This is a genomic window from Capnocytophaga sp. oral taxon 903 (assembly GCF_013394785.1).
GTDB lineage: Bacteria > Bacteroidota > Bacteroidia > Flavobacteriales > Flavobacteriaceae > Capnocytophaga > Capnocytophaga ochracea.
Genome location: NZ_JABXYW010000002.1, coordinates 2219973 through 2277643 on the forward strand (window position 1 = coordinate 2219973; position 57671 = coordinate 2277643).

Annotated in this window: 56 protein-coding genes, 3 tRNA genes and 2 pseudogenes (2 of these 61 cut by a window edge); 36 read left to right on the plus strand and 25 right to left on the minus strand. The window is 37.7% G+C overall.

Annotated elements, in window-relative coordinates; genetic code table 11:
• Together HW279_RS09245 and HW279_RS09250 are read left to right on the plus strand one after the other, a co-directional pair.
• Nucleotides 1–129, plus strand: partial view of a M48 family metallopeptidase gene (locus HW279_RS09245; RefSeq protein ID WP_009417753.1) — the 3' end only. 687 nt of this gene lie to the left of the window's left edge; the window shows 129 of its 816 coding nt (coding positions 688–816); the start codon falls outside the window, past its left edge; the stop codon is at nt 127–129.
• A gap of 117 nt (nt 130–246) precedes the next feature.
• Nucleotides 247–1074, plus strand: a complete 828-nt coding sequence (locus tag HW279_RS09250) for a purine-nucleoside phosphorylase (protein ID WP_009750505.1) — start codon at nt 247–249, stop codon at nt 1072–1074.
• A gap of 79 nt (nt 1075–1153) precedes the next feature.
• Here HW279_RS09250 and HW279_RS09255 read toward each other — a convergent pair whose 3' ends face one another.
• Nucleotides 1154–1570: an acyl-CoA thioesterase gene (locus tag HW279_RS09255; RefSeq protein WP_178958759.1), complete on the minus strand. Its 417-nt coding sequence runs from the start codon at nt 1568–1570 to the stop codon at nt 1154–1156.
• 201 nt (nt 1571–1771) lie between these two features.
• Here HW279_RS09255 and dnaA point away from each other — a divergent pair, with 201 nt between their 5' ends.
• Together dnaA and HW279_RS09265 are read left to right on the plus strand one after the other, a co-directional pair.
• Complete coding sequence (gene dnaA, locus HW279_RS09260; protein WP_106095402.1) at nt 1772–3193, plus strand: chromosomal replication initiator protein DnaA; 1422 nt, start codon at nt 1772–1774, stop codon at nt 3191–3193.
• A complete protein-coding gene (locus tag HW279_RS09265; protein WP_178958760.1) occupies nt 3193–4365 on the plus strand; it encodes an alanine dehydrogenase in 1173 nt (390 codons plus the stop codon). Before dnaA ends, HW279_RS09265 begins: the two co-directional genes overlap by 1 nt.
• Before the next feature lie 159 nt (nt 4366–4524).
• On the opposite strand, the gene HW279_RS09270 is transcribed toward HW279_RS09265, so the two are convergent.
• The 6 genes from HW279_RS09270 to gldF form a co-directional block, all read right to left on the minus strand.
• The gene (locus tag HW279_RS09270) at nt 4525–5823 is read right to left on the minus strand and encodes a TolC family protein (protein ID WP_178958761.1); all 1299 of its coding nucleotides are present in this window, start codon (nt 5821–5823) and stop codon (nt 4525–4527) included.
• A 132-nt stretch (nt 5824–5955) separates the two neighbouring features.
• Nucleotides 5956–6267, minus strand: coding sequence for a membrane-binding protein (locus tag HW279_RS09275; protein ID WP_178958762.1), 312 nt, complete (start codon nt 6265–6267; stop codon nt 5956–5958).
• 335 nt (nt 6268–6602) lie between these two features.
• The gene (locus tag HW279_RS09280) at nt 6603–7877 is read right to left on the minus strand and encodes a glycosyltransferase (protein WP_178958763.1); all 1275 of its coding nucleotides are present in this window, start codon (nt 7875–7877) and stop codon (nt 6603–6605) included.
• A 66-nt stretch (nt 7878–7943) separates the two neighbouring features.
• Complete coding sequence (gene mnmA, locus HW279_RS09285; RefSeq protein WP_178958764.1) at nt 7944–9137, minus strand: tRNA 2-thiouridine(34) synthase MnmA; 1194 nt, start codon at nt 9135–9137, stop codon at nt 7944–7946.
• Nucleotides 9138–9139: 2 nt separating this feature from the next.
• Nucleotides 9140–10828 (minus strand): gliding motility-associated ABC transporter substrate-binding protein GldG, encoded by a 1689-nt coding sequence (gene gldG, locus HW279_RS09290; protein ID WP_178958765.1) that lies wholly within the window; start codon nt 10826–10828, stop codon nt 9140–9142.
• Complete coding sequence (gldF, locus tag HW279_RS09295; protein WP_178958766.1) at nt 10825–11544, minus strand: gliding motility-associated ABC transporter permease subunit GldF; 720 nt, start codon at nt 11542–11544, stop codon at nt 10825–10827. Before gldF ends, gldG begins: the two co-directional genes overlap by 4 nt.
• A 485-nt stretch (nt 11545–12029) precedes the next feature.
• On the opposite strand from gldF, the gene recQ reads away from it, so the two are divergent.
• From recQ to HW279_RS09320, 5 genes are all read left to right on the plus strand, one after another.
• Nucleotides 12030–14219 (plus strand): DNA helicase RecQ, encoded by a 2190-nt coding sequence (gene recQ / locus HW279_RS09300; protein WP_178958767.1) that lies wholly within the window; start codon nt 12030–12032, stop codon nt 14217–14219.
• A 616-nt stretch (nt 14220–14835) separates the two neighbouring features.
• Nucleotides 14836–16419 carry a phosphoenolpyruvate carboxykinase (ATP) gene (gene pckA, locus HW279_RS09305; protein WP_178958768.1) on the plus strand — a complete coding sequence of 528 codons (1584 nt, stop codon included), beginning with the start codon at nt 14836–14838 and terminating at the stop codon, nt 16417–16419.
• 113 nt (nt 16420–16532) lie between these two features.
• The gene (prfA, locus tag HW279_RS09310; protein ID WP_178958769.1) at nt 16533–17606 is read left to right on the plus strand and encodes a peptide chain release factor 1; all 1074 of its coding nucleotides are present in this window, start codon (nt 16533–16535) and stop codon (nt 17604–17606) included.
• Between the two features lie 88 nt (nt 17607–17694).
• Nucleotides 17695–18330, plus strand: coding sequence for a viroplasmin family protein (locus HW279_RS09315; RefSeq protein WP_178958770.1), 636 nt, complete (start codon nt 17695–17697; stop codon nt 18328–18330).
• 26 nt (nt 18331–18356) lie between these two features.
• Complete coding sequence (locus tag HW279_RS09320) at nt 18357–19256, plus strand: NifU family protein (RefSeq protein ID WP_178958771.1); 900 nt, start codon at nt 18357–18359, stop codon at nt 19254–19256.
• A 96-nt stretch (nt 19257–19352) separates the two neighbouring features.
• Here HW279_RS09320 and mscL read toward each other — a convergent pair whose 3' ends face one another.
• Both mscL and hemN read right to left on the minus strand, forming a co-directional pair.
• Complete coding sequence (gene mscL / locus HW279_RS09325; protein WP_009417159.1) at nt 19353–19736, minus strand: large conductance mechanosensitive channel protein MscL; 384 nt, start codon at nt 19734–19736, stop codon at nt 19353–19355.
• Nucleotides 19737–19894: 158 nt separating this feature from the next.
• Entirely contained in the window at nt 19895–21259 is a 1365-nt protein-coding gene (hemN, locus tag HW279_RS09330) for an oxygen-independent coproporphyrinogen III oxidase (RefSeq protein ID WP_178958772.1), read from the minus strand.
• A 117-nt stretch (nt 21260–21376) separates the two neighbouring features.
• Here hemN and HW279_RS09335 point away from each other — a divergent pair, with 117 nt between their 5' ends.
• Nucleotides 21377–21544 carry a hypothetical protein gene (locus HW279_RS09335; protein ID WP_178958773.1) on the plus strand — a complete coding sequence of 56 codons (168 nt, stop codon included), beginning with the start codon at nt 21377–21379 and terminating at the stop codon, nt 21542–21544.
• Nucleotides 21545–21660: 116 nt separating this feature from the next.
• Here HW279_RS09335 and HW279_RS09340 read toward each other — a convergent pair whose 3' ends face one another.
• Entirely contained in the window at nt 21661–22329 is a 669-nt protein-coding gene (locus tag HW279_RS09340) for an alpha/beta fold hydrolase (RefSeq protein WP_178958774.1), read from the minus strand.
• A 209-nt stretch (nt 22330–22538) separates the two neighbouring features.
• Here HW279_RS09340 and HW279_RS09345 point away from each other — a divergent pair, with 209 nt between their 5' ends.
• The 3 genes from HW279_RS09345 to serC all read left to right on the plus strand — a co-directional run bounded on the left by HW279_RS09345 (nt 22539) and on the right by serC (nt 24998).
• Nucleotides 22539–22820 carry a GNAT family N-acetyltransferase gene (locus HW279_RS09345; protein WP_002672042.1) on the plus strand — a complete coding sequence of 94 codons (282 nt, stop codon included), beginning with the start codon at nt 22539–22541 and terminating at the stop codon, nt 22818–22820.
• Nucleotides 22821–22984: 164 nt separating this feature from the next.
• Complete coding sequence (locus HW279_RS09350; protein ID WP_178958775.1) at nt 22985–23950, plus strand: D-2-hydroxyacid dehydrogenase; 966 nt, start codon at nt 22985–22987, stop codon at nt 23948–23950.
• Nucleotides 23937–24998 carry a 3-phosphoserine/phosphohydroxythreonine transaminase gene (serC, locus tag HW279_RS09355; RefSeq protein WP_178958776.1) on the plus strand — a complete coding sequence of 354 codons (1062 nt, stop codon included), beginning with the start codon at nt 23937–23939 and terminating at the stop codon, nt 24996–24998. The genes HW279_RS09350 and serC overlap by 14 nt, the downstream gene beginning before the upstream one ends.
• Before the next feature lie 103 nt (nt 24999–25101).
• Here serC and HW279_RS09360 read toward each other — a convergent pair whose 3' ends face one another.
• On the minus strand, nt 25102–26757 hold the full coding sequence (locus tag HW279_RS09360) for a ribonucleoside-diphosphate reductase subunit alpha (RefSeq protein WP_178958777.1): 1656 nt from the start codon (nt 26755–26757) through the stop codon (nt 25102–25104).
• Between the two features lie 371 nt (nt 26758–27128).
• On the opposite strand from HW279_RS09360, the gene HW279_RS09365 reads away from it, so the two are divergent.
• Nucleotides 27129–27818: a PAS domain-containing protein gene (locus HW279_RS09365; protein ID WP_009419714.1), complete on the plus strand. Its 690-nt coding sequence runs from the start codon at nt 27129–27131 to the stop codon at nt 27816–27818.
• Between the two features lie 77 nt (nt 27819–27895).
• Here HW279_RS09365 and yajC read toward each other — a convergent pair whose 3' ends face one another.
• Both yajC and HW279_RS09375 read right to left on the minus strand, forming a co-directional pair.
• On the minus strand, nt 27896–28204 hold the full coding sequence (gene yajC / locus HW279_RS09370) for a preprotein translocase subunit YajC (RefSeq protein ID WP_002672058.1): 309 nt from the start codon (nt 28202–28204) through the stop codon (nt 27896–27898).
• A gap of 75 nt (nt 28205–28279) precedes the next feature.
• A complete protein-coding gene (locus HW279_RS09375; protein ID WP_178958778.1) occupies nt 28280–29221 on the minus strand; it encodes a transcription antitermination protein NusB in 942 nt (313 codons plus the stop codon).
• A 186-nt stretch (nt 29222–29407) separates the two neighbouring features.
• Between HW279_RS09375 and HW279_RS09380 the strand changes: the two genes are divergently transcribed.
• The 17 genes and pseudogenes from HW279_RS09380 (at nt 29408) to HW279_RS09455 (ending at nt 41878) form a co-directional block, all read left to right on the plus strand.
• Entirely contained in the window at nt 29408–29698 is a 291-nt protein-coding gene (locus tag HW279_RS09380) for an HU family DNA-binding protein (protein ID WP_255346883.1), read from the plus strand.
• Between the two features lie 105 nt (nt 29699–29803).
• Nucleotides 29804–29926: a hypothetical protein gene (locus tag HW279_RS11200; RefSeq protein ID WP_255495813.1), complete on the plus strand. Its 123-nt coding sequence runs from the start codon at nt 29804–29806 to the stop codon at nt 29924–29926.
• Between the two features lie 169 nt (nt 29927–30095).
• A complete protein-coding gene (locus HW279_RS09385; RefSeq protein WP_009419710.1) occupies nt 30096–30785 on the plus strand; it encodes an SIR2 family NAD-dependent protein deacylase in 690 nt (229 codons plus the stop codon).
• Nucleotides 30782–31021, plus strand: coding sequence for a hypothetical protein (locus HW279_RS09390; protein WP_178958779.1), 240 nt, complete (start codon nt 30782–30784; stop codon nt 31019–31021). Before HW279_RS09385 ends, HW279_RS09390 begins: the two co-directional genes overlap by 4 nt.
• Nucleotides 31011–31828, plus strand: a pseudogene (gene pyrF / locus HW279_RS09395) (orotidine-5'-phosphate decarboxylase). Before HW279_RS09390 ends, pyrF begins: the two are co-directional and overlap by 11 nt.
• A gap of 146 nt (nt 31829–31974) precedes the next feature.
• A complete protein-coding gene (locus HW279_RS09400) occupies nt 31975–32421 on the plus strand; it encodes a GNAT family N-acetyltransferase (protein ID WP_002672071.1) in 447 nt (148 codons plus the stop codon).
• A gap of 55 nt (nt 32422–32476) precedes the next feature.
• On the plus strand, nt 32477–33127 hold the full coding sequence (locus HW279_RS09405) for an epoxyqueuosine reductase QueH (protein ID WP_178958780.1): 651 nt from the start codon (nt 32477–32479) through the stop codon (nt 33125–33127).
• Nucleotides 33128–33132: 5 nt separating this feature from the next.
• A complete protein-coding gene (gene truB / locus HW279_RS09410) occupies nt 33133–34809 on the plus strand; it encodes a tRNA pseudouridine(55) synthase TruB (RefSeq protein WP_178958781.1) in 1677 nt (558 codons plus the stop codon).
• A 1-nt stretch (nt 34810) separates the two neighbouring features.
• Nucleotides 34811–35860 (plus strand): glutaminyl-peptide cyclotransferase, encoded by a 1050-nt coding sequence (locus HW279_RS09415; protein WP_178958782.1) that lies wholly within the window; start codon nt 34811–34813, stop codon nt 35858–35860.
• A gap of 45 nt (nt 35861–35905) precedes the next feature.
• The gene (gene recG / locus HW279_RS09420) at nt 35906–38020 is read left to right on the plus strand and encodes an ATP-dependent DNA helicase RecG (protein ID WP_178958783.1); all 2115 of its coding nucleotides are present in this window, start codon (nt 35906–35908) and stop codon (nt 38018–38020) included.
• A gap of 109 nt (nt 38021–38129) precedes the next feature.
• Nucleotides 38130–38204 (plus strand) — tRNA-Val (locus HW279_RS09425).
• A gap of 40 nt (nt 38205–38244) precedes the next feature.
• Nucleotides 38245–38322 (plus strand) — tRNA-Val (locus HW279_RS09430).
• A gap of 36 nt (nt 38323–38358) precedes the next feature.
• Nucleotides 38359–38433 (plus strand) — tRNA-Val (locus HW279_RS09435).
• A 168-nt stretch (nt 38434–38601) separates the two neighbouring features.
• Nucleotides 38602–39306 (plus strand): MotA/TolQ/ExbB proton channel family protein, encoded by a 705-nt coding sequence (locus tag HW279_RS09440; protein WP_002672085.1) that lies wholly within the window; start codon nt 38602–38604, stop codon nt 39304–39306.
• A gap of 27 nt (nt 39307–39333) precedes the next feature.
• Nucleotides 39334–39720 (plus strand): ExbD/TolR family protein, encoded by a 387-nt coding sequence (locus HW279_RS09445; protein ID WP_015782974.1) that lies wholly within the window; start codon nt 39334–39336, stop codon nt 39718–39720.
• 8 nt (nt 39721–39728) lie between these two features.
• Nucleotides 39729–40556 (plus strand): energy transducer TonB, encoded by an 828-nt coding sequence (locus HW279_RS09450; protein WP_178958784.1) that lies wholly within the window; start codon nt 39729–39731, stop codon nt 40554–40556.
• A 108-nt stretch (nt 40557–40664) separates the two neighbouring features.
• Nucleotides 40665–41878, plus strand: a pseudogene (locus HW279_RS09455) (bifunctional folylpolyglutamate synthase/dihydrofolate synthase).
• Nucleotides 41879–41919: 41 nt separating this feature from the next.
• Here HW279_RS09455 and mgtE read toward each other — a convergent pair.
• The 7 genes from mgtE to HW279_RS09490 form a co-directional block, all read right to left on the minus strand.
• Nucleotides 41920–43275, minus strand: coding sequence for a magnesium transporter (mgtE, locus tag HW279_RS09460; protein ID WP_178958785.1), 1356 nt, complete (start codon nt 43273–43275; stop codon nt 41920–41922).
• Between the two features lie 27 nt (nt 43276–43302).
• Entirely contained in the window at nt 43303–44076 is a 774-nt protein-coding gene (gene rsmA / locus HW279_RS09465) for a 16S rRNA (adenine(1518)-N(6)/adenine(1519)-N(6))-dimethyltransferase RsmA (RefSeq protein WP_178958786.1), read from the minus strand.
• Between the two features lie 23 nt (nt 44077–44099).
• Nucleotides 44100–44543, minus strand: coding sequence for a hypothetical protein (locus HW279_RS09470; RefSeq protein WP_178958787.1), 444 nt, complete (start codon nt 44541–44543; stop codon nt 44100–44102).
• Between the two features lie 146 nt (nt 44544–44689).
• A complete protein-coding gene (locus HW279_RS09475; RefSeq protein WP_178958788.1) occupies nt 44690–45343 on the minus strand; it encodes a hypothetical protein in 654 nt (217 codons plus the stop codon).
• A 350-nt stretch (nt 45344–45693) separates the two neighbouring features.
• The gene (locus HW279_RS09480; RefSeq protein ID WP_048747472.1) at nt 45694–46770 is read right to left on the minus strand and encodes an LptF/LptG family permease; all 1077 of its coding nucleotides are present in this window, start codon (nt 46768–46770) and stop codon (nt 45694–45696) included.
• Nucleotides 46771–46867: 97 nt separating this feature from the next.
• Nucleotides 46868–47998 carry a tRNA guanosine(34) transglycosylase Tgt gene (gene tgt, locus HW279_RS09485; RefSeq protein ID WP_178958789.1) on the minus strand — a complete coding sequence of 377 codons (1131 nt, stop codon included), beginning with the start codon at nt 47996–47998 and terminating at the stop codon, nt 46868–46870.
• 85 nt (nt 47999–48083) lie between these two features.
• On the minus strand, nt 48084–49121 hold the full coding sequence (locus HW279_RS09490) for a DUF445 domain-containing protein (RefSeq protein WP_178958790.1): 1038 nt from the start codon (nt 49119–49121) through the stop codon (nt 48084–48086).
• Between the two features lie 144 nt (nt 49122–49265).
• On the opposite strand from HW279_RS09490, the gene HW279_RS09495 reads away from it, so the two are divergent.
• Nucleotides 49266–49757, plus strand: a complete 492-nt coding sequence (locus HW279_RS09495; protein WP_178958791.1) for a DUF2271 domain-containing protein — start codon at nt 49266–49268, stop codon at nt 49755–49757.
• 19 nt (nt 49758–49776) lie between these two features.
• Nucleotides 49777–50466, plus strand: coding sequence for a DNA alkylation repair protein (locus HW279_RS09500; RefSeq protein WP_178958792.1), 690 nt, complete (start codon nt 49777–49779; stop codon nt 50464–50466).
• Here the strand turns inward: HW279_RS09500 and HW279_RS09505 are convergent.
• The 4 genes from HW279_RS09505 to HW279_RS09520 all read right to left on the minus strand — a co-directional run bounded on the left by HW279_RS09505 (nt 50463) and on the right by HW279_RS09520 (nt 53626).
• Complete coding sequence (locus HW279_RS09505; protein WP_178958793.1) at nt 50463–51011, minus strand: RsmD family RNA methyltransferase; 549 nt, start codon at nt 51009–51011, stop codon at nt 50463–50465. The two genes, HW279_RS09500 and HW279_RS09505, sit on opposite strands and share 4 nt — an antisense overlap.
• Nucleotides 51012–51103: 92 nt before the next feature.
• Nucleotides 51104–51823 (minus strand): YebC/PmpR family DNA-binding transcriptional regulator, encoded by a 720-nt coding sequence (locus tag HW279_RS09510; protein WP_002672129.1) that lies wholly within the window; start codon nt 51821–51823, stop codon nt 51104–51106.
• A 7-nt stretch (nt 51824–51830) separates the two neighbouring features.
• Nucleotides 51831–52967, minus strand: a complete 1137-nt coding sequence (locus tag HW279_RS09515) for a CapA family protein (RefSeq protein WP_178958794.1) — start codon at nt 52965–52967, stop codon at nt 51831–51833.
• An 8-nt stretch (nt 52968–52975) separates the two neighbouring features.
• Entirely contained in the window at nt 52976–53626 is a 651-nt protein-coding gene (locus HW279_RS09520) for a phosphatidylserine decarboxylase family protein (RefSeq protein ID WP_178958795.1), read from the minus strand.
• A gap of 497 nt (nt 53627–54123) precedes the next feature.
• Between HW279_RS09520 and prmA the strand changes: the two genes are divergently transcribed.
• The 3 genes from prmA to HW279_RS09535 are packed head-to-tail and all read left to right on the plus strand — an operon-like array spanning nt 54124 to nt 57149.
• A complete protein-coding gene (gene prmA, locus HW279_RS09525) occupies nt 54124–54960 on the plus strand; it encodes a 50S ribosomal protein L11 methyltransferase (protein ID WP_178958796.1) in 837 nt (278 codons plus the stop codon).
• Nucleotides 54960–55646: an SMUG2 DNA glycosylase family protein gene (locus HW279_RS09530; protein WP_178958797.1), complete on the plus strand. Its 687-nt coding sequence runs from the start codon at nt 54960–54962 to the stop codon at nt 55644–55646. The genes prmA and HW279_RS09530 overlap by 1 nt, the downstream gene beginning before the upstream one ends.
• Nucleotides 55647–55649: 3 nt before the next feature.
• Nucleotides 55650–57149 (plus strand): phytoene desaturase family protein, encoded by a 1500-nt coding sequence (locus HW279_RS09535; RefSeq protein WP_178958798.1) that lies wholly within the window; start codon nt 55650–55652, stop codon nt 57147–57149.
• Here HW279_RS09535 and HW279_RS09540 read toward each other — a convergent pair.
• A protein-coding gene (locus HW279_RS09540; RefSeq protein ID WP_178958799.1) for a M13 family metallopeptidase crosses the window boundary here: on the minus strand, nt 57113–57671 show its end. Its footprint extends 1505 nt past the window's final position; only the last 559 of its 2064 coding nucleotides appear in the window; its start codon lies off the right edge, out of view; it ends in the stop codon at nt 57113–57115. The two genes, HW279_RS09535 and HW279_RS09540, sit on opposite strands and share 37 nt — an antisense overlap.

Genomic DNA, 57671 nt, shown 5'->3' on the forward strand with positions numbered 1-57671 from the left:
AATGGTAAATCTACACCTACTATTTTAAGCACCCACCCTTCTGATGCCTCTCGTATCAAAAACCTCACTGCCTTAGTACCCAAAGCACGTGCTGAAGCTGCTAAGTTTGGAGTCACCCATTTTCAATAACTAAAAGATATGATAAGCATCGCTACAATTCCTCTTTTGAAGGAGTATAGGGAGAGGTTGTCAACATTTTAGTATTATTCACACCAATATAGGTAACAAATAAAACATTATAAAGATATGCAACAAGTTTATGATAAAATTAATGAAACGGCTCGCATCATACAGTCGTACATCACAGAGCACACTCCTGAATTTGCTATTATTTTAGGTTCTGGACTCAATAAGTTAGAAGATGAAGTAGAAGTAATTTCTGAGATTAAATACAACAATATCCCTAACTTCCCTAAATCTACTGTAGAAGGACACAAAGGTAAACTGATTTACGGTAAAATAGAAAACCGCTATGTGCTAATGATGGCAGGGCGTGTGCATTATTACGAAGGATATACAATGCAAGAAGTAACCTTCCCAATACGCGTTTTTGCGCAATTAGGTATTAAACGTCTGATTGTTTCTAACGCTTCAGGAGGGGTGAACCCTAACTTTTCAATAGGTGATGTAATGGTTATTCGCGACCATATCAATTTATTTCCTGAGCACCCTCTACGCGGTAAGAACTTAGACCTATTTGGTGCGCGCTTCCCCGATATGAGCAAACCTTATAACCAAGCTATGATAACCGAGCTCGAAAAGATAGCTAAGAAACATAAAATCAAGCTCCAAAAAGGAGTGTATGTAGGTTTGCAAGGTCCTTCTTTTGAAACCCCAGCCGAATATGGTATGGTACGCATTTTAGGAGGTGATGCCGTAGGTATGAGTACCGTACCCGAAGTAATTGTAGCACGTCATCAGAATATGGAAGTATGTGCTCTTTCAGTCATCACCGACTTAGGTGGTCCCGACATCTCCCCCGATGTATCACACGAAGAAGTACTCAACGCCGCTAATATTGCAATGCCAAACGTGATATTATTGGTGAAGAATTTGATTAAAAACTATCAATAGTTTTTAGTTGTAATATAAACTTTGCCAAAGTTTTAGACTTTGGCAAAGTTAAATTACCAAATTATTCACTTTTCACTCCTTACTCTTCACTTTTTGCTTTAATAAGATTTAGCACCTTCTCAGGACAACGTACCGGTCTAAAAGTCCTCGCATCTACAAACACCAATACAGTATTAGCCGTAGAGAGTAATTCTCCTTTTTCATTGAGAATTTCATAGTCAAACTCTATTTTTGTAGAGGGTAATTCTTTTAACTTGGTACGAATAGTAATGAGCTCGTCATACAAAGCAGGCTTTTTATACTGAATTTGCAGGGATACCACAGGCATCATTATTCCTTCTTCTTCCATCGCCTTATAGGTAAAACCAATAGACCTTAACCACTCCACTCTTCCCAATTCGAGATACTGAGGATAATTCCCATAGTACACTACCCCCATTTGGTCAGTTTCTGCATAACGCGTACGCAGTACATAATCAAAATATAATTCTTTCATATTTAGATAGATATAAATATTAACAAAACATTAACAGTGCTCCCATATAAAATAAAAGTACAAAAACAAATGTTAAATATTTTTTTTATTCAAAAATTATTCACAACTTTGCTCACTGAAAAAACAACAGTTTTATTACCGGCAAAATTAGTAAAAAAATCTAATAATCAAATTTTTAGCTAAAAAGTAGCACTAAAAAAGATGAAAGAAGCAGCTGAAAAAGTCTGGAGTAGGTGTCTTGAATTCATAAAAGACAATATCACTGAGCAACCATTTAACACTTGGTTCGCTCCTATCGTACCTGTAGAATTAGAGGGCAACACCCTAAAAATCAAAGTGCCCAGTAAATTCTTTTGCGAGTGGTTAGAAGAAAATTATATTTCTCTTCTCAAATCAGCTATGACTTTTACCTTAGGTGTAAACTCTCGCCTCGTATATATTGTCGATACTCCTCTTACTAAAGAACAACTTCCTAGTACTAATCGGCCGGAATTAGCAAAACAGACTTTGACTTTAGCTACTGAGACCAAAGACCCTGGACTTAAAAATCCTTTCGTAATACCTGGTATTCGCGAAATAACTGTTGATCCTCAGCTGAACTTACATCAGAACTTCGACAACTTTGTGGAGGGGGCTTCCAATCGTTTAGCGCGCTCTGCAGGTATGGCAGTTGCCAACAAACCTGGAGGTACGGCTTTCAATCCGCTGTTTATCTTCGGAGGAGTAGGCTTAGGTAAGACCCACTTGGCACACGCAATAGGGGTAGATATCAAAGAAAAATACCCTAAAAAGAAAGTGCTATACGTCTCTGCCGAAAAGTTCACTCAACAGTTTATCAGTGCTTCCACAGCCAAAGACAAAGATAAAAATACACTTAACGACTTTATTCACTTCTATCAGCTCATCGATGTGCTGATAGTCGATGATATTCAGTTCCTATCAGGGAAGGTAAAAACCCAAGATGCTTTCTTTCACATCTTCAATCACCTGCACCAAAATGGAAAACAGGTAATCCTCACTTCCGATAAAGCACCAGTTGATTTGTTCGATATCGAACAGCGCTTACTCTCTCGCTTTAAATGGGGACTTTCAGCCGAACTGCAAACGCCCGATTATGAAACGCGCTATAAGATATTAGAAAATAAATTCTATAATGATGGTGCTGAAATAGGTGACGATATCATCGCTTATTTAGCTGAAAATATTCGTACCAATGTGCGTGAACTCGAAGGGGTGAGCAATTCACTGATTGCACAAGCAGCTTTCAACCGCAAAGAGTACTCTATAGAACTCGCACAAAGCATTATTGATAAATCGGTGAAGAATAACCGAAACGATTTGACGATTGACCATATTCAGCAAATCATCGCCGATTACTTTAGCTTAGATATAGAATCCTTGCATTCAAAAACTAGAAAGCGCAATGTGGTTCAAGCGCGACAGTTGGCAATGTTTTTCTCGAAGAAATACACCAAAAATTCGCTTTCTACTATTGGAAGCCAAATAGGGCAACGCGACCACGCTACGGTGCTACACGCTTGTAAAACGGTGGAAAATCTAATAGAAACCGACCGTGCATTCAAGAAATATGTAAGTGATTTGGAAACTAAATTCTCTGACTGATGGAATCCTTATCTCAACTATTACCACAAGAAGAACGATTAGCGGTAAGCAATGAACAAAAATCTTTGAAAATAGGACTTCCAAAAGAGCACACCTTTCAGGAGCATCGCATTTGCTTAACTCCCGATGAAGTAGCGGTATTAGTAGCTAACGGACATCAAATACTAATAGAGGCTGGGGCAGGGGAGGAGGCTCATTTCTCTGATACCGACTATAGTGAGGCAGGTGCTGAAATAGTATACGATACCCAAGAAGTATTCGCGTGTCCTATTGTGCTAAAAGTTCAACCACCTACTACTGATGAACTCGCTTACTTTAATGCTCAATCTGTATTGTTGTCGGCTTTACAACTTAACATACAAGATAAAACTTACTTCGAGACGCTTGCACAAAAGCAAATCACTGCCTTAGCTTTTGAATATATAAAGGACGAAGCAGAAAATCACCCTATACAGCAGTCGGTTGATGAGCTCACAGGTATTGCAGCTGTACTCACCGCCTCTGAACTGCTTGCAGAAGAAAACCAACTCTTGCTTGGCAATATCACCGGAATACCGCCTACTGAGGTAGTACTTTTGGGTGCAAATGAACTCACCGAAGCCGCTGCCAAAACCGCCTTAGGATTGGGCGCTAATGTAAAGATATTTGCTCCTTCTCTCACCGATTTGAGAAAACTGCGTACACATTTGCCCTCCTCAGTATATACCGCTACTTTGCAACCTCAGTTGCTCCGAGAAGCCTTAACACATTGCCACGTGCTTATAGGAGCTATGAGTGGAGAATGTCGCTCACCCATAGTAGTGACCGAAGAGATGGTACAACAGATGAAGCGTGGTGCTGTGATAGTAGATGCTAGTATTGGGATAGGAGGCTGTATAGAAACCAGTCAGCTTACCACTTTAGAACAACTTACTTTTACAAAATACGAAGTAGTACATTGTGGAGTGCCGAATTTACCTTCCCGCTATGCTCATACAGCTTCAACTTTGTTCAGCAATATCCTATTACCTTACTTACTGAAAATAGGAGAGGAGGGAGGTGTAGAAAACCTATTACAAATAGACAAAGGTTTTAGAAACGGACTCTATTCTTATCACGGAATCATTACTCATCACAACATCTCCGAGTGGTTCGGATTACCTTACAAACCTTTACATTTATTGTTTTTATAGATACAGAATAAGTTTACTTAGTACCTTATAAAATGTCCGAAAAGTTAACTCTATAACTTCTCGGACATTTTGCAAACTTGTATAATATAGAAAAAACAACAAAGCCCAAAGAAATTTATATTCCCTTGGGCTTTATGAGATTGATAAACTTAGATTGTATTAATGACTAAAATAATATTCTAATACTTTTAACTTAAAAATATATTGATATTTGGCTTTAACAAAATCGTTTTGAGCATTCTCATACTGATATTTAGCTTGACTAAAATCAAAAGTATTCATTAAACCTACATTATGACGCTCTTGCGCATAACTAAACGCCTGTTGTTTTGCTTGTACCGTCTTTTCACTCGCTTCGTATAGCTTTTTAGCATTCGAAGCATCGTTATAGGCTTGATAAATGTTCTTCTCGGTAGTAAGTTCTGCTTGTTCTTTAGCAAATTGACTTTTTAGAAAATTTAATCGCTGACGTTTTACAGTTCCTAAAGTTGAAAATCCGTTAAAAATAGGAATATTAAGCGATAACCCTGCATACATACCTTTATTTGCATCAAGCTGTTGCCAAAAATCTTGCGCTTGCTTCTTACTCCATCGTGAACTATAACCCCATTGAGCAGAAAGACGTGGTGAATAAGCCGATTGTGATAAGCGTAAATTATTTTGAGCTACTTGCATATTTGCTTCGGCTAATTTTACATCGCTCATTACCTCTTTGGCACGCTCATAAATCTCTTCAGGAGTTTTATTGAGAATATCAGCAGAAGGTTGCTCAAAAGCACTATCTGCAATATCAAAATCTCGATAGTTTTTTAACAAAAGTAATTGTGCCAAACCCATTTTGGCAATAAAGAGAGCGTTTTCGGTAGCTATTATTTGCTGTTCTTGTGTGAGCAGTTGTGCTTCGGCTTCATAAATATCTCCTTTGGGTAAAGAACCTGTACCAATAAGTTCACGGGTACGCGTTAAACTTTCCTTTGAAATTTCTAACTGTGCTTTCAAATTCTTGATTTGTTCTTTATTGCTCAACACTTCGGCATAGGCATTGATAATCATCAATACTATATCGTCTTTCATTTTATCTAACTGATATTGAGAAGCTATACGATTAAGTTCCGCCTGATGTAACTTGCGCCAATTTTGTAGTCCTGCAAAAAGAGTAAGGTCTACGCTTACTCCTCCTGATGCCGATTGAAAGAAAGCATTTTCAAACTGATTGGTTACAGGATTGATATTTTTTCCCTCATTTAAGTTATAGGATGCGTTGCCATTCACCGAGGGCAAGAAACCTGCTTTGGCTTGCATTTTATCAATATCTGTGGTTTTTAAATCTATTTCCGATTGTTTAATAGATAGGTTATTTTCTTTGGCATACTGAATACAGTCGCTTAATGTCCACAGTTTTTGTGCTACTACTGAAAAAGGCAGTAAACAAAGTAAAAAAAATAACTTTTTCATCATTTAATTCTATTCAATAAGTTGATTTTATGTATAGTTTCCGAATTATTATATAAACAAAGTAATTCGTTCTTAACTATTTATCATTACAAAAAATACTTTGTTGGGACGCACTGCCTAACAAGGTATTTCTTTTTACCGTTTGTCCTCAATACCGAATTCTTTCCATTGTGTTTGAGGAATATCAATTTTTATGAGTTTTTTAATGAAAGATACTTTACTTTCTATTTCGGTAATAGTTTTACTAAGTTCTTGAGTCTTAGTTTTGAGGTCGGCTTTGAGTTTTTCTTGTTCGTTGTTGAGCGTTTCCATCTTCTTGCGGAGTTCTTCGAGCTTGGTAATGTCTTCGGCTTTCACGCCCAAAGGCAATTTGTCATTACGACCTTTTAACCCGTCAATCATCACTTGTGATTCGACTAAATTAGTTGAGTAAGTTTTCTTTGCCATAAGATATTTAATAAATTTTATGAAATAATTACTTGTTTTATTCGTTTTCCTAGATAGTTTTTTCAGTTCTCAACATAGGAAATCATTTTCCCGAGATAGTTTTTTTAGTTTTCTATATGAGAAAACGTTTTATTGAGATATATTTTTTAATTCTCTATATAGAAAATTGCTTTCCCCAGATAGTTTTCTCTTCTTTTATATAAGAAGCAGAAAAAGTATCTTTTGAGATTTCTCTGCAAAGGTATGTATTATTTTTTAATAAACAAAAGAAAAAGATTATTTATCGTAGAAAATCTTTCATTAATAGAAAAAAATGTGATAAATAAGAAAACTTTTTATATCAGTTGAGCCAACCGTTGAGTAAGGGCTTTACGGCTGTATTGTTCTACTTCTTTGGGGTTAGTTTTAAGTGTTTTATGTTGAAATTGATGATAAAACTCTACTATTTTGGCTTTCATTTGAGAGGCATCGGTATATCCCACAAAAGTACCTGTTTGTGTTTCAGTGAGAATAGGTGTAACATCCCAGTTATGAGGTCCTATGGCGAGAATAGGTCGCCCCGAAATCATATATTCAAACAGTTTACCCGCAATAATACCTTGTGTTTCTTCGGAATCTATTTCGATGAGCAACAATACTTGCGATTGCTTTTGCAAACTAATAGCTTCTTGATGGCTAATATAACCTTTATTAATATAATAAGGTGTAAGTCCGTTATGGCGAATATCTTCTTCGATTTCTTCACTTACTTTGCCTGCAAAACAAAGTGTGAAATCTTCGGCAAAATGAGGTTCTTCGTGTAGTAATTCAGCTAATATTTTCCACAGTATTTTGGGGTTTCTATCTGATAATAAGGAACCTATGTGCGAAACAAGGAATTTATTGGATAGGGGAGGGGTGATTGTTTTTTCCTCATCGTAACCATTGGTAATCACCTCAATAGGAGTATTGGTAAGCTGGTGAAAGTCTTTTTGCGTCTTGAAACTTGTTGTAATCACCAAGTCTGATTGTTGTAACACTTCTTTTTCCCAATAATGCTGACGTTTATCTGCCCATTTAGTAAGGCGTAAATCTTTATAATAACCAATAGTTGTCCACGGGTCGCGGAAATCGCTAATCCATTTGAGGTGAGGAATTTGTTTCTTTAACTCATAACCTATAAGGTGTACGCTGTGAGGAGGCGAAGTGGTGATAATAGTTTCTATCTGGTTTTCTTTTATAAACTTATTCAGATACTTTACAGAAGGTTTGACCCAGAATTTACGAGCATCGGGAATGAAGCAATTACCACGTATCCAAAGTAATACTTTATCTAAAATAGAAACTTTTTTACGCGGAATGATACCCGAACTAATCTTTTGGGTTTTCTTTTTAGAGAATAACGAAGCCCAAGCATAAGGTTCCCATATAGGATGTTTGATAATTTGTATATCAGTAGGCAAATCGTTTCCTATTTCATTGTCGATGATAGGATAAGTTGGGTTTTCAGGAATATATACAATAGGTTCTATATTAAAATCTCGTAAATATTTTACGAATTTTAACCAACGCTGTACACCAGGTCCGCCAGCAGGCGCCCAATAATAAGTGATGATAAGTACCTTTCTCATATCTTTTTCCCTATCTGTTATTTGACATAATATACATTATAACCATTTTACAATAGGTGTCTTTTTCTATGAAATAACACCGCTACCCACTAATTCATCTTCGTTGTACCAGGCAGCAAATTGTCCCTCAGTAATAGCACTTTGGGGTTCTGAAAAATGAATATACAAACCGTTTTCGACTTTGTATAAAACCGCTTTCTGTAATGGCTGACGATAGCGTATACGTACCATAAACTCTTTCGATTCATATACTTTTAATGCCAAATCTTCGCGAATCCAATGTTCATCAGGGGTTGCTATAAACAAAGCACTGCGGAACAATCCGCGATGTGTGTGTCCTTGTCCTGTATAGATGATATTCTTTTCGATATCAGTTTCTATAATGAACAAAGGTTCTTTGGTTCCTCCCACATTTAAGCCTTTGCGTTGCCCTTTAGTAAAATAATGAGCCCCTTGATGGATACCTACTTTTTTACCGTTTTCGGGTTGATATACAAAACGTTGTGATAAATATTTTAATTCATCTTCATAAGTTTCAAAAGTGCGTGGCATATCAAAGTCAGTATATCCTTTCCAATCATTGGGGATTTCAATAATATCACCTTGTTTGGGTTGTAGTTTTTGTTGTAGGAACTCGGGCAAACGCACTTTTCCTACAAAGCAAAGTCCCTGAGAATCTTTTTTATCAGCGGTTATCAAATCTTGAGCTTTGGCAATGGCTCTCACTTCCGATTTCTGCAATTCTCCAATAGGGAAAAGTGCTTTACTAAGTTGGTCTTGTGAAAGCTGACATAGGAAATACGATTGGTCTTTATTTTCATCTTTCCCCGATAGCAATCGGTAGATTTTTTTACCATTTATCTCTATTTCTTCTTTGCGACAATAGTGTCCCGTTGCTACGTAATCGGCACCTAAACTAAGGGCGAGCTTCATAAAGACATCAAACTTGATTTCGCGATTACACAATACATCGGGATTGGGCGTTCTGCCGTGTTCGTATTCATTAAACATATAATCGACAATACGGGCTTTGTAGGGTTCACTCATATCCACTGTTTGGAATGGAATACCAAGCTTTTCGGCTACTAAAAGCGCATCATTACTATCTTCTAACCAAGGACATTCATCTGAAATAGTAACTGAATCATCGTGCCAATTCTTCATAAAAAGTCCTATCACTTCATACCCTTGTTCTTTTAACAAATAGGCTGCTACACTACTGTCTACCCCTCCGCTAAGTCCTACTACTACTCTTTTCATTTTTATTCTTTCTTTAGGTTCTTCTTTTTGTAAAAATATAATACCAAAAGCATTACCAATATCAAAAGCAATAATGGATACACAAATACTTTTACTTGCCAACTGCTGGCTCTTTCGGCTACTTTTTCCTTATCTAAGAAAGCCAATTGTACTTTCTTATTACGCAAACTTAAAAACTCAGTATCGTCTAAGAGGTAGTTTAAAGCATTCTGCAAGAATGCTTTATTATCATAATATTTGTTTGTCCATTTATCAAATCCGAGTTCTAAGGGAATATTATTTTTGCTATCTATATCGTTTTTGATAATATCGCCATCAGCCACTACAAGCATTTTAGTAGGTTTGCTTCTATCAGCTTTTTCTTTAAGGTCTATGGGACGAATACGGTCTTTATAAACTGAGTTAAACTCTCCTTCCAAAAGCACTGCTAAGGGAATATTTCCGTGTTTGTAGGCTTCTTTATTCTGGTTATTGGGGTCGAAGCGCAAGTTAATTTCACGTGGGGTACCATCTGCTTTTGAGAAAGGTGAACTGGCGAGAAGCACTGTTTTCTTCACTCCATTTTTCAGCGTATCGATGCTATTGGCAAACTGAAACCTGACGGCATCTAAATGATTGTTGATAAGGTGATTATTACCTGAAATCACCAGCGGATTATATACCCAAGGAATAGGCATATAACGGGTTTGAGAGCCATCGCCTGTGGCTACTATGATTTCGGAGAAGTACAAATCGTTTACCAAAGTGTAATTGATACGGAAACCATATTGGAAAAACATATCAGTAAGGTTTAGATTGACGGGCATTGCCATTGTCATTCCGCCTGTTTTGTACATATCTTCTAAGGAAACCGCAACATTGTCAATCAGCCATAGAGCACGACCGCCATTCATTATATATTGGTCTACCACCTGCTTTTGGGCATCGGTGAAAGGCTCAGTAGGCTTAGGCACGAGCAGTAAATCGAATTTTTCGAGGTCGTGTAGAGTCTTCTCGGGGTTGGTAGCCACTGAATCGAGGGTGAAAGGTGCTATAAAGTAGTATTCGCGTGCTGTTTTGAGGAAGTCGGCCATATAGATATCTTCCAGCGCACCGTTACTTCTGAGCACTGCGATTTTCTTCTTTTTATCTAAGGCAAACTTATAGAGTGCATCGGTAAAATTGTATTCCAATTTCTGTACTGAGTTCTGTACCTGCTCTTGGTCGGTAGAGCCGAGTTTGTTCACAAAAAGGCGTACACGCTCGCTCTTCTTACCATCACTAATTACTGCCCAAGGGAAAATATACTCAATAGAAGATTTCCCCGCCTCGTTCTGAGTGATTTGCAGGGGCTGATAGCCATTGTTTATCAGCTCTTGAATCACACTTTCGGGGCGCTCCTCTCCTTCCAACGGGTTTACGAAATTGACGATAATGTTGTTATTGGCAGCTACATACTCATCTAATAACTGAATCGTTTCAGTCTGTAATTTCTTAAATTCGGTAGGGATATTGCCTTTGAGTAATACATCAATCACAATAGGATTCTGTATTTTAGCAAGCGTTTTCTTGCTCACCTCAGAAAGCGTATAACGTTTGTCTTGTGTGAGGTCTATCCGCGTATGCCATTGCTTGGCAATATAATTGACTGCAAGGAGGCACACCAAGGCTATAAGCACCTTGATAACAGTGTTTTGAAAGAGTTTTTTCATCGTTTGTAAGCTTTGAGTGATAAGGTAGTGAGGTATATGAAAAATAAGATAACAGAGAGGAAATACAGGATATTTCGGGTGTCGAGTACTCCCCTACTGATAGCGTCGAAATGCGTTTGGAAGCCCACTCCACCGAAATCATCAGGGGCTACAAAAGCGATAAGCTGGTCGATGCCAAAGAAGAAAAAGAAGCACAGAAAGGCAGCTAACACAAAGGAAATGATTTGGTTACTACTTATAGACGACGCCCATAAGCCTACTGCTGCAAAAGTGGCTACCAGCAAAAACAAGGCAATGTAAGAACCCACAGTGCCTGCTATATCTAAGTTGCCTACGGGATTGCCCAATACCCATATCATATATACGTATAAGACTGACGGCAAGAGGATTACAAGGAGCAAGAAGAGGATGCCCAAATACTTGCCGAGCACCATTTGCAGGGTGCTGACCGGTTTGGTGAACAAGAGGGCTAACATACCGCTTTTTTTCTCTTCGGAGATGCTTCTCATCGTAAGGGCAGGTACTAAAAAGACGAAAACCCAAGATGAAAGCCTAAAAAAAGGCAACATATCGGCGAAACCAGCATTGAAAATGTTGTAATCTGTTTTAAAGACCCATAGGAACAAGCCGTTGAGCACGATAAAGAGCCCAATGATAGTAAGACCAATGGGCGAAGTGAAGAAATAACGGATTTCTTTTTTGAATAGTGCGTACATTTTTATAGTTAAGAGTTAAGAAGTAAAGAGTTGTGATTACTTCCCTTTATTCTTAATGATTTTTCAGCGTGCAAAAGTACGAAAATAATATGATATTACCATCATAGAAGGGCAATAAAAGTTAGTAACAATTATCATAATTTCAAGAGTATTGGTTTTTATTGCGAAAAATGCAAAGCAAATTTTATTCTCTTTACCCTTTATAACGTTGTAAAAGTAAAAAATACTATATATGACAATATTTTTTCTATTCACCTTCCCTTCTCCCCTACTCTTCTAAATGCCGTTTTAAACACGTAGGATTAAGTTTATCAAATGAGAAAATTACACTTTTACAAGAAAAATCAAGATTTGTCAAAGCTTACATTTATAAGTGTGACAATATTTTTTTATCAAAAATTTTTGTGGTTTTAAAAAATGTCGTATATTTGTAAACTGAATGTAATAACAGAAAAACTCAACACTAAAACAGGAGAATGTTTAATATGAAAATGACAAAAGATGATTTACACAGTGCCCTGAAACACTACTTTGGTTTTGAAGCGTTTAAAGGGCATCAAGAAGAAATTATTACCAGCGTGATTAACAAAGAGAACACCTTTGTTATTATGCCTACAGGTGGTGGTAAATCATTGTGTTACCAATTACCTGCCTTAGTCTTGGAGGGAACTGCTATTGTTATCTCTCCGCTTATCGCTTTGATGAAAAACCAAGTGGATGCTATGCGTGGCATTTCATCAACCGATAGTATTGCCCACGTTCTCAACTCTTCACTTACTAAAAATGAAATTCGCGAGGTAATGGAAGACATCAGTGCAGGCAAAACGAAATTGCTTTATGTAGCGCCCGAGTCACTTATCAAAGAGGAATATGCTAACTTTCTCAAAACAGTAACAATCTCGTTTGTAGCAGTAGACGAGGCACACTGTATCTCGGAATGGGGACACGATTTCCGTCCTGAGTACCGCAATATTAGAACCATTATCGAGCGTTTGGGCAGTAATATACCTATTGTAGCGCTTACTGCTACGGCTACTCCTAAGGTGCAAGAAGATATCTTGAAGAACTTAGGAATGCAGGAGGCTAACGTGTTTAAGTCGTCGTTCAACCGCCCTAATCTTTATTATGAAGTACGCCCTAAGACCAAGAATGTAGATGCTGATATCATTCGTTTTGTAAAACAGAACAGTAAAAAATCAGGGATTATATACTGTCTCAGTCGTAAAAAGGTGGAAGACCTCGCGCAAACCTTACAAGTAAACGGCATTTCGGCAGTGCCTTATCACGCGGGATTAGATGCCAAAACACGCGCCAAGCACCAAGATATGTTCTTAATGGAAGAAGTAGATGTGGTAGTCGCAACTATCGCTTTTGGTATGGGTATCGATAAACCTGATGTGCGCTTTGTAATTCACCACGATATTCCTAAAAGTATAGAGAGTTACTATCAAGAAACCGGACGTGCCGGTCGCGATGGTGGTGAAGGGCATTGCTTGGCTTTCTACTCTTATAAAGATGTAGAGAAGCTGGAAAAATTTATGATAGGTAAACCTATAGCTGAGCAAGAAATAGGACAAGCACTCTTGCAAGATATTGTAGCCTATGCCGAAACCTCCAGTTCGCGCCGTAAATTTATCTTACATTACTTTGGTGAAGAGTTTGACGAGGTAAATGGCGAAGGTGCCAATATGGATGACAATGTGCGTTTTCCTAAAGAGAAGAAAGAAGCCAAAGACGATGTGGTGAAATTGCTAAACGTAATTATTGCAACCAAACAGAAATTTAAAGCTAAAGAGATTGTAAATACACTCATTGGAAAAGTGAGTGCTATTATCAAAGCACACCGCATTGACGAACAAGAGTTTTTTGGTATTGGGAAGGAAAAAGACGATGCTTACTGGATGGCACTCCTCCGTCAGGTAATGGTAAACGGACTCATACGCAAGGATATAGAAACTTACGGAGTGATGTTTATCACCGACAAAGGAAAGGAATTTTTAAAAGATGTACCTTCATTTATGATGACTGAAGACCACAGTTATGAAGAAGAACCCGAAGATATCAACAGTGCTAATGCAGTAGCAGCTGACCCTGTACTTCTTGAAATGCTCAAAGATTTGCGTAAGAAAGTAGCCAAACAGAAAGGGGTACCTCCATTTGTGGTATTCCAAGACCCTTCGCTAGAAGATATGGCTCTCAAATACCCTATTACTATTCAGGAGCTTACTAATGTACACGGTATAGGGGAAGGCAAGGCTAAGAAATATGGTAGTGAGTTTGTAAAGCTCATTGAGCGTTACGTAGAAGAGAATGACATTGTGCGCGCTGAGGATTTAATAGTAAAAACTACCGGGTCTAACTCAGCTTTGAAATTGTTTATCATTCAGAATATAGACCGCAAATTACCATTGCCTGACATCGCACAAGCCAAAGGATTAGAAATGGATGAGTTCCTCAAAGAAATGGAGCAAATAGTATATAGTGGTACCAAGCTGAATATTGATTATTGGGTGAATGAAATCTTTGATGAAGAGCAACAAGAAGAACTTCACGAATACTTTATGGAAGCTGAAAGTGATAAAATATCGTTAGCCTCTAAAGAGTTTGCCGGTGATTACGAAGATGATGAACTAAGAATCTACCGATTGAAATTTATCAGCGAAGTAGCAAATTAATACAAGAGGTCTTACATTTAACCAATAATAAAATAAGTAAGTTAGATTAAATAAAGTGTCTGAGAGTTAGTTATAATTTCTCAGACACTTTTTTTTAGTGAAAACGGTGTGAGCCACACAGGCAGGTACGAGCCACACGGGAAGATAAAATTAGTAGATGAGTTAATTAGCAAATTAGCAAATGGGGGTGGGAGAATAAAATAATGTAGATATAGAGAACTTACAGGAAAGACGAACAAAAGACGGTGCGAGCCACACGGGCAGATAGAGAAAAGACGAACAAATGACGAACAAATGACGATGCGATCCGCAGGGACAAATAAAGAATGAATGAAGGATAAATGGAAATAAAGTAAAGATAAGATGATTTAGAGTGTTATTATAAAACCTGAAAATCTTTTATTAAAGCCTGAAAATACGGGTAAATAAGGAGTATATAGAGTGTTATAAATACTTGTGAAAATAACTTCAAAAAAACATTAAGAAATATTTTTTAGTATCAAAATTATTTTGTACATTTGCACCGGTTTTTGAGAGACCTCTCAAAAATTGAGGCAATTTTATATTGCTATTAGATAAAAAAGAATTGTTAAATTAATATCAAATTTAAGACATTATGAGTAAACCAAAAACACTTTCCGTTGATAAATACGGAATTAAGAACGCTAATGTTCGTTATCAGTTAACTGCTGACGAACTACAACAAGAAACTTTGGATAAAAAATTAGGCGTTGAAGCTTCTTCAGGAGCTATTGCTATTAAAACAGGTAAATTTACAGGGCGTTCTCCTAAAGACCGTTTCATCGTAAAAGATGATATCACCAAAGATCGCGTATGGTGGGGAAGTATTAACATTCCTTTTGAACCTGCAAAATTTGACAAACTATATGAAAAAGTAGTAGCTTACTTATCTAACAAAGAAATCTACGTTCACGATGGTTATGTTTGTGCAGATCCTAAATACCGTACTAACATTCGTACCATTACTGAGCTTCCTTGGAGCAACCTTTTCGCTTACAATATGTTCTTGCGTATAGATGATAGCGAACTTCCTTCTTTCAAAGAAGATTGGTTGGTAGTAAATGCACCTGGTTTTGAAGCTGACCCTGCTGTAGATGGTACTCGTCAAGCTAACTTCGCTATCTTGAACTTCACCAAAAAAATTGCTTTGATTGGTGGTACAGGTTATACCGGAGAAATTAAAAAAGGTATCTTCTCAGCTATGAACTTTGAATTGCCTGTGTTCCGCAACACTATGCCAATGCACTGTTCAGCTAACGTAGGTAAAGGTGGTGATACTGCTATCTTCTTCGGCTTATCAGGTACTGGTAAAACTACTCTTTCAGCTGACCCTAACCGTCATTTAATTGGTGACGACGAACACGGTTGGACTCCTGAAAATACAGTATTTAACTTTGAAGGTGGTTGCTATGCTAAAGTAGTAGACCTTACTGCTGAAAAAGAACCTGAAATCTTTGCAGCTATCAAAAAAGGTGCTATCCTTGAAAACGTAATTATGGACGATAAAGGTGTAGTTGATTTCTCTCGCACTGATATCACTGAAAACACTCGTGTTTCTTATCCTATTTATCATATCGCTAATATTCAACCAGGTTCTATAGGTCATAACCCTAAAAACATCTTCTTCCTTACTTTTGATGCTTACGGTGTATTGCCTCCAATCTCTAAATTGACTCCTGAACAAGCTGCTTACCAATTCGTTTCTGGTTATACTTCAAAAGTAGCCGGTACTGAGGTAGGTATCACTACCCCTCAAAAAACTTTCTCTGCTTGTTTCGGTGCTGCCTTTATGCCACTTCACCCAGCTGAATACGGAAAACGTTTGGCTGAGAAAATCAAAGAAACTGGCGTAAATGTATGGTTGGTAAACACTGGTTACAACGGAAAAATGAAAAGATGTAGCTTGAAAGATACTCGTGCTCTTATCACTGCGGCTCTTACCGGCAAACTTAACAACGTTGAGTACAAAGAATTACCTATCTTTGGCTTCAAAGTACCTCAATCTTGTGAAGGTGTATCAGACCAAAGCATCTTGAACCCAGAAAATACTTGGAGTGACAAAGCACAGTTCAGTGCTAAACTCAAAGAATTGGCTGAATCATTTGTACAAAACTTCAAAGACAAAAAATTCGCTGAAGGTGCAAGTGCTGACGTCCTTGCTGGAGCTCCTAAATTGTAATTATTTAGATAACCATATTCAAAAGGCTGTTCATTTAAGAACAGCCTTTTATTTTTGTTTTTTACTAATATTATTACTACTTTTGCACCCCAAATACAATTTAAAGATAAAAAATGCTCGACAAATTAAATATCGTAAAACAACGTTTCGACGAAGTTTCGGACTTAATCATTCAACCTGATATTATTGCAGACCAAAAGCGCTATATCCAGCTCAACAAGGAATATAAAGACCTCAAAGAGTTGATGGATAAGCGCGATGAGTATATAAACGTAACTGGAAACCTACAAGAAGCTGAGGAAATTATTGCTGATGGCAGTGATGCCGAAATGGTGGAAATGGCAAAGTTACAATTAGAGGAAAGCAAAGAGCGTTTGCCTCAGTTAGAGGAAGAAATCAAGTATATGCTCATCCCAAAAGACCCCGAAGATGCTAAGAATGCCGTAATGGAAATTCGTGCAGGAACAGGTGGTGATGAGGCTTCAATCTTTGCAGGCGACCTATACCGTATGTATACCAAATACTGTCAAACCAAAGGGTGGAGTACCTCAGTAATGGACTTTAATGAAGGAACTGCTGGCGGGTATAAAGAGATTATCTTTGAAGTAACGGGAGACAATGTATATGGTACCTTAAAATTTGAAGCAGGCGTACATCGCGTACAACGGGTTCCTCAAACAGAGACACAAGGGCGTGTACACACTTCGGCAGCAACTGTAATTGTATTGCCAGAAGCTGAAGAATTTGATGTGGAACTTGATATGGCTGATGTGAAAATCATTCGTACTACTTCTACGGGACCCGGAGGGCAGTCGGTGAATACAACCTATTCGGCTATTCAGTTGCAACATATTCCTACAGGCATTGAGGTACGTTGCCAAGATGAGAAATCGCAACACAAGAATCTTGAAAAGGCACTTAAAGTATTGCGTTCACGTTTGTACGAAATGGAGCTAGCAAAGAAGATGGAAGCTGATTCTGCTCGTAGGAAATCAATGGTTTCCAGCGGTGACCGCTCAGCTAAAATACGCACTTATAACTATCCGCAAGGACGCGTAACCGACCACCGCATAGGTCTTACCCTTTATGATTTGCAAAATGTTATCAATGGTGATGTACAACGCCTTATCGATGAACTTCAATTGGCTGAAAATGCTGAGAAGCTAAAAGAAGGAGATGTTTTTTAAACTATTATTGAAAAAGAAAATAGCAATATTGTTATTGTAGCGATAGTAGCTGTTATATTCTTTTTGGCAATCCTATTTATTTTGTGAGATGGCAAAGAAGTATTATGTAGTATGGGAGGGACACCAAACGGGGGTCTTTACCTCGTGGGCTGAATGTAAGAAGGCTGTTAATAATTTTCCGAACGCTAAATACAAAAGTTTTTCTACCGAAGAAATGGCACAAAAAGCCTATGCAGGGAATTATGAAACGTACAAAGGTAAAAAGATAGAAGAACCTAAGTTTTCACCAGACGCATTAAAACTTATCGGGAAGCCTATTTTGCCTTCTATTGCGGTAGATGCTGCTTGTAGCGGTAACCCTGGTATAATGGAATATCGGGGGGTAGATACTGAAACACAAGCCGAGATATTTAGGCTTACGCCTATGAAAGATGGCACCAATAACATAGGGGAGTTTTTGGCTATAGTACACGCTTTGGCTTTCTTAAAACAACGCAATCTTACAATGCCTATCTATTCTGATAGTGAAATAGCAATGCGCTGGGTACAACAAAAAGTATGTAAAACTAAGCTTGGAAAGACATCTGATAATGCAAAAATATTTGAACTAATAACTCGTGCTGAAAAATGGCTACAAGAAAATACTTATCCTAATCGTATTCTCAAATGGGAAACCAAAGCGTGGGGCGAAAATCCTGCGGACTTTGGTAGAAAAGACTCTTAACTTTTCTTCCTAAATCTAAAAAATAAATGACTGATATTACTCTATCTGTACAACCTACTTCCAGTCCTGATATTATTAAATTGGAGGCAAATAAAGCCTTAGTAAAAGGTAGTTACGAGTATAAAAATATTGATGAAGCTAAAAACTCACCCTTAGCAAAAGAGCTGTTTTACCTTCCTTTTGTAAAGACAGTATATATCTCGAGTAATTTTATTGCGTTAAAACGATTTCCAATTATAGAATGGAAAGACGTACAAGAAGAAGTGGCACAGCAAGTATTGCTTTATTTACAGTCAGGGAGAGAAATTGTAAGCACTGAGGGTGAACAAAAGAAGGTTATTTCCGTATATACTGAAACAACACCTAATCCTTCGGTAATGAAGTTTGTAGCCAATAAACGTCTTGTTCCTACTATTATAGAATATAAGCATATAAAGGAGACTGATGAGGCTCCTATGGCTAAAGCTCTTTTCACTCAGTTTCCTTTTATTGAGGAGGTATTTTTTGATGATAACTATATTTCAGTTACTAAAAAAGATAACAAAGAATGGGCAATGGTTACTCCTAATATACGAGAATTCATTAAGAATTATCTTTCAGAAGGGCATACGCTTATTTCTTCTTCTGAAATTAAAAAACATCAGCAAGCAATACAAGAACGACTACTCTCTATGGTTACTACTGATGAGGTATCAAAACAAATTGTAGCTATTATAGATGAGTTTGTAAAACCTGCTGTAGCCTCTGATGGAGGAAATATTCAGTTTATTTCATACAATCCAGAAACGCATTACGTAGAGGTAATACTGCAAGGAGCTTGTAGTGGTTGCCCCTCCTCTACCCTAACCTTAAAAAAGGGAATTGAAGTCATTTTGAAAGATAAGCTACAAAACCCTTATATTAATGTAAACGCTCTTAACGGATAAGATAATTCTTCTGAAATAGAAAACCACGCCTTATATAGCGTGGTTTAGTTAAACAATTGTTGAAATGTGTAGTGTTGCGGTTACACGAAATTCTTCTTATTTATTTTTCAATAAATCTCTAATCTCAGTAAGTAACTCTTCTTGAGTAGGACCAGCTGGTGTAGCAGGAGCCTCTTCTTCTTTTTTCTGTTTGTTTAGCTTGTTGATACCTTTTAGAAGCATAAACAATACAAGTGCAATACAGAAGAAGTTAATTACAGCGGCAAGAAACTTACCATAAGCTACTCCATTCCATACCAAACCTTCTAAGTGTTCAGCACCCGTAGCTTTCAAAGCAGGTGTTAATAACAAAGGGGTAATAACATCAGACACTAATGATGATACAATAGCACCAAAAGCTGCCCCAATGATAACCCCGATGGCTAAATCGACTACGTTACCTTTTACAGCAAATTCTTTAAATTCTTTTAAAAATCCCATAATGATTCATTTTAAGTTTATAAAAATAATTTGTTACTTAATTCGGGGCAAAAATAATACTTTTTTCGGAAATACAAAAAGAAAAGGGACGAATTTCACAACTGTCCCTTTTCATCACTAACTAAAAAACTCAATCACTATGATGGTTAAGTATAACTTTACACAGTCATACTAAATATTTTGGTATTAGGCATTTTGCGTTGTAAGTGCAAATCGAAAGCCATACAGATATTTCTAATAAAAGGTTTTCCCTCATCGGGGACTTCTATATGATTGCCTGCTATATGCAGTAAACCATCGTTTTGCATCTCTTGAAGATGTGCTATTACTTCTGTTATTTCAGGAAACTGAAGAGATTCGTCGTTCCAAGAAGTAGTAAACTGACACATCAAGTTGAGGATATGACGCCTAATAATTAAATCTTCTTTATTGAGAATATGCCCTTTACACACGGGTATTTCATTCTTGTCAAGACGTGCATAATAAGCATCTAAATCTTTCTCGTTTTGGGCAAAACCGTACCAACTATCGCTGATAGAAGACATTCCTAAGCCTATCATCACTTGCGTTTTAGAGGCTGTATAGCCCATAAAGTTGCGATGCAATTGATGATTTTTGAAAGCCTTATACATACTATCAGTAGGTAAAGCAAAGTGATCCATTCCTATTTCGGCATATCCTGCTTTCAATAAGTATTGTTTTCCTACTTCATACAACTCTCGCTTTACTTCGCCTGTGGGCACATCTTCATCTTTAAAACCGCGTTGTCCACTGCCTTTTATCCAAGGTACGTGAGCATAGCTATAAAAAGCGATACGGTCGGGACGAAGAGAGTTACTCCTATCAATGGTGAAGAGTACATCGTCTAAAGTTTGAAACGGCAAACCAAAAACCAAATCGTGGCTTACAGAGGTATAGCCGATAGCTCTGGCTTGCTGGGTAACACGCTGTACATTCTCAAAAGGTTGAATGCGGTGAATGGCTTTTTGTACCTTAGTCGAATAATCTTGTACGCCATAACTCACGCGCCTAAAACCTAAGTCGTAAAGCGTTTGTAGGTGAGTTTTAGTGGTATTATTAGGATGACCTTCAAAACTAAATTCGTGAGCATCAGCTTTATCAGCACGTTCAAAAATACCTTCTATCAAACGGCGCAACTGCAAAGGTTCAAAAAAGGTAGGCGTACCTCCCCCCAAGTGTATTTCCTTAATACGAGGGCGTTCTTCCAAAAAATCAATGTATAACTGCCATTCTTTAAGTATTGCCTCTATATAAGGGGCTTCCATTTCGTGACGCTTAGTAATGCGTTTATGACAACCACAGAAAGTACAAAGACTCTCACAGAAAGGCAAATGAATGTATAGGCTAATCCCTTCGGTACTATTGCTCTCAGCATAGGATTTTCGTAAGCTCTCTAACCATTTTTCAGTAGAAAAAGTACTACTATCCCAATAGGGAACAGTAGGATAGCTAGTATAGCGAGGTCCAGCTACATTGTATTTTTGAATGAGAGATATTGCCATTTTCTGTAAAAACGGGGCAAAGGTATAAAAAAAGTGGAAAGTGAAAAGAGAAAAGAAAAAAATATAGATTCGCTAATACCGTAATGCCAATAATATCAAACTAATGACGAGGGACGAATGACGAAACAAGCTATACAGATAAATAATTATAAGACGAACAACAAGAGGTTCTACAGTGGCTCTACAGTGGCTCTACAGTGGCTCTACAGTGGCTCTACAGTGGCTCTACAGTGGCTCTACAGTGGCTCTACAGTGGCTCTACAACGAACAAAAGACGAACGATGAACGAAGGAATAACGAACCTAAGGCAAAGGAAAGTTATTTGAATATTGAATATTAGACATCTATGTTTAGATTCGTTTGCAGAAAAAACAACAAGACTCTTTTAATCTTGTACTTTTCTAACTTGACTGCAATATATTTAAAAGGTTTTCATTGAACCATTTATACCGATTGATAATCATAATATGAGTACCATTTTTTACTACAATAGCATTTCTTATGTACTGAATAGGAAAAACAGGGTCTTTATCTCCGTGAATGTGAACTGTGTGGGGTAAAGGTTCTTTTTGTTGCCAATTCACTATGCGGTCTATTGACCAATCGAGATAGGCAGGGGAGCGCATTCCTATATATTTCTCGTATAGAGCTATTCGTTTGGTCATCAGTTCAGAAAAAGAAAATCTTTTCCAAAACTCCAAATCGCTGATAGTACGAGTGGGCAATAGCTTATGCAGGTTTGTATAGCGTGCCAAGAGCATTTTCTTAGGTAGTTCGTACTGTGTTTTTACGCTGGAAATGAGGACTATTTTTCGATAATCGTTCAGTTGCTTAGCTATCTCTTGTACAATAATTCCTCCAAAGGACACTCCTAAGAGCACAGAAGAAGGCTCGGTAATTGCTACTGCAATACGTCCTGCATAGTGAGCTAGACTTTCTTCTTTTTCGGGAGTAATCCAGTCGAGTAAGTGCACACGGAAATTGTTGGGGAATTGCAAACGCTCGAAAATCTTAGGGCTGGCAGCCATTCCAGGCATTAAATAAATAGAAAGATTATCTTTTATATTCATTTGATATTGCTTTTTTACGAAAAATAAGTAACTTTGCACCAAATTTTAAATGAGTAACAGGTTATAGGTAAAAAGTAAAAACTAACGATAGTTAGGTATGTGAATGAGGTATAATGCTCATTTCTTACTTCTTATCTCTTATCTAGACAGAAGCAAAAGTACAACATTTTTGTCAAATAACGAATATTACTAATTAAAAACATAGTACAATGGAAGTAATAGACAGCGAATTTTCACGTCAATACCAAGCCAAAATCAACGGTGAACTTGCCTTTGTAGAATACGCTATTCAGGAGCGTAAGATATTCTTTACCAAAACATTGCTACCTGAAACGACGGACGAAGCGCTCATTGATGAATTCTTTAAGGGGGTAATAGCCTTAGTAGCTGAGAAAAAATATAGAGTGGTGCCCGTTTGCCCTGTAGCTATTGCTTTTTTTAAGCGTAATAAGGAGTGTAAAGACATACTTCCTGCTGGTATTAGGATTTAATAGTTAATGATTAACGGTTAATTAAAAAACTTCGTTTTACATTGATTATATACAGATAAAGTATGCGAGGGCAGAGTATGTAAAGTATACGCTCTAACAAAAAGAGCAGGGCTCTCCCCTACTCTCTTAACTATGTAGATAAAAAAGAATTAATAATATATTATATGAAAGCCGTATTTTTAGACCGCAACACGCTCTCTGAGCGCATAGATGTAGATATCCCAAAAGGGATAGCCCAATGGGTAGCCTTCCAAAAAACAGCTCCCGATGAAATTGTTCAACGTCTCAAACCTGCTGATATAGCTATCGTGAACAAGGTGAAACTCGATGAGAGTATCCTTAGGCAGTTGCCTAACCTTAAGCTCATTCACCTTACTGCTACGGGTATGGATAATATTGATAAAGAGGCTGCGAAAGCCTTGGGTATAGAAGTGAAAAACGTAGCGGGTTACTCTACTGAAAGTGTTACAGAACACTTCTTCTTGTTGTTACTATCGGCTATGCGTGCCCTAAAAACCTATCACACAAGTGTAGAAGATGGTACTTGGGAAAAAGATGGTCGTTTTTGCCTTACTGAGCCACCGGTGTTTGAATTGCATACCAAAACCTTAGGGATTATAGGAGTAGGCAACATAGGGAAAGCTATTAGTAAAGTAGCTGAAGCCTTTGGTATGAAAGTGCTATGGGCTGAACGCCAAGGTAAAGCGCCACGTAGTAAAGAATATACTGAATTCGACAAGGTATTGGCACAGAGTGATATCATCTCGCTTAACTGTCCGCTTACTCCTGAGACTAAGCATTTAGTAGATGAAGATTTCATCTCCAAATTGCGTAAAAAACCATTAATTATCAATATGGCTCGTGGGGCTATAGTAGACCCTCAGGCGGTATATGAAGCTATAGAAAGCAATCGTATAATGGGCTTTGCTACCGATGTGTTTGAAGAAGAACCGCCAATGACTAATGACCCTCTACTAAAAATAGCCAACCACCCTCGTGTGATTTACACTCCTCACGTGGCTTGGGCGAGCGAATACGCACAAGATAAGTTGTGGCGTATCTTGAAACGCCAAGTAGAAGATTTTATCGTAAAATATAAAACAGAACATAAGGAAAATGAAAAAGCATAATTTTAGCGCAGGCCCCTCTATCTTAGCACCTGAGGTATTCCAAAAAGCCTCTGAAGCCTTATTAGATTTTGAGGGGACTGGCTTATCGGTAATAGAAATATCACACCGCAGTCCAGAGTTTGTACGCGTGATAGAACGCGCTCGTGCATTGGCATTGGAAATCGCTGGATTGGACGATTCGTACACTACACTCTTCTTGCAAGGAGGAGCTAGTATGCAATTTTTGATGGTGCCATACAACCTCCTCGAAACCAAAGCTGCTTATATAGATACAGGTACTTGGGCTAACAAAGCACAAAAGGAAGCTGCTCTCTTTGGCAATGCCGAAGTGATAGCCTCTTCTAAAGCCGATGGATATAAGTATATTCCAAAAAATGTGACTGTTCCTACTGATATCGATTATCTGCACATCACTACCAATAATACGATTTACGGTACCGAGTACCACAGTTTACCTCAAACGAGCATCCCTTTGGTAGCCGATATGAGTTCTGATATTTTCTCACGTCCGTTAGACTACAAGCAGTTTAGTTTGATTTATGCGGGTTCACAGAAGAATTTAGGAGCTTCAGGTTCTACCTTAGTGATTGTGAAGAAGGATTTATTGGGCAAGGTAAGTAGGAAACTGCCTTCGATGATGGACTACCAGTTGCATATTAAAAACGATAGTATGTTCAATACACCTTCTACTTTTGCAGTATATGTAAACCTTTTAGTACTCGAATGGATACAAGCACAAGGTGGATTACAAGCCTTAGGCAAACGCAACCGAGCAAAAGCCGATTTGCTTTATGGAGAAATCGACCGCAATCCATTAGTAGTAGGGTATGCTAATAAAGAAGACCGCTCCCTAATGAATGTAGTGTTCAACCTCACCGATGAAAGTTCCAAAGAACGCTTTGATGCTTTGTGTAAAGAAGCCAATATCAGTGGAATAAAAGGACACCGCATCATAGGAGGCTATCGCGCTTCTATCTACAATGCCTTGCCTTTAGAAAGTGTACAAGTATTAGTAGATGTACTTAAAGAATTTGAACGCACCGCGTAAAGAAGAATAATATGGAAAACAAAATAAGTCCGATATAAATATCGGACTTATTTTATATTATACAATATGTTATTTAATCTCTAAGGCTTTATAATCAAATGTATTAAGCTTCACAACTACTACAGTTTACAAAATTCATCATCATTTCTTTTGCTACTGATTGACTGCGCTGATAGTACAAACTTTTAACTCCTAATTTCCAAGCCTCAATAAGCACTTTATTCACATCGCGAATAGGCATTGCTGACGGGATATTTAAGTTCAAACTCTGCGTTTGATCAATGTACGCTTGACGCTGTGCTGCTTGTGATATAATTTCCATCGGTGAAATCTCTTTAAAAGTTTTAAACACATTCTTCTCTAATTGAGATAACTCTTGCAAGTGTTGTACAGAGCCATTATTCAAACGAATAGAACGCCATACTTCTTCATTATTAAGACCTTTTTCCTCCAAAAGGTGAGTGAGATACTTATTTTTGCGCATAAAGTTCCCTTTAGAAAGCCCTACTTTATAGTAATTGCTCGAATAAGGTTCGATACCTGGTGATACCTGTCCTAAAATAGCCGAACTGGAAGTGGTAGGAGCGATTGCCATAGTGGTAGTATTTCGTCTACCATATCCTTTTAAAATTTCTGGTTCTCCGTAAATATGAGCTAACTCTTTAGTTGCCTTATCAGCTTCTTCACGAATGTATCTAAAAGCACGGGCATTGAACTGTGTTGCCTCAAAGCTCTCAAAAGGTATCATATTGCGTTGCAAGTAAGAATGATATCCTAATACACCCAAACCTAAAGCACGATGACGAATAGCAAAATTGCGAGCTGCCTGTAAATAGTAATTACCCTTTGTTTTTTCTATAAACTCTGAAAGTACCGCATCTAAAAAGAATACCGCTAACTTTACCGCTTTGGTATCTTTCCACTCATCAAAGAGCTCTAAGTTCATAGAAGAAAGACAGCAAATAAACGATTCATCTTCACTAGAAGGTAACATAATCTCACTGCACAAGTTACTTGAACGAATGAGCATATCCTTATCTTTATACACTTGAGGACGATTACGATTGGCATTATCCGTAAAGATAATGTAAGGTAATCCTTTTTGCTGGCGAGACTCCAAGACACGAGCCCATAGGCGACGTTTTTCTACATCACCATCTATCATTTCTTGCATCCAATAATCAGGTACACAAATACCAAAGAAAAGATTCTGAATAGGGAATTCTACATCTTTAATTTGTAGAAACTCTTCGGCATCAGGATGGTCTATATCTAAATAAGCAGCAAAAGCACCGCGCCTTACTCCTCCTTGTGATACAACGTCCATAGCTGAATCGAACAACTTCATAAAACTAACCGCCCCACTTGATTTACCATTATCGGTAACTGCAGAACCGCGACTACGCAATTCGCCAAAATAACCAGAAGTACCTCCCCCTATTTTGGTTTGCATAATCACCTCTCCAAGTTTATGAGTAATCCCCTCGATGCTATCAGGTACGTGCACATTGAAACAAGAAATAGGCAAACCTCTTTCAGTACCCATATTTGCCCAAATAGGAGATGAGAAACTAATCCACCCCTTAGTAATCATTTCTTTGAAAGCGGGCTGTAATTCGGGTTTATAAAGCCTATGTGCAGCAGCACTTGTAATGCGGTCTATTGCACCTTCTACGCTTTCTCCTTTTAGTAAATAGCCTCTATTGAGGATTTGTTCAGACTCTTCATTGAGCCACCAAATGTCTTTTTCTTCGTTCATAACTTTTTATTTTCGGGGTGCAAAGTAACAGCTTTATATTCTAATTTCACCCTCTATCCAAAATAAGTTATTAACAAAGTTTTTAACAATATAGCAAAATCAGCCTCTTAGGATAATTTTTTAACATACAGTTATACTTTTATATTACTTGAATAGCTAAAATAATAAAAATTAAATGTATGGGAAAGCAAAAACTATTAAAAATAAGAAGATATAGAAGAGTAGAAATATAGCTGTTAATTACTACAAATCAACGTGTTAAAAAGAATTGTTATATTTAAAACAAAATAGTAATACGATTTTATCTAAAATATTTTGTTCTTTCAGATAACTTTTGTACTTTTGTAGCGTTAAGTATAAAAGGAAATCTTATGTCAGAACTAATTACTAGACCTATACCTATTGATGAAGAAGTAGTGTGGGATAAAACAAAAACTATTATCAGTACTACTGATAAGTTGGGTGCTATTACTGACGTAAATCAAACATTTATAGACGTTTGTGGTTATCCTGCGGTTGAATTATTAGGAAAACCACATAGCATCATTCGTCACCCCGATATGCCTAAAATCATATTTAAGATTACTTGGGATAATATTTTGGCGGGGAGGAACTTTCACGCTATTATTAAAAACTTAGCTAAATCGGGTAAGTATTATTGGGTAATTACCGATTTTGAAGTAGGCAGGAATATTATTGGGGATGTTGTTACTATTATGGCACGTCAGCATTCAGTACCTAAGTATGTAATTACAGAGCATATTGAGCCTTTATATCAAACGCTCCTTAAACTTGAAAAAATAGGAGATATGGAGCTCAGTAATCGTTATTTTAAGGGCTTTTTAGAAAAACAAGGCAAATCATATATTGAATATATTATGGATATTATGGACGAAAGCAAGCGAGAAATTCACTTTGATCCTATCCCTAATATGCCTCACACTGATACTAACATTGGAGACTATGAAATTTCTGATGATATATTTAGTGAAGAACATCACGAAGAAGAAACTATGATGCAACGCAAGAGTTTCTTTGCAAAATTATTTTCTACGAATTAGAATTTTACAAATATCACAATAAAATGAGAGCGTATCTATTGCAATAGATACGCTCTCATTTTTGGTTCTTTCTATGACTACGATTCTTTCTTGTCTTGAATTTCTTTCTTATCGTCTTTTAATTTAGCTGACAGTTCCATAGAAATAGCAGAACGTTCAAATTTAATTTTTCCTGAAAGTGTTTCTAAGACACAAGTATCATCAGTAAGTTCTACAATGCGTCCGTGCATACCACTTTTAGTAATTACTTTATCGCCTCTTTTCATTCCTTCAATAAAGTTTTTTTCTTGTTTTTGTCGTCTTACTTGCGGACGAATCATAAAAAAGTAGAATACTAGGATTATCAATATAAGAGGTAGTAAACCACTGTTCATCAATTGTTGCATATTTATTAATTTAATTATTAGTTTTTAGTTATTTTAGAAAATTGTAATTAGAAACTTTTAGCTTTTGACTTTCAATTATAAAAGTCCTCTTCCTATCTTTTTTATTTGTTGTTTTTCTTCGAGTTCTTTATGTACATTTTTCATTACACCATTAATAAACGCACTACTTTTAGTAGTAGAATATTCCTTGGCAAGTTCTAAATATTCATTAAGTGTTACTTTCACTGGAATACTAGGAAAACTAAGCATTTCACAAACAGCCATTTTTAACAATATACTATCTATTACAGCCACACGATCTTTCTCCCAACCCGTCATTCTACTAATAATTTCATTCTCCCACTTACTATCATTGAGCACTGCTTTTTTTAGTAACCCTGTAAGAAAATCTTTTTCTTCTTCATCTTTATAAAGTGAAGGAACAAAATATTTATCAGGTGAGGTAGGGAGCACTTCTCTAAATAACCTACTTATATAGGTATTTACAATGGGATAATCATCTACCCAAGTGAGATTATAATCTTCAATATATTCATATATTGTCTCATCGGGAGCTATAATTTCTTCAAAAATAGTTATTAAAAAAGATTTATCAGCTTCAAAACTGCTCTTTTGTTTGCTGTATTTCTTATAAAACTCACTTTCTATAATGTTTTTATATATAGTACGCACATACTCTTCGTGTATTTCCCAATGATTTATACGTGCATCAGCAATGGCTTCTTGTAATAATGTATTATGAACGATGGCTAAGAGCAAAAGGTTTTCAGAGAATTTTTGATGTACTGTTCTCTCTTCAGTAGTAGCCAAATATTTTTTCTGAGCTACTTTGTGTTGATGAGTTGCCAAAGAATGCAGTTCAATGAAAAGTGATAATATTAATAAATATAGGTGTCGCATTTCATCAGCACTGTTTTGCAAGAACTTCAATTCTTTGTCTAAATCCTGACTTTGGCTCTGACGCATTGCATAAATTGATTGCATTACTTTTGCCCTAATATGTCGTCTTGTAAGCATAATTTGTAAGAACTTTCTTAACTTTATTTTGAGAGTGCAAAAGTAGAAAAAAAGGTTTAACAAGCCAAAAAAAAGCGCTAAAAAAGCACCTAAAATGTTAATTTTTTACTAAAAATCGCATTTTTTCTTGTTTTATACTTGCTATGATGAAATATATTACTACCTTTGTCCTTATTAACTGTATTTATAAGTTATCATATGAACAAATCAGAATTAATTGATGCAATTGCAGCAGGGTCTGGACTTACAAAAACCGACTCTAAAAAAGCTGTTGAAGCGTTCTTTTCAAGTGTTGAAAAGGCTCTAAAAAAAGGTGACAAAGTAGCTGTCGTAGGATTCGGTTCTTGGTCAGTTGCTAAAAAAGAAGCCAGAGAGGCTCGCAACCCTCGTACTGGTGCAGTAATTAAAGTACCTGCTAAGAAAGTTGTAAAATTCAAAGCAGGGGCTGAATTATCTGAAGCAGTAAACAAAAAGTAATTGCAGTAAAAAAGTCCCTTTCAGTTGAAAGGGACTTTTTTTATTTATTAGTAGATGAATTAATTAGCATAGAAACCTTATTTAATGATTAATGGTTAATGATTAATGGTTAATTTGGGAGAAGCTTATAGAAAGCTTATAGGAAAGACGAACAAAAGACGAACAAAAGACGAACAAAAGACGAACAATGAACGAACAATGAATGAAGAAAAAGTGAAGTTAAGTTGATGCTAAAGTAGAGATAAAAAGAAGGGAATTGGTAGACTTTTACTTTGCTAAAAGTCGTAGCACAACAGGCAAGTCGTAGCACGACGGGCAATTTAAAACTTTGGCAAGGTGCAAAGCGCACGAAAGCGCAAATTAATTCTCTGACAAGACTATAACTAACATTACCAATATGAAAAAGAAGAAAATAGTAGTCCTCACGGGGGCAGGGATTAGCGCTGAAAGTGGTGTAAAAACTTTCCGAGATGCCGATGGTTTGTGGGAAGGTCACGATATAGAACAAGTGGCAACACCTTATGGCTTTGAGAAAGACCCTGAACTTGTATTGAACTTCTACAACGGTTTGCGCAAACAGGTGAAAAATGTGCAACCTAACCCAGCTCACCTATTATTAGCCGAGTTGGAAAAAGAGTACGACGTGGTAATTATCACTCAAAATGTAGATGACTTGCACGAACGTGCGGGTAGCCATCACATTATTCACTTACACGGCGAACTGCTAAAAATGCGGGGAGTAGATGACCCCTATACGCTCTACGACTGTACTGACGACATCAAAGTGGGCGACCTGAGCCCCAGTGGAGCACAATTACGACCTCACATCGTGTGGTTTGGCGAAGATGTACCAATGATTGTAAAGGCTGCCGAAGAGGTAGAAACTGCCGATATAGTGGTTATTGTAGGTACTTCATTACAAGTGTATCCCGCTGCTGGATTGATGAACTGTGCCAAGAAAGATACACCTATATATTATATAGACCCACGTCCAAGCATCAGTAGTAAAGATAAAATCACTGTAATTAAAGACGTTGCTTCAACAGGGGTAGCTAAAGCTATTGAACTAATAAAAGAATTGAAATGAGTAACTTCCCAAAATTTATTTTAGGTGACAACACCGATATGCCCGATGCTATGTTCGTGGTGCATTTAGAGTATCCGCGCTTCGTGCTGAACTTAGACAACGACGAAGTAGAATGGCTGGAAGAGTTCGACGAAGAAGACACCAAAGAGTTAGAGGCTGAAAGCGAGAACCTTATAGAAGAAGCTATCGCTTTCTACGAACGAGAAATCGCCCGTATAGAAGAAAATGAATACTAAGCAACTCATACAGCAAATCGAAGCTAAACAATCGCTGTTATGTGTGGGCTTGGATACCGATATGACTAAAATTCCTCCTCACTTGCTTGAAGAGGAAGACCCGCTCTTTGCGTTCAACAAAGAGATTATAGAGGCTACTCACCCATTTGCGATAGCCTACAAACCCAATACAGCTTTCTACGAAGCATACGGCGAAAAAGGTTGGCGCGCCTTAAAAAAGACGATTGACTACCTAAACCGTCACCACCCTGAGATTTTCACTATTGCCGATGCCAAACGCGGGGATATAGGCAACACTTCAAATATGTATGCCAAAGCTTTTTTGAAGATATGCAATTCGATAGCGTGACAGTAGCCCCCTATATGGGAAGGGATTCAGTAGAGCCTTTTTTAGCTTTTGAGAACAAACACACCATTCTCTTAGCACTAACTTCTAATGAAGGGGCTTTCGACTTCCAAACGCAAAAACTCAACGATGAAGAGCTGTACAAAAGGGTATTACGTACCTCACTCACTTGGCAAAACAGCCAAAACCTGATATACGTAGTAGGCGCAACCAAGGCGGAATACTTAAAGGAAATACGCAAAATAATACCTGAACATTTCTTGTTAGTACCAGGAGTAGGTGCTCAGGGAGGTAGCTTGGAAGAGGTATGTAAGTATGGTTTGAACGACCACTACGGACTGCTTATCAACTCGTCAAGAGGCATTATTTTCGCTTCTAAGGGCGAAGACTTTGCCAAAGTAGCAAGTGAAAAAGCTGAGGAATTACAACAGAAGATGAAATTAATGCTTAATGGTAAATGATAAGTGGTAAATGAGTAGTAATGAAAAGGAACAAGAGAAATGACAAGTGTGAGAAGTAATAGGTATATCAACTTTGTACAAGTTTAAAACTTTGGCAGAATATGGTGATTAAAAACTAGTAAACTAATGACTAACAACTAAATAATATGATTACATTTTTAAATAAAAGCAACATTACACCAACCATTGAAGATGACGCTCACAGACTTTTTTCACTGTTGAGCAGGCGCTACCAACAACGACTATCTGACCTTTTTCAAGACAAAACTAAAGCACCTTATGTAGTAGGTTATATAGAAGACGGTCGCCTACACGGAATGGCTTCTATGGCTATCTACAGAGTGATTTCGGGCTATAAAGGTTGGATAGAAGATGTGGTGGTAGACGAGATGGCACGTGGTAAAAAAATAGGCACTCAGCTCATTCAACTTCTTATCGCCAAAGGCAAAGAATTGGGCTTGGGAGAAATATTGCTCTTTACCTCACCTACTAACGAAGCAGCTATTAAGCTCTATGAAAATGAAGGCTTTAAACGTAAAGGTGCAGAGGTATATGTGAATGCTCTCAAACAAATGTATCCACCAGAATCTTGATATATTACTATTTCTTTGTATTTTTGCCCTCTGATAAGGAAACAATAAAAATACTATGGAATTAGTTCACAAGAATCTCGTATTACCCAACAATGGCAAAAAGCTCTTGTTGCACACTTGTTGTGCGCCTTGCTCGGGCTCTATTATACTATCTATTCAGGCATCGGGGATAGAGTTTACTATATTTTTTTACAACCCTAATATTCACCCTCAAAAAGAATACGAAATTCGCAAAGAGGAAAATATACGCTTTGCCAAAAAGTGTGGCGTACCTATTGTAGATGCCGAATACGACACCGATAACTGGTATACGCGTGCTAAAGGTATGGAATTTGAACCCGAACGCGGTAGCCGTTGCGCAATGTGCTTTGATATGCGTATGGAGCGTACGGCTTTATATGCTTACGAAAACGGCTTTGATACCATTGCAACCTCACTGGGCATCTCTCGTTGGAAAGACCTCAACCAAGTGAATGAAGCAGGTAAAAATGCTGCCAATAAGTACGAGGGACTTACCTATTGGGACTACAATTGGCGCAAAAACGGAGGTGCTGCCTGCAATATGGAAATCTGCAAAAACGAGAAGTTCTACCAACAAGAGTACTGCGGTTGTGCTTTCTCGTTGCGCGATGCTAACAAATGGCGAGTAGCCAACGGAAGAGAGAAAATACGAATAGGGGAAAAATACTACGGAAGAGAAAAGTGAATAGTATGATAACTCCAGAAGAACTTACAGAAGGTCGAATCTTACTTATCGATAAGCCCTTGCAATGGTCGTCGTTTCAAGCAGTGAACAAAATCAAATGGGCAATACTCAAACACTATAAGCTCAAGAAGATAAAGATAGGGCACGCAGGAACATTAGACCCGCTTGCCTCTGGTTTATTGGTGATTTGTACGGGCAAATTTACTAAGAAGATTACCGAAATACAAGACGCTGTAAAAACTTATACAGGTACTATCACCGTAGGGGCTACGACTCCTTCCTACGATAAGGAAACTGAAATAGATGCCCACTACCCTACTGACCATATCACTCCTGAACTGATAGAACAAGTGCGAATGCAGTTTATAGGGGAGCTCACGCAAACGCCTCCTGTATTTTCGGCTATCAAGAAAGAAGGCAAACGGCTCTACGAATTTGCCCGCGACGGGAAAGAAATAGAAGTTCCTCAGCGCACTATCTATATTTACAGTTTCAATATAGATGCAAGTCAGTTTCCTAAATTGTACTTTGAGGTGATATGTAGCAAAGGCACCTACATACGCTCCTTGGCAAACGACTTTGGTAAAGCCTTAGGGTCTGGTGGCTATCTATCTGTATTGCGACGCACTAAGATAGGTGATTTCTCGGTAAATGATGCCTTAACGCCTGATGAATTTATAAACATACATATTCCAAAAATGCAAACAAAACCTATTATTCTCACTACTGTATTCGAGCGATTTATCGATAAGAATAAAACAACTCTTAATGACCATTTCGCTCGAAAAGAATCTACTTTGAACACACAAAACAATAGGAAAAAGTCTATTAATGAAGTGTATGAAGAGCGAGAGCGAGAACGCCTTAATAAACAACAAAAACAACAACACACTTCCGACCTTAATATAGAAGCCATTTTTCCTCGAAAAAAGAAAAAAAAGACCTCAGGAATCAAATATGAGTTTCGCTACTTTCTATCGATGTTTTCAAATACTGATAAGGCAATTATGCTTACTTTACTGATACTTTTCGGTACGATAGTAACCCTTATGGTGATACAACTTAGCAGTAGAGAGAAAGAAATAATGATTGAAATGGCACTCACTCCAGATGATTTACCTTATGAACCTCCAAAATTAGAGGAACAAACTGAAGCACCTGATCTTTCTCAAGCTATGAATGCGAAACTGACTACTAATGCTTATAATCAAGCCGATGCTGACTTACGTCATACTGAGAATTTTAAAACTTTAGACGAAATAATGGCAGAGCGTGCTTCTCAAGAGATGGAAAGTGCTAAAGAAGAATTGGTGAGTAATAATAAAATGTCGTCTAACTTAGTAATATCGGACGATAATACTCTTCAAAAAACAACTAAAATTTCATCTGATAATAAAGTAAATAAGAATACTTTAGTAAAATATGCCTTATCTGGCAGGACAGGAAATATACCTAACCCTGTATTTACTTGTGAAAAAGAAGGGCAAGTAGTGATTATTATTACAGTTGATGAAGCAGGAAGAGTTATTAGAACAGCTCTTGACAAAATGAATTCAACTACCAATGATGATTGTCTTATAGAAAACTCATTACTATATGCTAGCAGAGCCAGATTTAATGCTGTAACAGGCAAAAAAGAGCAAACAGGAACTATTACTTATATTTTTCAAAGTAAACGATAGAATGAAATTACAACAGTTAATTTGCATATTAAGCTTTTTATTAATAGGAGCTTGCAAAAATGCAAATCCACCTAAGCAAGACGCTTTCAATATAGAACTGTATCCTAAAAAGAAAGAATACCACATAGGAGAAACTTTACAGATAAAAGTTGTGAATCCTAAGTTTGAAGGTAAAATAGTAAAGATTAGCTATCAGTTTCATCACCAAGAGCTTGTTGTTACTAATGAGAACATAGTACTTGAAAACCTAATGTTAGGTAAACAGCCTTTGGAAGTAACTGTATATACTGATAAAGGAGAAGTTTATAAAGTACGAAAAGAAATTTTACTTTTGGCAGGGCAAGCTCCTAAACTGTATACTTATAAAATACTAAATGAATATCCTCACGACAAACAGGCTTATACTCAAGGTTTAGAATTTATAGGTGATACTTTAGTAGAAAGCACAGGACAATACCGAGAATCTTCCATACGCAAATGGAATCCTTTTACGGGCGAAATGTACAAAAATGTACCTTTACAAGCAATGTATTTTGGTGAAGGAACTACCGTTTTTAGAGATAAAATAATCCAACTCACTTGGAGAGAAAATATAGGATTCGTATATGATACTCAGCTAAAACTGTTAAAAACATTCTCTTACAATAAAAGCAAAGAAGGTTGGGGGCTCTGTCATAACGGTAGTGATAAACTTTACAAAAGTGATGGTTCAGAAAAGATTTGGATACTCAATCCTAACACTTTTGAAGAAGTAGACAGTTTACAACTATGTACTAATAAATCTATTTTTACCAATGCTAACGAATTAGAATTTGTAGACGGAAAAATATATGCTAATACTTATCTAAAAGATGGTATTATGATTATCAACCCCAATAATGGTGCTATAGAAGGCGTTGTAGATGTACGAGGATTAAAAGAAAAAGTAGAACAAACTCCTGATTTAGATGTTCTTAATGGTATTGCTTATCACGCTAGGCGTAATACTTTCTTCATCACGGGTAAGAATTGGAGTAAGATATTTGAGGTAATTTTTATAAACAAGAATTAAATAACGTGAGCTTGATGTTTGTATTTTTTTATTACTTTTGCTCTTATGATTCCAGAGAATATCTTACATACTCCCATCAACTACCTGCGTGGCGTGGGTAATCAGCGGGCTGAACTCCTGAAAACAGAGCTCAGTATCTATGAGTATCAAGATTTGCTAAACTTATTCCCTAACAGGTATATCGACCGTACCAAGTTTTACAAAATCAACGAATTGCAGAACAATAATGCCGAGGTGCAACTCGTAGGCAAGATAGTAAACCTACGCACAGTAGAGTCGGCTCACCAAAAAGGTACTCGTCTTGTTGCTACCTTTGTAGACGATACGGGTACTATGGAGCTCGTGTGGTTCAAAGGACTCAAATGGTTGCGTGAATCTCTAAAAATCAACGAACCTTATGTGATTTTTGGCAAACTGAATTTCTTTGGAGGCACTTTCTCTATGCCTCACCCCGAAATGGACTTGCTCAGCGAATTCAAGAAGGCAGGACACAGCAGTATTCAGCCCGTATATCCCTCTACCGAAAAATTAGCTAAACGCAACATTACCAATAGAGTGATGCGCCAATTAGTACAAACAGTTTTTGAAGAAATAGGCAATAGCTTTGCCGAGAATTTACCGGATAACATACTCGCTTCTATGAACCTCATCTCCAAGCAGGAGGCAATGCGCAATATCCACTTCCCTACAAATCAAACTTTGCTTACTAAAGCCTCTGTACGACTCAAATTTGAAGAGCTTTTCTACATACAAGTACAGTTGGTACGCAAGAATCTTCTGCACAAACAGAAGTTCCAAGGACAACCTTTCAAGAATGTAGGCGATGCTTTTATGAACTTCTATAACCATCATTTGCCTTTTCCGCTTACCGATGCCCAAAAACGAGTATTGAAAGAAATACGCGCCGATGTGGGCTCAAATGCCCAAATGAACCGCTTGTTGCAAGGCGATGTAGGCTCTGGTAAAACCATCGTAGCCCTAATGACGATGCTTTTAGCAGTAGATAATGGTTGTCAAGCCTGCTTGATGGCACCTACCGAAATTCTCGCCAATCAGCATTACCAAAACATTAGTGAACTACTAAAAGAAACAGGAGTAACTGTAGCACTGCTCACAGGTTCGTCTAAAACTAAAGAACGCAAAATGTTAGACGAACAATTACAGTCTGGAGAGCTTTCTATCCTCATAGGTACTCACGCTCTTTTGGAAAACAAAGTACAGTTCAGAAACTTAGGACTCGCCATTATCGATGAGCAACACCGATTTGGGGTAGAACAGCGCTCGAAGTTATGGCATAAAAACACTATTCCGCCTCATATCTTAGTAATGACCGCCACTCCCATCCCACGCACTTTAGCGATGAGTGTATATGGTGATTTAGATGTTTCGATAATAGATGAACTCCCCCCTGGGCGTAAGCCTATTAAAACTCTACATCAGTTTGAAAACCACCGTGCAGAGACTTATGAATTTATTAAAAAAGAGATAGATAAAGGACGACAAGCTTATGTAGTATATCCACTTATAGAAGAATCGGAAGCGTTAGATTTTAAGAACCTTACCGAAGGCTATGATTATATCACGGCAAGCTTCCCTTTGCCAAAATATAAGGTTTCTATGGTACACGGTAGACTCAAACCAGCTGAAAAAGATGCTGAAATGGAGCGCTTCCTACGTAATGAAACACAAATAATGGTGGCTACCACCGTGATAGAAGTGGGGGTAAATGTACCCAATGCCTCCGTAATGGTAATTGAGAGTGCCGAGCGTTTTGGACTCTCACAACTACACCAGCTACGCGGGCGTGTAGGGCGTGGCAGTGAACAGAGTTATTGTATATTACTCACAGGCAACAAAATGAGTAACGATACTCGTACGCGTATGGAAACGATGGTGCGTACTAACGACGGTTTTGAAATCGCTGAAGTAGACCTAAAATTGCGTGGACCTGGTGACCTAATGGGTACGCAACAAAGTGGAGTGCTCGCTCTAAAAATAGCCGACCTTGTAAAAGACCAAGATATACTAAGAGCAGCGCGCTTTCAGGCTATCGATCTACTGAAAGCCGACCCTAATTTAGAGTTGCCCCAAAACCAACGCATAGTCCACACGCTCTATCAGTTACAACGCTATAAGAACCTCTGGACATACATTTCATAAAGGAGCTGAAGAGGTGATGCTTACTACATTGTAATCTTTTTCTACTTTTTTTACCAAAAAATTTGGAGAGTTAAAAAAAGTAGTACCTTTGCACCCGAATTAAACGTAAGGGTTCTTAGCTCAGCTGGTTCAGAGCATCTGCCTTACAAGCAGAGGGTCACTGGTTCGAATCCAGTAGGACCCACTTAGGTTAAAATTAAAAAATTTTTATCATTGTAATTTTTGGGTTCTTAGCTCAGCTGGTTCAGAGCATCTGCCTTACAAGCAGAGGGTCACTGGTTCGAATCCAGTAGGACCCACCAAAACTCGGATTTTATTGTTGTTTTCATAATTAAAAAGGATTCTTAGCTCAGCTGGTTCAGAGCATCTGCCTTACAAGCAGAGGGTCACTGGTTCGAATCCAGTAGAGTCCACAAAAGCTACTCAATACTGAGTAGCTTTTTTTGTTAATCATTCATTTAAAAAACAAATGATTATCAAGCACTTATAATTTTATAAATTGTTAATTATTAATTAATAATTGTGTATTGATAATTATTTCTTACTTTTGCGATATTTTTAAACAGAAAAACAAAAATAATATGTTAGGATTACAAACTTCTGTAGACGTTGCGACTACTGCAACCGACACTGCTCCCGTCGCAGTACAAGAGAAAACCCTTTCTATAATGGAACTGATTCTAGATGGTGGTATGGGGAGTATCATTATTATTAGTATTTTATTTGTGATGCTCGCTGTAGCTCTTTTTCTCTATTTTGAACGCCTTTTTGCTATTAAGGCAGCTTCTAAGATGGATAAAACTTTTATGTATAAAATACGTGATTGTATCTCAGCTGGGCGCTTAGATGCTGCTAAAATGCTTTGTGTACAATCGAATACTCCTGTAGCACGCCTTATTGAAAAAGGGGTCTCTCGTATAGGTAAACCTCTTGAAGATATTAATAAAGCTATTGAAAATGCAGGCACTTTAGAGGTCTACAATCTTGAAAAGAACACAGCTATTCTTGCTACTATTGCAGGAGCAGGACCTATGATTGGTTTCTTAGGTACAGTTGTTGGTATGATTATGTCATTCCACGAAATGGCTTCAGCAGGCGGTCAGGCAGAGATGGGGTCGTTAGCAAGTGGTATCTATACCGCGATGGCAACTACCGTAGCAGGGCTTATAGTAGGGATTATTGCTTATGTAGGTTACAATCACTTAGTGGTAAAAACAGATAAGGTGGTACACCTAATGGAAGCCAATGCTGTTGAATTCTTAGACTTGTTAAACGAACCTCTATAGGTCTTAAAAAACTACTCTCATCTAATTATGAAATTAAAAGGTAGAAATAAGATAAGTCCTGAGTTCAGTATGTCGTCTATGACGGACATTGTGTTCCTGTTGTTAATATTCTTTATGATTACTGCCAACAGCCCCAATGCACTTGATTTGTTATTGCCTAAAGCTAAAGGTAAAAGCACTAATACACAAAACGTTTCAGTAAGCATTGATAAAGATTTAAACTATTTTCTTGACAAGAAACCTATTTCAGTAGATAATCTCGATACAGAGCTCAAATCAGCGCTCAATGGAGTAGAAAATCCTACTATCATTTTGCGTGTAGAAGAAAGTGTACCTATTGAAAATGCGGTAACGGTGATGGATGTGGCAAATCAAAACCAATTTAAAGTGATTTTGGCTGTCCGTCCAAAATAGAAAGGTATATGAATTTATTCGATACAGAACATAAACGTAAATCATTAGCACTCACTACGGCTGTGATGTGTTTAGTAACCTTCATACTGTTTTTTGCAGGAATGAAGTACTTAGACCCACCGCCCGAAAAAGGTATAGAGGTCATCTATGGGGTAGATTTGATAGGAATGGGCGATCGCACTCCTCCGCCAAGTGCTACTAAACAGGAAGAAACTAAAACGCCTCCTCAAACACAACCAGAACAGAGTACTTTGCAAGAAGTAAAGGAAAACCTTTTGGCTCAAGATAACAACGAAGAAGTTTCTGTACCCGAAGTACCTAAAAAGAAAGAAAAGAAGAAAGAAACACCTAAAAAAGACCCTCCAAAAGAGAGTCCTAAACCCGCTCCTAAGCCTTCACGGGAAACTTCAGATGCGTTATCAAATATATTGGGAGCTGCCAATGCAGGTGGTAGTGGTACCTCAGGACAAGGAGATGGCAACCAACCTGGTTATCAAGGACAGATAGATGGTAGCCAGTATGCTAATTCTTATTATGGCTCGGGAGGTGGTAATGGCACTGGCAAAGGTTGGGGACTGAAAGGTCGTACCATTGCTTCACAAGGTAAAGTACCTCAAAATTGCAATGAAGAAGGACGCGTGGTAGTACAAATAGAAGTAGACCGTAGTGGTAAAGTAGTAAAAGCTACTGCTGGTGTGAAAGGAACTACTAATTCTGCTCAGTGTTTGCTGGAAGCTGCTCGAAAAACAGCTGCTATGCACCGCTGGAACGCAGATGATAATGCCCCTGCACGTCAAGTAGGTTTTATTGTTATCAACTTTAAACTCGGAGAATAAGAAATCAATTAATAATTGGTAATTAATAAATAACAAGATGAGATAATGGTTATAGTATAACTGATTATCTCATTTTTGATTGCACAACAACTAAAATTATCTTTAACATTGAATTATCAAGAAACACTTTCGTGGATGTTCAACCGCTTACCAATGTTTCAAACACAAGGTAAAACCGCTTTGAACAACAAATTAGATAATATCCTCACCTTTACTTCGGTGTTAGGAAATCCTCAAACAAAATTCAAAAGTTTGCATATCGCAGGCACTAACGGAAAGGGTTCTTCCAGCAGTATGCTCGCATCTATCCTACAAGAAGCTGGATATAAAGTAGGATTGTACACCTCTCCACACCTCAAAGACTTCCGCGAACGTATCAAAATTAATGGGAAGGAAATACCTGAAGACTATGTGGTAAGTTTTATAGCTAAAAACAAACCCTTTTTGGAAGAATATCACCTCTCATTCTTTGAAATGACAGTAGGTTTGGCTTTTAGCTATTTTGAGAATGAAAAAGTAGATATCGCTGTGATAGAAGTAGGCTTAGGAGGGCGTTTTGACTCCACTAACATTATCACTCCCGAAGTTTCTCTTATTACTAATATCTCCAAAGACCATACTGATATTTTAGGCGATACTTTACCTAAAATAGCTTTTGAAAAAGCTGGTATTATCAAACAAAATATACCTGTAGTAATCAGTGAATATCAAGAGGAGACAGCTCCCGTCTTCACAGCAAAAGCTAAAGAAATGAATGCTCCTATTATTTTTGCCAATCACATAGAAACTTCTCTTAGAACCGACCTTCAAGGTGCTTATCAAGAGAAAAACATCAAAGGAGTAATAGCTGTTACCGAATTGCTTATCCACCAGGGTGGGATATTACTCCGGAGAATATTGCACAAGGACTTTTACACGTGATACATAATACAAACCTGAAAGGTCGTTGGCAAACCCTTGGCTCCTACCCTACTATCGTATGTGATACAGGACATAATGTGGGCGGACTTACTTATGTGATGGAACAACTCAAAAAGCAAATGTATACACATCTTCATATTGTAGTAGGTTTTGTAAAAGAAAAAGATGTAAATAGTGTTTTAGAGCTTTTCCCAAAAGAAGCTACCTATTATTTTTGCAGTCCTGCTATTGCAAGAGGACTTAATGTAGATACATTAAAGGAAATTGCGACTGCAAAAGGACTCCAAGGGGAGAGATATTCTTCAGTAGCAGAAGCCTTAAATGCTGCTAAAGCACAAGCACTTCCCACTGACTTTATCTTTGTTGGTGGAAGCACGTTTGTAGTTGCGGAAGTGGTGTAAAATAACAAAAAGTGAATGCTGAAAAACAAATGAAGGTTGTTTTAAAACCCTAATATCATTTTGGCGATAAAAAAGTAAATCAAGATACCTAAAACATCGTTGCTGGTAGTGATAAACGGACCCGTAGCAACCGCTGGGTCAATACCGCGCTTGTGGAGAAGTATCGGGATAAAAGTACCTATCACAGCAGCATTTACAATCACTGTAATGAGTGCTATGGCTACCGTAATACTTACCAAATACTCGGCTTGAAAAGCAAAGTGGCTTACTAATATCACTATTCCTGCAATAGTTCCTCCGTTGATGAGTCCTAATAGAAATTCTTTGAATAACCGCTTGATAAGTTCGCCGTCGATAGAATTATTTGCTAATCCTTGTACTATTATCGCCGATGATTGTACTCCCACATTTCCCGCAGTAGCTTGAATAAGCGGAATAAATATCAATAATATAGGGTAAATCATCATCGTATCCTGAAAACCATTGATAATACTCGCTGCACCTAATCCTCCGAACATTCCAATAAGTAACCAAGGCAAACGCGCTTTGGTAAGTTTCCATACACTATCGCTTGCCTCTACATCATTGGTGATACCTGCTGCTAACTGATAGTCTTTTTCAGCTTCTTCTTTTATCACGTCCACCACATCATCAATAGTGATGCGCCCCACAAGGCGTTTCATCTCATCAACTACGGGAATTGCCTCTAAGTCATACTTACTCATTATGTGAGCTACTTCTTCGGCAGTATCAGTAACGTATACATAGTCTACTTTTGGAATATAAATATCTTTCACTTCTGAGCGTGTGGAAGTAGTAAGCAAGTCTTTAAGTGAAAGTCGTCCTTTAAGCACATCATTATCATCTACTACATAAATAGAATGCACACGAGTAACGTGAGCCGCCTGTTCGCGCATTTCTTTTACGCATTTTAGCACATTCCAATTCTCATTTACCTTTACAAGTTCCTTCGCCATTAGTCCTCCCGCAGTATCTTCGCCATAACGAAGTAATTCTACGATGTCTTTGGCGTGTTCTACGTCCGAGATATGCGAAATAACCTCTGTTTTTCTATCTTCGGGCAATTCAGAGATGATATCCACCGCATCATCGGTGTCTAACTCGATGATTTCATCGGCAATTTCTTTTGCAGAAAGGTTTTTTAAGATATTCTCACGGTAATCATCGTCTAATTCTGTGAGTACATCTGATGTTTTCTCAGCATCAATTAAACGAATGATGTATACCCCCTCTTCAATATCCAATTCGTGAATGATTTCGGCTATATCGGCATAGTGTAAATCATTTAAGAGGGTTGTAAGTTCTTTATTTTGTTTTTCCTCAATGAGTTGATGGATTTTCTCAATGAGTTCATCTGTTATTTTAAAAGTTGTCATAGTTTCAAGACGTCAAATCGTTAGCTATCAAACTTGATTACTGATTTTTTTAGTAATAAAAACAAACTCTTGCCAAGGCAATTGTTCAGGACGTTTATCAAATATAGGGTCTTGTTTTAAATTCTCATCTGTAAGTAGTGGTTTTAGGCTGTTGCGAAGGGTTTTTCGCCGTTGATTGAAAGCCGTTTTCACTACGGTAAAGAATAATCCTTCATCACAATCTAAATGGAAGTCAGCTTTGCGTACTAATCGTATTACACCACTCTTTACTTTTGGCGGAGGATTAAAAACACTCTCCGAAACTGTGAATAAATAGCTCGTTTCATAAAAAGCCTGTACTAAAACTGACAAAATTCCATACGTTTTACTGCCTTCGTGCTCGCATATACGTTCGGCAACCTCTTTCTGAAACATTCCGCTAAACTCAGGAACGTATTCTCGCAGTTCAAGTAGTTTAAAAACGATTTGAGTAGATATATTATAAGGAAAATTACCTATAATGGCAAATGGTTCGGCTAAATAACCCGCTACATCATATTTCAAAAAGTCATCAGCAATAATTTTTCCTCTTAATGCAGGATAATTTACCTCCAAATAAGCTACCGATTCCCTATCAATTTCTACTATGTGCACATCAACGTCTTTTTTGAGCAAAAACTGAGTGAGTACACCCATTCCAGCTCCTATTTCTACTACTTTTTTATAGTTTTTTAGCGATAATGTATCAGCTATTTTCTGTGCAATGTTTAAATCTTTTAAGAAATGTTGCCCTAAATGCTTTTTTGCTTTTACTAATTCCATTTATATACCTTTCAGCGAGGCTTTTAATTGTTCTTTTGCAGAAGTATCGACTTTATTTCCCCATAATGGTCAGTTCCTACCAAAAACACTTTCTTTCTGTCCTTAGACAATATCCTGATTGCCTTATTATGTTTTGTATTATAAAGGATACCTGTCGAAGTATACCGTATTCCAATGCCATAATACCAAGGAATATCAACGAGTTGAATAGTAAAGACGTCCATTTCTTGAAAATTCATTCGTCTACTCAAAAAACCGATACCAAATGAAGCTACAATACCATAATCATCTATTACAGTAGTGAGTTTATAGAATACAGCTACTAAAATAGCCACTAATAATAGAATTATTGCCCAACCTCCTTTGCTTTGATAGCCCGAAAGAGCTATAATTCCTATAAAAAGGGCTAAAATGGACAGTAATATATAAGAAAATTGTGTTTCTTTAAATTCTATAGCTGTTTTCATAATATTATTCTTTTGTGCAATTTAAAAATACACAGAAGCCACACCTTAAAAATTAAAAAAAATCTACAAACAAAAAAAAAAACAAATTCTTAACTTAGGTGGCGGGTAGGCTTCTGTGCTAAAATATTTATATTATTGCGTTACAACTAACTCTTTACGAGTTTACCAATGCTTTCAAGTAGTTGCGGACGGTCAGAAAGAGCTATCTTGGCTACTTCGTAAAATTCCTTCACCCATTTATTCATTGCCTCGAAGGCTTTGTTCTTATCCTGAGTGGCTTGCTGGTCAATACCGCGCAATTTCACGTATTGCGCACGGAGTTCTTCCACTTTCATAATGGCTGAAAGCTGTTCATCGGCGACGGCTTCGGTAAGTTTGAACCTGTCGAGCGCTGCTCGCTGGGTAGTAGTGGCTTTAATGCCCTCGTAAAGCTTTTTCGTGGTGGCTAAACCTTCCAGATAATCGCGGGACATCGTTCCTTTTAATCCAAATGATGCCAGTGCTTCAGGAGATGCTTTTAACGCTACTTTTGCGACCTTGCGATGTTCTTTATATTTGTCGCTCATCGCTTTATAAGCCTTCTCAAACAAGGCTCTTTTCTCTACCGTTTGGCTTGTTTTTGCCAAATTATCGTTATAAGTGGCTTGTGCTTTGTCATAAAGTGCTTTACCTACTTTCATAGCCTCTTCATTGTATTGATATTCCTCTAACTGAGCTTTCAATTCGGCTATTTCACTGTAATTGGTAAATAACAAACGTCTGTTTTCAAGTGTTTTTAATTCTGTGCTCTTTTCCTTCATAATATTACATATTTTAAAAGGTCTATAAATTAGTTGAAAAATGTTAAATCATTATGATTTACATTCATTTTTATACCGCAAAAATCCTGCCAAATAACACTGTACAAATTATTGTTTTTGTTTGTAGAAAAGCATTCTTTGTAAACTTCTCATATCAATTTAAAATAAGACGATAAGTTGTTACACTACTTTCGTTTATAGTTACAGTGGGTTATTTTGGCATTACAATACGCTTTTTACTTATTACTTAGTTTTGTTATCTTATTACTTTGTTATCTTTTAAATTTGCTTTCTTTTATTTTACAGTTACAACACTTTCTTTTGGTGTTACAAATGGGTAAAATGCTCTATCAGTTTCTTACTTTCCGGAGTAACAAGATAGCTAAGGTGAGGAAAATAAGATTAGGCAATAGGACAGCCATCAATGGGGATAAACCTCCTGAGGTTTGAGCAAGGGTTCCAAACACACGGTCGAAGAACACAAAGCTAAACCCTACGACTACTCCCACCATTAGGTTGATTCCCATTCCTCCGCGCTTTTTCACCGATGAAACAGCCACTCCGATAAGCGTAAGGATAAAGGCAGTACTTATAGCACCCCAACGGCGGTATTTTACCAATAGATACATATTTAAATTGGGTGAACCTTTCATCTTTTCGCGTTCAATGAACTTGTTTAGCTCAAACAAGTTCTTATTTTCCGCTGTATATTCCATCGGCATTAGGTCATCAGGCTTAAAATTGAATATCGTGTCTAACTGGTCGCGTTTCACTATCACATCGTCGCCCTCCCCTATCTTTCTTTTGGAGTAATTGGTAAGTCGATAGGTTTTCGTGCTATCTATCCACTGAATCGTTTCGGCATTTATCTTTTCCGTCATCTTAATACCATCAAAATGTTCTACTGAAAAGTTATACCCGCGTTTGTCTTGGTAGTTAAAAGAGCTTACATAAAGGTAATCGTTGTCAGAAAACTGATTGTAGAGGTCTGAAACGCTTTCCACCTTCGAAGAACGTATATACTTATTCCAAAAATCATTATACACAGTGCTGGCAGCGGGTACAATAAACATTCCCATAAAAAACACTATCACCGAAATGATACTCGCACCCACGATATACGGACGTAGAAAGCGCATATACGATACACCTGAGCTCTGGATAGCGATTATCTCGGTATTATTGGCTAACTTTGATGTAAACCAGATGATAGAGAGGAATAGCAAGATGGGAAACAATATATTGGCGAAATAAACGATAAAACTGAGGTAATACCACAGTATTTCGTTCATCGGAGCGCCCTTTTGTATCATCTTATCTACTTTTTCAGATAAATCTACGATAATTCCGATAGGAATAAAGAGAATTATCATCATAAAGAAGGTAAGAAGATAGCGTTTTAAGATGTACCAGTCGAGTATTTTCATTTTTTTGTTTTTTAAACCTCCCCCTATCCCCCTCCAAAGGGGGAATTAGCGACGCAAAAGCGTTTTTATCAGAAGTATATTAATTAATTTAATTTGTTTAAAGACGATTTGACATATCAGTAACCATTTTTGTCTTCCACATAAGGAAAGTACCCGCTACAATTTGTCGGCGAGCTTCCCTCACAAGCCATAAATAGAAACCAAGATTGTGAATTGAAGCGATTTGTTTTCCCAAAAACTCGTTAGCAGCGAATAAATGACGTAAATAGGCTTTCGTGTAATAGGTATCTACGTAAGTATGACCGTCAGGGTCTATGGGCGAGAAATCATCTTCCCATTTTTTGTTTTTAATATTGATAATTCCTTTTGCAGTAAAGAGCATTCCGTTGCGAGCATTGCGCGTGGGCATTACACAATCCATCATATCCACTCCCAAAGCAATATTTTCCAATATATTAACGGGTGTACCCACTCCCATAAGATATCGGGGCTTGTTTTTGGGGAGAATATCGCATACAAGTTCGGTTATTTCATACATTTGTTCTACGGGTTCGCCTACTGATAGCCCCCCGATAGCGTTTCCGTCGGCATTTTTACTTGCAATATATTCGGCAGACTGTGTACGAAGGTCTTTATAGACTGACCCTTGTACTATCGGGAATAAACTTTGATGATAACCGTATTTAGAAGGTACTTTTTCGAGGTGAGCAATGCATCTATCGAGCCACCTATGTGTAAGGTGCATTGAACGTTTTGCATAACCGTATTCACAAGGATAAGGCGTGCATTCATCAAAAGCCATCATAATATCAGCACCTATACTGCGCTCTATTTCCATTACTTTTTCGGGTGAAAAAACGTGAAAAGAGCCATCGATATGGCTTTTGAACTTTACACCTTCTTCTTTTATCTTTCGGTTGGCAGCCAATGAATATACTTGATAACCACCGCTATCGGTAAGTATGTTTCTATCCCAATTAATAAACTTATGTAAGCCTCCTGCTTTTTCCAAAATGGGTGTTTGAGGTCGTAAATAGAGATGATAGGTGTTCCCCAAGATGATATCGGCATTAATATCGTCTTTCAGTTCGCGTTGGTGTACTCCTTTCACGCTTCCCACCGTTCCCACAGGCATAAAAATGGGGGTTTCAATCACGCCGTGGCTGGTAGTAATCTTCCCAGCACGTGCTTTAGTATGTTCGTCTGTTTTTAGTATTTCAAAATCCATAGTTGAAACATTTTCGGGCGCAAAGGTAGGGAAGAATTAGCAAATTAGCAAATTAGAAAAGTTAGCAAATAGGCTAATATCTCTTTCAGAATAACTGAGTAAAGGCGTAAATAGCCAAACCTACTAATCCGCCTACCAAAGTGCCATTGATACGGATAAATTGGAGGTCTTTACCTACTTCCAATTCAAGTTTTTCGCTCAATTCTCGTCCCTCCCAGTTCTCTACCGTATGACTGATGAGTTTCCCCACTTCCTCTTTGTTTTTTAGCACAAACTGATAGGCAGTTTTCTGTACCCAAGCGTCTATTTGGTGTTGCAGCTGGGCATTTTGGCGGAGTTCATCGGTGAGGCGCTCCGTAGCAGTGTGCAATAGCTTTGCAAGATGTTGTTCCCACTCAGGAGTATTGAGTTTTTCAGCAAATTCATATAATTGCGCTGTAATTTCAGCCCTGATAGGGTGTGTTTCATCTTCCGATGCTTTTACAACTAACTGATAGAGCCCATTACTTACCTTCCGAGTAATTGTATCTTTAATAAACGATGGAACAAGAGGAGGAAATTGGCTGTCAATTTCGTGTTGCACCAGCTCTTGATGTTCGGCGAGGTAAGTAGCTACCTTTTCAAAAGCTCTTCGAAGGAATTTCTGATGTTTATTCTCGTCTAAAAAAGTGGTGAGTACTTCGCTCGCTTTTGTATTGAGAGGTATTTTTCTTACAAAAGTTTCTATCTGGTGAGGAGTACTTTCTTTCGAGAGCCACTCAACTATAAATGATGATACTTTAATATCGGTAATGTAAGGACGTATCTGTTTAGGTTTAAGGAAGTTCTCCACCACGAAATCACCTAAATTCTCCCCGATGTCATTCTTTCTTTCCTCAATGAGGTTGGTATGTGGAATGTTTAATCCTAATGGTTTGTGAAAGAGTGCTGTTACTGCAAACCAATCGGCAAGCGCTCCTACCATAGCGGCTTCGGAAAAAGCCTTTATATAACCTATAAAAGTGAGTTCGGGAGCTTTTTTATGCCATACCACCATTGCCATATAAATGATAAACATCAAAACAAAGAGCCCCGTAGCTATATTCTTGTGGTGTTGTAGTTTTTGGCGCTTGGAACTATTCATAAATTATCAGTTTTTCAGGTGCAAAGGTACGAAGAAAAGTGAGAAAAATAAAAAAGTTGAGTATATAAATTGTCAGATAGTAATTATTGCCTATCTTTGCATCAGTTTATTCTAAATAGTAGTATTTTAAAACTTGTAATAAAGATGATAAAAAAGCACTTTTTAAAAACATTAGCCGTAGGAATAATTGCTTTACTTGCTCTTTCATTTGTACAGCAAGCAACTGTTAAAAAATACAAATGCCTCATACAACTCACCAATTACAAGGGTGAAGGAGCCTACATAGTAGTTTCACTCATCAATCCCGAAGGTAAATATGAGCAAACACTACAAATTCTTGGAGATGACCCTGAATGGTACGACGATCTTACTCTATGGTGGAAGTTTTATGGCAAACGCCAGACAATTGATGGGATTACGGGAGCTACCATTAGCGGAGGAGAACGCGCTGTAAAGATACTTACAATTGATGATAGTAAACTGAACAAGGGCTACAAAATACGTTTTGAGACTGCCGTTGAAGATGAATATTACTATGCTAAAGATGCTGAAGTAGAATTTAAAACCGAGAACCTTAACACTAAAATTGAAGGTAAAGGATATATCCGTTATGTGAGATTAATGCCTAACGATTGATAATCACCTTAAAGAAATTATGAGTAAAGAAATTATTTTAGACCGGTTATGGGCATTAGAAGACTCTCCTTATAGAGATTTTACAGCGAATTTGATTCCCACTGTGGAGAAATCTCGTATTATAGGGGTTAGAACACCTGCAATGCGAGCGTTGGCTAAAGAATTAGTAAAGCATTACCCTACTGAGGCAATGTCTTTTTTAGAAGAGTTACCTCATTATTATTATGAGGAGAATAATCTACACGGTTTTATCATTGAACAGTTAAAAGATTTTGATAAAGTGATGCAATATACAGAGCGGTTCCTCCCTTATATCGATAATTGGGCTACGTGTGATACCTTTGCTCCTAAAATCTTCTTGAAATACCCCGAAGAGACATTAAAACACATCAAACAATGGATTACAAGCAAAGAAACCTATACAGTACGTTACGGAATTGGGGTGTTATTGTCTAATTATTTAGATGCTCTTTTTAAGGAAGAATACTTAACCTGGGTAGCAAAAATTACCTCAGATGAATATTACATAAATATGATGATAGCGTGGTACTTTGCTACTGCTTTAACAAAACAATATGAAGCAACAATACCTTATATAGAATCAAAAACACTTTCTCCCTTTGTTCAAAATAAGAGTATACAAAAAGCAAGAGAAAGCCGTCGTATTTCCGAAGATACTAAAAAATATTTGTTGCAGTTTAAACTCTAATCTTGTTCTTTTCTTTCAAAAAAACTAAATACGCTCCCCCCATATTTCTTCGCTTGTGAGAAAAATGGCTGTTCTGATAAATCTGTTTTAGAAGAATGTTCAATAATGAGCATCCCATTTTCAGTAAGTAAGTTTTGATTGAAGACAATATCGGCAATAGTAACAAACTTTTCAATTGGGAAATCATACGGAGGGTCAGCAAAGATAACATCAAACTGCTGAGTAGTACGTTTTAAATATTCATATACATCAGCTTTAAGTGCTGTGATGGGGTAGACTAATTCACGTGCTATTTTATTGATAAATTGCACACAGCCGTTATGATTATCAACTGATAATACTGAGGGGCAACCTCTACTGGCAAACTCATAGCTAATATTTCCTGTTCCTGCAAAAAGGTCGAGTACAGAAAGTTCTTCAAAATAATAATAGTTATTGAGTATATTAAAAAGAGCTTCCTTAGCAAAATCGGTAGTAGGGCGCACTGGCAATTTGTTAGGTGCTATAAGCTGTTTCCCTTTATTCTTCCCTGATATTATTCTCATAAAGATTAACCTTTTTATTGAACAGTTTCCCTCACTGCTAAACTCTGCATTACCTCGCTCATAGCTTCTTGGGTAAAGGATAAACTCATTAATTATTCTTCCGCTTCTTTCATCGTGTGGTACACCTGTTGCACGTCCTCATCTTCTTCTATCTTCTCGAGAAGTTTCTCCACATCGGCTTGTTCTTCAGGGGTAAGTTCTTTCGTTACTTGTGGAATACGCTCAAAGCCTGACGATAAGATTTCTATGTTACGGCTTTCTAACTCTTTTTGAATAGCTCCAAAGCTCTCAAAAGGCGCATAGATGAGGATACCGTCTTCGTCTACAAACACTTCTTCTGCCCCGAAGTCTATCATTTCGAGTTCCAATTCTTCGGGGTCTATCCCATTGCCATTAATACGGAAGTTACAAGTGTGGTCGAACATAAACTCCACTGACCCCGATGTACCTAAAGTACCATTACACTTGTTAAAATAACTGCGAATATTAGCTACGGTACGGTTGTTATTGTCGGTTGCCGTTTCTATGAGTACAGCAATACCGTGAGGAGCATAGCCTTCAAAAAGAACTTCTTTATAGTTTGCAGTATCTTTTTCAGTTGCTTTTTTGATGGCACGCTCAATATTTTCTTTAGGCATATTGGCGGCTTTGGCATTCTGTATCACGGCACGCAAACGCGAGTTACTCTCAGGGTGAGGACCTCCTTCTTTCACTGCCATTACGATGTCTTTCCCTAAACGGGTAAATGTTTTTGCCATTGCTGCCCAACGCTTAAATTTACGGGCTTTTCTAAATTCAAATGCTCTTCCCATTTTTATTTTAGTTATTAGTTATTAGTTTGTTATCTGTCTGTTCTGTTGTCTTAATCAAAATTTGGTTATTCACAAAGTGTAAAGGTGTCTCAGGAAAGTCAAGATGAGTAAGGCGCTTCATCTCATTAAACACCTTACAATCATTATCGAGTTTTAATCCTTTCACTTTCGTCTGTTTCACTGAAATCACATTGGCATAAAGAAAATTGCCTTTGCGGTCAATCTTAATATCAAGCAAAGGAGCAATACCATTAACTCCTTGCAGATTAAAATGCCCATAAGTATTGAAATTTCCCATACTATAAGCGATAAACTTCCTATTGTACACTTCCACCGCGCGGGTAACGTGAGGCCCGTGCCCCAATACGATATCGGCACCTGCTTCTATTACCGAGTGCGCAAACTTATACACATTCCCTCTATTTTCACCGAAGAAAAACTCATCAGCTCTCGGCACACGTGTATTTTTAGAGCCTTCAGCGCCTCCGTGGAAAGAAACAATGAGGATATCTGCCTGTGGGCGCAATTCCTTTACCAAATTGGTAGCTTGCTCTATGTTGTTTATCGATAGCATATTGCTATTGGGTGAAAAAGCACAAAAACCGTACTTTATACCTTCTTTCTCAAATACAACCGACTTTTTTTCTACTGGCCCTGCGTGGTATATACCTACCTTATCAAGTATTTTAGCCGTATTACGCCGTCCTTTTTCACCAAAGTCATTGGCGTGATTATTAGCGGTACTCATCAGGTTAAAACCTGCTTCCTTAATGATTTTCCCATAGCGGTTGGGCATACGGAAAACATAGCAAGGGCTCTCTTCTGTATCCTTGCACTTCTCGAAATCGCCACTCTTGCACTTCTCCGAATCGCCACTATCGAGTATCGTTCCTTCTAAATTTCCAAACACAATATCACCTTTCAGATAGGGTTTTACGTATTTAAAACTGTTCACCGCATCGTCCTTAGGCAAATAACCAGCAGGAAAACCGGAGCCTATCATCACATCGCCAACGGCTATTATGGTAAGCGTATCTTTGATACGAACGAGTAAGGTATCAACAGTAGTATGCACCAAACTATCTATTTGGGCTGTAGCATATCCACTAAAACTTAATGCTATTAACAATAAGATTCTCTGCATCTTATCCTTTATTTTTCGGCAATCACATCAATTCCTCCTTTTACGGTCTGATTGAGTTGTACATTTATTCTCGTCCCCAAAGGCAAATACACGTCTACACGCGACCCGAATTTGATAAATCCAGCATCTTCGCCTTGTACCACTGTTTCACCGACTTTGGCATAATTCACAATGCGTTTAGCCAATGCTCCCGCTATTTGTCGGTATAACACTTCACCGAACACAGGGTTATCTACCACTATGGTAGTACGTTCATTCTCTTCCGAAGCCTTAGGGTGCCACGCTACCAAATACTTTCCCGGGTGATACTCGCTATAAGTAACCTTTCCGCCTAAAGCATAACGAGTTACGTGTACATTCACAGGCGACATAAAAATCGATACCTGCAAACGTTTATCTTTAAAATATTCTTTCTCAAACACTTCTTCTATCACCACCACCTTACCGTCTACGGGAGCGATAATATGCTGGTCATTTTTAGGCGTAATGCGTTTAGGATTTCTAAAGAACTGCAATATAGCTATCAAAAATAAAAAAGCTACTATCTGTATAAGCTTTTTAAGCCACAGTATATCAATAAAATAATGCGCTATAAGCGATATACCTATCACGGCGAATAGCGTAATGAGAATAATCTTAAAACCTTCCTTGTGAAACATTGTATGCAATTATTTTAGGGTGCAAAGATACGAAAGAATTAACAAATTGCAACGCACAATAAATATTTTTCAACCATAATTCTTGGTCTTCCCTATTTTTTTACTACTTTTGCCCTCTGACATTAAAACTTTAAAACTATTGCATTTTTTTTGGCATATCGGCAATTTTAACATTTTTTCCTCAATGTCGAAAATTGAAGTTTTTACCAATTGAAATACAGCTTAATAAGACGTTAGCTTCGCCTTACCTTCGTCTTAGGTTCGTCTTTCCTTCGTCTTAGCTTCGCTCTAACACCATCTAAACGGCAGAGTAGCTGCAATTCTTATTTAACTGATTAATAAATATTTAATATTTTTCATAGCAATAAAGATAAAGAAGTGTTTTAATCAATTTTTTTGAAGAAAATGCACGGTTTTTATATATTTTAACATTTTTTTCTCAGTTTTCTAATCAGTACTCCACTTAAATAGATAATACTGATAATCAATTATATTTAATGAATTACATAGAATACACTTTTACCATTGCCCCTATGGGGGTTGCTTCTGAAATATTAGTTGCCGAACTCGCCGAAGTAGGCTTCGAGAGCTTTGTAGATACCGAAACCGGTTTGCAGGCTTATATACAAGAACCCTTTTGGAATGCTAATATACTCTCTGACATACAGATACTTCACAGCGAGGAGTTTCAAATTACCTACACACATCAAACTATTGAACAGGTGAACTGGAATGAGGAATGGGAAAAACACTTCGAGCCTATCACCGTAGACGATGAGTGTACCGTGCGTGCTACCTTCCACTCCGAAGCACATACCCCTTATGAAATTGTTATCGACCCTAAGATGAGTTTTGGTACTGGTCATCACGAAACTACTTATATGATGTTGCAATTCCTTTTAAAGGAAGAACTCAAAGGCAAAAAGGTGCTCGATATGGGTTGTGGCACAAGCGTACTCGCTATTATGGCAAGCAAACGCGGGGCGAGTGAGGTACTCGCCATTGATGTAGACGAATGGTGTGTAGAGAACTCCACAGAAAACGTAGAACGCAATGGTTGTAAGCACATCAAAGTACAGCTGGGAGATGCTTCTTCACTGGCTAATGAAAAAGACTTCGACCTTATTATTGCGAATATCAACCGCAATATTCTCTTAAACGATATACCGCAGTATGTGCCAGCTCTCAAAGCAGGAGGCACTCTCTTGCTCAGTGGTTTTTACAAGGAAGATATACCTCTTATCCGCAAAAAAGCGGAAGCATACGGTTTGCAATACATCAAGAACTTAGAACGCAACAACTGGGTAGCAGTAAAATTCAAAAAACAAGCCTAATGAGTACTTTCGCCGATAGAATTATCAACTTCAACACACATTTAGAGTACAACCAATCCTTGCCTAAGGGTTTTGATGTGCTGAATCCTTATATGGATAACCCTGAAACTATGGAGGTAATGCGTGCTTTTTATCACAAATTCTACAACGATAACCGTCAGCGGAAATTCATTATAGGCATCAATCCCAGCCGACACGGGGCAGGAGTTACAGGCGTTCCTTTTACTGATACCAAGCGATTAGAAAGCGAGTGTGGTATTGCAATGACTTCAGCACATACGCACGAAGTATCATCTGTTTTTATGTATGATATGATAAAAGCATACGGTGGAGTTACTAAGTTCTACAATGATTTTTATATCAATTCTCCTTTTCCTTTGGCTATTGTGCGAAAAGCCTCTGACGGCAAATGGCTCAATGCTAATTATTACGATGAAGAGGCACTCTTCAAATCACTAAAAGACTATATGATAGAAACTTTAAAAAAGCATATCGCCTTAGGAGTAGATACTCAAAAGGTGTTCGTATTAGGCAAAAAGAACGCTACTTTCTTACAAAAATTGAATAAAGAAGCTACTTTATTTGGTGAAATGGTAGTATTAGAGCACCCTCGCTTTATCCAACAGTATAAATCAAAAGAAAAACAGCTGTATATCGATAAGTTTTTGACGAGTTTTGGAATATAGACAATGAAGCAATACGATGTTTTGGTGATAGGTAGCGGACTCTCGGGGCTCTTTTCGGCTTTGCTCTTGGCAAAAGCAGGAAAGAAAGTGTGTGTATTAGAGAAAAATGAGCAGTATGGGGGTAACCTGCAAACTTTTGTGCGCAATAATACGCTGTTTGATACAGGAGTGCATTACATAGGAAGTCTCGCAGAAGGTCAGGTACTATATGAGTATTTTAAAGATGTAGGTATTGCCTCTCATCTTTCGGTAGAACGCCTTGATATAAACGGATATGACCGCATTTGTTTTGGCGATACACCTAACGTAATGTATCCTCACGCTCAGGACTATGAGAACTTCGTACAACAACTCCTCTCCTATTTCCCTAATGAAAAGAAAGCCTTAGAAGAGTACGCCCACACAATGCAATCTATTTGCGATAAGTTTCCACTCTACCGCCATAAACAAGCCGTAGCCGATTACGATGTGCATACGCTTTCCTTAAAACTCTTAGACTTCCTCAACGGTATCACTACAAACGACCGACTCAAAGCTGTGCTCTTGGGCTCTAACTTTCTCTATGGAGGTGCTGATGAGCAGACACCTTTATACGTGCACGCGCTATCGGTCAATTCATATATAGAAAGCGCTTGGCGACTCACACAAGGTGGTAGCCAAATCACCAACTTGCTCATTGAAAAACTACGCCAGTACGGTGCTGACCTTTTCAACCAAAGGGAGGTCATAGGGTTTGAATACAGTGAGGGAAATACTATCAACACAGTACTCACCAAGCAAGGAGAGCAGTTTGTTGCAAAACAAATCATCTCGGCTATAGATGTAAAGCAACTACTCAACATCTCAAGCAAAACGCCTTTTAAACCTTCTTTTTGTAAACGCGTGCAGGGCTTACAACCTACGGTTGCTGTCTTTTCATTGCATTTGGTACTCAAGCCAAATTCTTTTCGCTACTTGCCTTATAATGTGTATTGGTTTAAGGATAATAACAGTGTTTACCACGCTACTAATTACCCTACTAACAACTTCCCGCTTTCGTATATGCTCTCTATGAATCCACCAAAGGACAGCAGAGAGTATACTGATAATGTTACTATCCTCACCTATATGAACACTGATGAACTGCAACGATGGCAAGAGAGTTTTACTACTAACACTGAGGGTAACCATAGAGGCAACCAGTACGAAGTTTTCAAAAGTCAGCGTGCTATGGATTTATTAGATGTAGTTGCTCAACAATTTCCTACACTCAAAAGTGCTATTGCTCATTACTACACCTCTACCCCGCTTACTTACCGCGATTATATAGGCAACCCTACGGGAGCATTGTACGGCTACAAAAAAAACGCTAACCATATAATGGAAAGCGTTTTTATGCCACAAACTCACATCAAAAATTTGTATGTTACAGGGCAGAGTGTTGCAATGCACGGATTAGTAGGAGTTACTATCAGTGCGGTGCTCACCTACCAAATTTTGATGCGGTCTTCAGGTTTTTTATAGAGTTTATCACCTTCTTTTACATCAAAGGCTTTATACCAAGCGTCTACATTCACAAGCGGACCGAATGAACGGAAATATCCTGGGCTATGAGGGTCGGTTTTTACTTGGTTTGTAAGATATTTATCAGTAGAAAGCGTACGCCATACAGTACCCCAAGAGATAAAGAAACGTTGATCTTGAGTGAAATTGCTTATTTTACCTACATTACCTTTATCTTTTAAGTACATTTGCAAAGCATCAAAAGCGATGTTCACCCCACCGAGGTCGGCTATGTTTTCACCACTGGTAAAAGTACCATTTACAAATACACCTTTTACGGGTTCGTATTGGTCGTATTGTTTAGCAAGGGCTTTGGTTGCGTTCTCAAAGTTCTTTTTATCTTCAGGAGTCCACCAATTTTTTAGATTACCATCACCGTCAAATTCAGCGCCACTATCGTCAAATCCGTGTGTCATTTCGTGACCTATTACAGCACCAATACCACCGAAGTTCACCGCAGGGTCGGCTTCAAAATTGAAGAAA

Coding starts and splice junctions, on each gene's coding strand:
- HW279_RS09250 (WP_009750505.1), top strand. CDS start 247: ATGCAACAAGTTTATGATAAAATTAATGAAACGGCTCGCATCATACAG.
- HW279_RS09255 (WP_178958759.1), bottom strand. CDS start 1,570: ATGAAAGAATTATATTTTGATTATGTACTGCGTACGCGTTATGCAGAA.
- dnaA (WP_106095402.1), top strand. CDS start 1,772: ATGAAAGAAGCAGCTGAAAAAGTCTGGAGTAGGTGTCTTGAATTCATA.
- HW279_RS09265 (WP_178958760.1), top strand. CDS start 3,193: ATGGAATCCTTATCTCAACTATTACCACAAGAAGAACGATTAGCGGTA.
- HW279_RS09270 (WP_178958761.1), bottom strand. CDS start 5,823: ATGATGAAAAAGTTATTTTTTTTACTTTGTTTACTGCCTTTTTCAGTA.
- HW279_RS09275 (WP_178958762.1), bottom strand. CDS start 6,267: ATGGCAAAGAAAACTTACTCAACTAATTTAGTCGAATCACAAGTGATG.
- HW279_RS09280 (WP_178958763.1), bottom strand. CDS start 7,877: ATGAGAAAGGTACTTATCATCACTTATTATTGGGCGCCTGCTGGCGGA.
- mnmA (WP_178958764.1), bottom strand. CDS start 9,137: ATGAAAAGAGTAGTAGTAGGACTTAGCGGAGGGGTAGACAGTAGTGTA.
- gldG (WP_178958765.1), bottom strand. CDS start 10,828: ATGAAAAAACTCTTTCAAAACACTGTTATCAAGGTGCTTATAGCCTTG.
- gldF (WP_178958766.1), bottom strand. CDS start 11,544: ATGTACGCACTATTCAAAAAAGAAATCCGTTATTTCTTCACTTCGCCC.
- recQ (WP_178958767.1), top strand. CDS start 12,030: ATGAAAATGACAAAAGATGATTTACACAGTGCCCTGAAACACTACTTT.
- pckA (WP_178958768.1), top strand. CDS start 14,836: ATGAGTAAACCAAAAACACTTTCCGTTGATAAATACGGAATTAAGAAC.
- prfA (WP_178958769.1), top strand. CDS start 16,533: ATGCTCGACAAATTAAATATCGTAAAACAACGTTTCGACGAAGTTTCG.
- HW279_RS09315 (WP_178958770.1), top strand. CDS start 17,695: ATGGCAAAGAAGTATTATGTAGTATGGGAGGGACACCAAACGGGGGTC.
- HW279_RS09320 (WP_178958771.1), top strand. CDS start 18,357: ATGACTGATATTACTCTATCTGTACAACCTACTTCCAGTCCTGATATT.
- mscL (WP_009417159.1), bottom strand. CDS start 19,736: ATGGGATTTTTAAAAGAATTTAAAGAATTTGCTGTAAAAGGTAACGTA.
- hemN (WP_178958772.1), bottom strand. CDS start 21,259: ATGGCAATATCTCTCATTCAAAAATACAATGTAGCTGGACCTCGCTAT.
- HW279_RS09335 (WP_178958773.1), top strand. CDS start 21,377: ATGACGAAACAAGCTATACAGATAAATAATTATAAGACGAACAACAAG.
- HW279_RS09340 (WP_178958774.1), bottom strand. CDS start 22,329: ATGAATATAAAAGATAATCTTTCTATTTATTTAATGCCTGGAATGGCT.
- HW279_RS09345 (WP_002672042.1), top strand. CDS start 22,539: ATGGAAGTAATAGACAGCGAATTTTCACGTCAATACCAAGCCAAAATC.
- HW279_RS09350 (WP_178958775.1), top strand. CDS start 22,985: ATGAAAGCCGTATTTTTAGACCGCAACACGCTCTCTGAGCGCATAGAT.
- serC (WP_178958776.1), top strand. CDS start 23,937: ATGAAAAAGCATAATTTTAGCGCAGGCCCCTCTATCTTAGCACCTGAG.
- HW279_RS09360 (WP_178958777.1), bottom strand. CDS start 26,757: ATGAACGAAGAAAAAGACATTTGGTGGCTCAATGAAGAGTCTGAACAA.
- HW279_RS09365 (WP_009419714.1), top strand. CDS start 27,129: ATGTCAGAACTAATTACTAGACCTATACCTATTGATGAAGAAGTAGTG.
- yajC (WP_002672058.1), bottom strand. CDS start 28,204: ATGCAACAATTGATGAACAGTGGTTTACTACCTCTTATATTGATAATC.
- HW279_RS09375 (WP_178958778.1), bottom strand. CDS start 29,221: ATGCTTACAAGACGACATATTAGGGCAAAAGTAATGCAATCAATTTAT.
- HW279_RS11200 (WP_255495813.1), top strand. CDS start 29,804: ATGGTTAATTTGGGAGAAGCTTATAGAAAGCTTATAGGAAAGACGAAC.
- HW279_RS09385 (WP_009419710.1), top strand. CDS start 30,096: ATGAAAAAGAAGAAAATAGTAGTCCTCACGGGGGCAGGGATTAGCGCT.
- HW279_RS09390 (WP_178958779.1), top strand. CDS start 30,782: ATGAGTAACTTCCCAAAATTTATTTTAGGTGACAACACCGATATGCCC.
- HW279_RS09400 (WP_002672071.1), top strand. CDS start 31,975: ATGATTACATTTTTAAATAAAAGCAACATTACACCAACCATTGAAGAT.
- HW279_RS09405 (WP_178958780.1), top strand. CDS start 32,477: ATGGAATTAGTTCACAAGAATCTCGTATTACCCAACAATGGCAAAAAG.
- truB (WP_178958781.1), top strand. CDS start 33,133: ATGATAACTCCAGAAGAACTTACAGAAGGTCGAATCTTACTTATCGAT.
- HW279_RS09415 (WP_178958782.1), top strand. CDS start 34,811: ATGAAATTACAACAGTTAATTTGCATATTAAGCTTTTTATTAATAGGA.
- recG (WP_178958783.1), top strand. CDS start 35,906: ATGATTCCAGAGAATATCTTACATACTCCCATCAACTACCTGCGTGGC.
- HW279_RS09440 (WP_002672085.1), top strand. CDS start 38,602: ATGTTAGGATTACAAACTTCTGTAGACGTTGCGACTACTGCAACCGAC.
- HW279_RS09445 (WP_015782974.1), top strand. CDS start 39,334: ATGAAATTAAAAGGTAGAAATAAGATAAGTCCTGAGTTCAGTATGTCG.
- HW279_RS09450 (WP_178958784.1), top strand. CDS start 39,729: ATGAATTTATTCGATACAGAACATAAACGTAAATCATTAGCACTCACT.
- mgtE (WP_178958785.1), bottom strand. CDS start 43,275: ATGACAACTTTTAAAATAACAGATGAACTCATTGAGAAAATCCATCAA.
- rsmA (WP_178958786.1), bottom strand. CDS start 44,076: ATGGAATTAGTAAAAGCAAAAAAGCATTTAGGGCAACATTTCTTAAAA.
- HW279_RS09470 (WP_178958787.1), bottom strand. CDS start 44,543: ATGAAAACAGCTATAGAATTTAAAGAAACACAATTTTCTTATATATTA.
- HW279_RS09475 (WP_178958788.1), bottom strand. CDS start 45,343: ATGAAGGAAAAGAGCACAGAATTAAAAACACTTGAAAACAGACGTTTG.
- HW279_RS09480 (WP_048747472.1), bottom strand. CDS start 46,770: ATGAAAATACTCGACTGGTACATCTTAAAACGCTATCTTCTTACCTTC.
- tgt (WP_178958789.1), bottom strand. CDS start 47,998: ATGGATTTTGAAATACTAAAAACAGACGAACATACTAAAGCACGTGCT.
- HW279_RS09490 (WP_178958790.1), bottom strand. CDS start 49,121: ATGAATAGTTCCAAGCGCCAAAAACTACAACACCACAAGAATATAGCT.
- HW279_RS09495 (WP_178958791.1), top strand. CDS start 49,266: ATGATAAAAAAGCACTTTTTAAAAACATTAGCCGTAGGAATAATTGCT.
- HW279_RS09500 (WP_178958792.1), top strand. CDS start 49,777: ATGAGTAAAGAAATTATTTTAGACCGGTTATGGGCATTAGAAGACTCT.
- HW279_RS09505 (WP_178958793.1), bottom strand. CDS start 51,011: ATGAGAATAATATCAGGGAAGAATAAAGGGAAACAGCTTATAGCACCT.
- HW279_RS09510 (WP_002672129.1), bottom strand. CDS start 51,823: ATGGGAAGAGCATTTGAATTTAGAAAAGCCCGTAAATTTAAGCGTTGG.
- HW279_RS09515 (WP_178958794.1), bottom strand. CDS start 52,967: ATGCAGAGAATCTTATTGTTAATAGCATTAAGTTTTAGTGGATATGCT.
- HW279_RS09520 (WP_178958795.1), bottom strand. CDS start 53,626: ATGTTTCACAAGGAAGGTTTTAAGATTATTCTCATTACGCTATTCGCC.
- prmA (WP_178958796.1), top strand. CDS start 54,124: ATGAATTACATAGAATACACTTTTACCATTGCCCCTATGGGGGTTGCT.
- HW279_RS09530 (WP_178958797.1), top strand. CDS start 54,960: ATGAGTACTTTCGCCGATAGAATTATCAACTTCAACACACATTTAGAG.
- HW279_RS09535 (WP_178958798.1), top strand. CDS start 55,650: ATGAAGCAATACGATGTTTTGGTGATAGGTAGCGGACTCTCGGGGCTC.